The following is a 57,671-nucleotide window of genomic DNA, read 5'->3' on the forward strand; positions in this document are numbered from 1 at the left end:
TTCATGGCCATGGTGATCACCGTCAAAACCCCTGCCACTAAATGCAGCAGGGTAGGTCTCTCACCCTGGTCAGTTTTGAATCGGCACTACGCAGCTTTGCTGGTCAGTTTTCGGTCGGCGGCAACACGATCAAGACAAAGGTCGACGGCACTTCCCAGCGCCTGCCGTGTGTGTGTAGTGAGCTCTGCCAGGCGGCTTGGAAAGTCATGTTCGCTGCCGGAACTTCGATGACCGAAGAGCGAGTGTGTCGTCGTTGCGAAGCTGCGGTTGCCTGAAAGGAAGTGATATCGACTGAGGAGACTGAAGAGGGTCTCGTCAGGAAGCCATTCTGGAAGGGGCATCGCCCCGCCGAAAGAATGCATGGTCATCGCGCACCGTCCTCCTTCAACTTGGATGATGTACCGTGGCCTGGACCCCGGGCCGGAAATGCTCCGGCGCGCGGCGGTCGCGAGTCGAATCCGCATCAAAGAGGCAACGGGCGCAGACAATGCGGGCTGCCGACAGATACGTCCTGGATTGGCGGAACCTTGACGTTGAAATGGTCCTGTGCTCAGGCCACTCGCGGTATCGAGTCCGACTGGCTCAGGGCATTTGATACTCCCAATTCAGCGAGGAGGCGCAAAGGTGACCCTTGAAGACTTGCTGGCCCTCCAAACATTGGACGGGCTTGAACCTGCGAAAGCTCTGCGTGTCATTGGCACGTTGGTAGACCACGCGCTCGACACCCGTGATCTGGAGTTGAACTCTCGAGTGCTGCACTGGGCTGCGAAGCTCGAGCCCAGGCTTACAGATGACACCGAGCGCGTGCTGCTGGACTACTACTGGGCGAATGCTTGGGCCAACGTCGACGCGGATGCCCGCCAAGACCGTACGCAGGCCTGGGTTTGGGATCAGGAGCCCGCGCAGCGTCAGCTTCTATTGCTGCGTCGGGCGCTGACCCGGCCAACCTTCCCCAAGGTGCCCGACCTGTTGCAGTGCCAGATCCTGACAAACCTCGGCAACCAACTGAGCTACCTCGGGCGATTCATTGAAGCACGGGAGTTTTGGTCGCGAGCGCTTGATGCGATGCCCGACTTCTGGATGGCGAGGTTCAACCGGGGCTTCGGGCTGATCACCTACGCGAGGCATCTGTACGACATGGGGCATCGAGCTGTGCTTGCACTGGCTGCTCACACGGACATGGTGAATGCGGTGAGCAGCTTGGATGCGCATGCCGAGTACGGTGACGTCAGGTTGCGGGCCGAATTCGTGGCTTATGCCCAGAGCATCGCTGCGAGGGTGGACCTTGAGGCGGTCTCGGCCGAATACAACCCTGATGGGTTCTCTTTGGGAGAGGACGCGCGAGAGCAAGGCTACCGGAAGTGGTGCCTGCAGGAATGCCTCTTCTTGAACCCGCTGAATGATGCTGGACCAAACTCGATCGCTGCCCGCGATGTGATGCAGTTGCCAACGTTCTGCACGTTGGCCGACGAGCGGCCCGTGGTGCTGGGCCTCTTCAACCAATTGAAGCAAGAGTTCGTTTCTGCGCGCTGGATGTACTACGAAGGTGTCACCTCCGAGGGCTTGCACTTCTCGGATCGAGATGTGGCCCTATACAACACGCTTGACTACCCGGCGCTGGGCCTGGCCGCAGAAAAGGTGAAGCTGGCCTTCCGGATGAGCTACTCGCTCTTCGACAAGATTGCTTTCTTCCTGAACCATTACATGAAGCTCGGCATCGCGGAGACACAGGTGTCCTTCAGGCATGTCTGGCGCGACAAGAAGACCAAGCTGCTGCGGCCCGCCTTCGCCGACACGGAGAATCTGGCGTTTCGGGCGCTGTACTGGCTGAGCAGAGACTTCTACGACGAGGATATCAAGGACAGCATGGAGCCCGAGGCTCGGGCCTGTCATGACCTGCGCAACCATCTAGAGCACAAGTACCTCAAGCTTCACCTGATGGCGTTGCCAGAGCCGGAGACCACGCCCAGTCCCTTTGACCTGTTCAAGGACGACCTCGCTCATTCGTTGACGGTGGCAGATCTTGAGCGACGCAGCCTGCGCATGCTGAAGCTGGCCAGGGCAGCGCTGATCTACCTTCTCCTCGGGATGCATACCGAAGAGGAACGTCGCCGCGCTGCGTCGGGTTCGGACGGCCTGGCTGCCACCATGCCGATCCACATGGCGGACGACCTCTACAAGCAACGCTTGGGATAACCACGACCCGCACGCTCGCTGACGGTTGTCAGCGCGACGGGCCGAAGCAGATTTCTGTATCCGGCATCGGCAACAAGCGCTCCCAAAATCGTAGTATGCGTACCTCAAGCTCGAACAACGCAATTCTTCCAGCGAATCAGGCCTGCGGGGTCGGAACCTTCGCCCTTTCCGGCCTCGAAGCGGAGGCCTCGATCCAAGGGGCCGCGACTGTGTATTGTCAAGTGAACAGCGCTCGACCAGATCGGGGTCGGCACGTGAGGCGATGGCTATTGCGCCAGGGCTATCAAGTTCTCCGGCGCCGTAGCGGCAACGTTCCGGAGCCGTATCGTTCATCGCCTGACGAGGACTTCACCTTGACGTACCCCGGCGTGGTGTACTCCGCCAAGTGCCTCGCGGCGTCGCTTCCATGAAGGGCTTGCTTGCTGTGATCGCGAGTCTGATCCAATCAGCACGGCGTTGGATTTACGACATCCATTCGCGGAGCCACGGGGAACAGTCAATGTCGTCGAACACGAAGCAACCTGCCAAAAATGATTCCGCGGCGCCCCCACCTGCAGAGCCCACGGAAGATCACCTTCCGATCATCGACAACTGGCTTCGATTCGACCGTGGCGCCACTTTTTCGACGCTCGAGTTCCCTCTGTACACGGATGTCTCCTTTACTGGCGACATGCAACAGAGCGGGCCATACATATTCCTCAACCTAATTGCACGCGAAGAACGGCCGGGAACCGTTCGGCCCGCTATGGTCCTACGGTACGCCGAGGCACGTGAAGGAAAGCGACCAACCTTCCCGAAGAAGTCGAACACGGACCTCTATCACGGTGGGACGCTCGTTGACGAAGTGGCGGCGCTGGCAGCCCTACTTCTCGGAGCGAGATGTGCCTCGGGCGGACTCTCACGCGCTTTCGGCGGAGGTCTCACAAACGATCCAATGGGTCGCCCCATCGGCTGGGAACAGGTTCCGATACCGGGGTCGATCAGATTCTCGCGAGACTCGGCGATCGTTCCCTCAGCGCTCGGCTTCCGAAAGATGGCCCTATTGGCTGGTCTCGACGGTCTTCCGCAGCTCTCCAAGAAGCAGTCAGTGTCGCTGATCCGGTCTGCCAACCTGTTCAATGACGCGTTGTGGCTATGCGAGCAGGAGCCGCACCTATCATGGCTGATGCTGGTCTCTGCGTTAGAGGGCGCTGCGGTTTGTTGGCAACAGGAAAAGGGATCACCTGTCGAACGCTTGCGAATATCCAAGCCTGACTTCTCTGCAGCGATTGAGGAGCAGTTCGGGGCCGATTTGCTTGCAAGGGTCGCGGCCGAGTTTTCTGACTCGCTTGGTGTGACAAAGAAGTTTGTCGACTTTTGCTTGGCACACCTTCCACCTGCGCCAGAACCTCGCCCTCGCGAGGCCTTCCAGATCGACTGGACCCCGGAATTCTGGCAGCGCGCTCTCAGACAAATCTATCAGTACAGATCAAAGGCACTGCACGAAGGTATTCCCTTCCCGGCTCCGTTGTCGGAGCCACCGATGCTCTTCGAGGGAGACTCTGCGCACAGTGAACGAGGAACTCTTGGCCTGTCGACGAACACACTCGGCGGCAGTTGGATCGCGAAGGATCTTCCGGTGAACATGAACGTGTTCGTTCAATTCACGCGCAGCGTGTTACTCAACTGGTTGAGCAAGCTTGCGGACCCTGCCGCCATGGCTGCAGAAGTAGAGTAGGAACGACCTTCACCATATCCCGAGTGTCAGGATGTCGATGCGAGGCAGCCTGCTCAGGGCAACGCCTGATCACCCCTGAAGCGCATGAAGCATGGGCGCTGCAGAGCTGTCTCAGACTCCACTGCGCGATGCTCGCTCAGCGTATCGACGCGGTCGTCGTTGTCTCAGACATCGGGCTCGCGCGCGCACTTCGGCGAGCTTGGATTCACAGGCGAGGCTGTCTCAGACTCTTTTGTCCAAGAACACCAAGCCCACCCGGGCGCCCCCGCCACCTGCCAGATCCGTCACACTTTGCTGCCCCGCCCCCCCGCCGCCCCCTCAAGGGCCGCCGCGCCTTGACGACACCGATGGCAGTGACCAGAGGTGACAGCCGTTGCCTCGGTCGATCCATCAGATCGGAGTGGTGCGGTGGCTCAGCGTGGACGTCAACAGTTGGCAGTGAAGGTGCGGGCGCCTGGCGACAGGCGCCTGAGTGTCATGACCCTGGCCGCCTTGATGGCGTTGGGGGGCTGGCCGCCGATCGCGCAGGCGCAGGTGCTGCCGTCCGGTGGCAGCGTGGTGCGCGGCCAGGCCCGCATCGGCACGCCCAGCGGCCAGTCGCTGACGATCCAGCAGGGCTCGGCGCGGGCGGTGATCGACTGGTCGCGCTTCGACATCGGTGCGGGCGCGCAGGTCAACGTCGTCCAGCCGGGCAGCGGCGCGGCGCTGCTCAATCGGGTGAGCTCTCAGGCGCCCAGCACGCTGGCTGGACAGCTCACGGCCAACGGTCAGGTGTTCCTGGTCAATCCCAACGGCATTGCCATCACGCCCACCGGCACCGTGCAGGTGGGCGGCGGCTTCGTGGCGTCGACGCTGGACATTGGCAATGACGACTTCATGGCCGGCCGGCTGCAGTTTGCCGGCGACACCGGCGTGGTCACCCACGCCGGTCGCATCGACACTGGCGACGGCGGCTTTGCCGTGCTGCTGGGTCAGCGCGTGGACAACAGTGGCAGCTTGGTGGTGCCGCTCGGGCGGGTCGGGCTGGGCGCCGGACGGCGCGTCACACTCGACCTGCAGGGCGATGGCTTTCTGCAGGTCGGCCTGCCGGCCAATCCGCTGAGCGACGACCCGGTGGTGAACCACCGCGGGCGGATCCAGGCCGATGGGGGCCGGGTGCAGATCTCGGTCGCGTCGGCGCGCCAGGCGGTGCGCCAGGTGGTCAACCTGTCGGGCGTGGTGGAGGCGCGCAGCGTCTCGGGCCGCTCGGGGGCCATTGTGCTGGGCGGTGGCGATGCGGTGGTGGCCGTCAGTGGCCGACTCGATACCAGCAGTTCCCAAGGCCAGGGCGGCCAGATCACTGTCACCGGCGGCGACATCACGCTGCAGGGCGCCACGCTGGACGCCTCGGGCGCCAGCGGTGGCGGCAGCATCCGCATTGGCGGTGATTGGCATGGCGGCGGCACGCTGCAGCGGGCGCAGAGCACCACGCTGGACGCCACCACCACCCTGAAGGCCGACGCCACCGCCAGCGGCGATGGTGGCGACGTGGTGGTCTGGGCCGATGGTCGCACCGCCTTTGCCGGGCGCATCAGCGCGCGCGGCGCCGGCGCCACGGGCAACGGTGGCGAGGCCGAGGTCTCCGGTCGCACGCAGCTCAGCTACACCGGCCAGACCGATCTGCGCGCGGCCGAACACACCCGCAGCGGCCGCACCGGCCACCTGCTGCTCGACCCCTACGACGTCACCATCTCGTCGGCCGCAGACACCGGTGCCGGCTTCAGCGCTGGCGCCGATGACACGGTCATCAACACCACCACGCTGCAGAACGCGCTGGCCACGGCCAGCGTCACCGTCAGCACCGGCAGCGGCGGCACGCAAAGCGGCCAGATCACTGTGGCCAGTCCGCTGAGCTGGAGCGCCAACACCACGCTGACGCTGGACGCCGCCGCTGGCGTGGCGGTGAATGCCGGCATCACCCACTCTGGGGCCGGCAGCGGGCTGGTCCTGCAGGCCGCGGGCAGCGCCGGCATCACCGGCTCGGGCGCGCTGGCCAATGGCGGCACACTCAGCTTCAACCAGAACCATGCGGGTGCCAACAGCACCTACGCCGGCGACATCACGGGCACGGGCAGCGTGAGCAAGGCGGGGGCGGGTGCGCTCAGTCTGGGGGGCAGCAACAGCTACAGCGGCACCACCAGCGTTCAGGCCGGGACATTGCAGCTCACCGGATCGGGCAGCCTGGGCACGGGCAGCATCGGCATCGGTTCAGGTGCCACGCTGCTGTTCAACACCAGCGCCTACAACAACAGCGGCGCACTGCTGTCAAACAGCATCTCGGGCGCCGGCACGCTGCAGATCGCTGGCGCCGCCGCGACCCAGCTCGTGCGCCTCTCTGGCGACCTCTCCGGGCTGACGGGTGCTTTCCAGGTCGATGTCGGCGCGCGCGCCAATCTGCATGGATCGAGCCTGGGCAGCGCCTCGGCCAACTTTGTCGTCGACGGCCTGCTGGCCACGTTGACGACGGGCGCCACTTACCAGTTTGGCTCCTTGGCCGGCTCAGGCACGGTCAGCCAAGGCGGCGGCACGACCAACACGGTGCTGGAGATCGGTGCCAACGGCCAGTCCACGACGTTCTCCGGCAACATCGGCAACTGCTGCGACTCCACCTCGTTGACGAAGCTGGGCACGGGCACCTGGTCGCTCACAGGCACCATGACCTACACCGGCACCACCACCATCAGCGCCGGCACCTTGCAGGTGGGCGCCGGTGGCACCTCCGGCGCCCTGAACAGCAGCAACATCATCAACAACGCCGCCCTGGTCTACAAGCGCTCGGACGCCATCTCGATCGGCAATGCGATCTCCGGCAGCGGCAGCCTGACGCAGTCGGGCAGCGGCACGCTCACGTTGACGGGCAGCAACAGCTACAGCGGCAGCACCACGATTGCCGCCGGCACGCTGCAGGTCGGTGCGGGCAGCACCACCGGCACGCTGGGCACCGGGGCGGTGACCAACAACGGCACGCTGAGCGTCAACCGCTCGAACGCGCTGACGGTGGCCAATGCGATCAGCGGCACGGGGGCGCTGACCAAGTCCGGCGCCGGCACGCTGACACTGACGGGCGCCAACAGCTACAGCGGTGGCAGCACGCTCAGCGCCGGCACCGTCGTCCTGGGCAGTGGCACCGGTACGCTGGGCTCGGGCACGATCACGCTGGCGGGCGGCAACCTGGCACTCAACCCGGGCTCGACCAGCGCCACCTACACCTACGCCAACCCGATCCATGTCACCGCCAACGGCACCATCGCCAGCGACGATGGGGTGAGCGTGCTGTCCGGCGCGGTGAGCATCGCCTCGGGCACCACGCTGAAGATCGGCACGGCCGGCTGGGCCGGCAAGACGCTGACCTTGTCCGGCGACGTGTCCGGCGCAGGCGCGCTGACCATCCAGGGCAACGGGCTGACGGCCGATGGCTACGCCACCTCGACCAATGGCGTGGTCACGCTGAGCGGGACGAACGGCTACAGCGGGGCGACCGCGGTGACCTCGGGCACCTTGAAGGCGGGCTCGACCGGCGCCTTCAGTGCCGCCTCGGCGGTCACCACCTCCAGCGGCGTGGTGCTGGATCTGGCGGGCTACGCCAACAGCATGGGCTCGCTGAGCGGCTGGGGCACGCTCACCAACAATGGCGCGGCGGCGGCGACGCTGACGATGGGCGGCAACAACGCCAGCACCACCTTCGCGGGCGTGATGCAGGATGGTAGCGCCGCGTTCGCGCTGACCAAGACCGGCAGCGGCACGCTGGCGCTGTCGGGCACCAACACCTTCACCGGTCTGACCACGATCAGTGCCGGCACGCTGCAGTTGGGGGATGGCGGCTCGTTCGGCAAGCTGGGCACCGGCCAGGTGCTGAACAACGGTGTGCTGGCCTTCAACCGCACGGTGTCGTTGACCGTGCCCAATGCGATCAGCGGCACCGGCAGTCTGACCAAGGCCACCAGCAACACGATCACCCTGACCGGCGCCAACAGCTACAGCGGCACCACCACGGTCAGCGCCGGTACCTTGCAGGTGGGTGCGGGCGGCACCAGCGGCACGCTGGGCACCGGTGCCGTCACGGTGGACGGCACGCTGGCCTTCAGTCGCTCTGATGCACTGAGCGTGAGCAGCCACATCGGCGGCAGCGGCGCCCTGACCAAGGCGGGCGCCGGCACGCTGACGCTGACCGGCACCAACACCTACAGTGGCACCACCACGATCAGCGCCGGCACGCTGCAGGTGGGCGCAGGCGGCACCAGCGGCACGCTGGGCAGCGGCAGCGTGACCAACAGCGGCACGCTGGTGTTCAACCGCTCGGACGCACTGACGGTGGCCGCTGCGATCAGCGGCACCGGCGCGCTGACCCAGGCCGGCAGCGGCACGCTGTCGCTGTCGGGCGCCAGCACTTATTCCGGGGCCACGACCATCAACCAGGGGGCGCTGAAGATCATCGGCTCGGGCTGGCTGGGCGCAGGCACCTACAGCGGGCTGGCGGTGGCCAGCGGCAGCAGCTTCGAGTACAGCTCGAGCGCCACGCAAACCCTGTCGTCGATCAGCGGCGCCGGCACCGTGACCCACAGCGGCGGCGGCACGCTGACGCTGTCGGGCACGCCCAGCTTCACCGGCATCTACAACCTCAACGGCCCCACGACGCTGAGCGGGGCCGGCAACCTGGCCAAGTCCGGTCTGGGCTATGCGTCGGCCGTCAACATCGGCGGCTATGTCACGCTGGCGGGCGGCAACAACAGCTTCCTGGGCTACCAGGGCGGCGCCTCGGCCACCACGGTGGTCACGCTGAATGCGGGCGGCACGCTCTACAACCCGGGCGCGACGATGCACCTGACCAACGGCATCACCTTCAATGGCGGCACGCTGGCCAGCGGAGCGGCCAACAGCACCTTCGCCGCCTACGGCAGCTACACCTTTGACAACGCGGTGTATGTCACGGCCAACTCCACCGCGTCGGCGCTGAGCCTGGCACTCAACAGCGGCAGCGCGGTGGACATGGTGGTGTCGCCCGGCGCCACGCTGACGGTCAGCGGCACGATCGACCGCCCCACCTTTGGTGGCGGCGCCGACCTGCGCCTGCAGGGCGGCGGCACGCTGGTGCTGCAGCAGGCCAACAGCTTCACCGGCATGACCTGGGTGGACGCTGGCACGCTGAGACTGGGCCACGCCGGTGCGCTGGCTGCCAGCAGTGCCGTGACGGTGAACGGCACGCTGGACCTGAGCGGTCACGCCGCGGCGGTGAGCTCACTGGCGGGCTCCGGCACCGTGACCAACAGCGCCGCCAGCGCCGCCACCCTGACGGCGGGCAGCAGTGGCGCCTCCACCACCTTCTCGGGCGTGATCCAGGATGGCAGCGGCAGCGTGGCGCTGACCAAGGCCGGCAGCGGCACGCTCACCCTCAGTGGTGCCCTCAGCCACAGCGGCGCCACCACGGTGGACGGCGGCACGCTGGCGCTCAGCGGCAGCTGGGACCGCCATGGCGCCACGGCGACGGTGGCGGTGGCCTCGGGCGCCACGCTCAGCGGCGCAGGCACGCTCAGCGCCAGCACGCTGCAGGTGAGCGGCGCCGGCACCATCGACCTCAGCGGCAGCAACGTGGTCGACCAACTGAGCACCAGCGGCACGGTGGGCGCGCTCAGCTTCAGCAACGCGGCCAGCCTGAGCGTGGGGGCGATCAACAGCACCGGGCCGATCACGCTGAGCACCACCGGGGCCAGCGCCGACCTGACCCTCGGCCAGTCCCTGCACTCGGACGCCAGCGGCGACGCGGTGGTGCTGGCGGCCGGCGGCCGCTTCATCAACCAGGCCGGCGCCAGCGCCCTCACCACCGGCACCGGCGGCCGCTTCCTGGTGTATTCGAACGACTGGGAGGCCGACACCGTGGGCGGCCTCAGCGCCGGCCATCTGTACAACCGCAGCTACGCCAACGATGCACCGGGCACGATCACGCAGGCGGGCTCGCAGTTCATCTACCGCCGGCAGCCGCTGCTGACGGTGACGGCCCTGGATGCATCGCGGGTCTATGGCGATGCCAACCCGGCGTTCTCGATCTCGGTGAGCGGCGTGGTCAATGGCGATAACGTCGCGGCGGCCTATGCTGGGCAGGCAGCGGTATCGACCTTGGCCGACGCAGGCGTCGGCGTGGGCAGCTACGCCATCACGCCCGGCGCGGGCACGCTGGCCAGCAGTCTGGGCTACGGCTTCAGCTATGTGCCGGGCACGCTCAGCGTCACGCCACGGGCTCTCACGGTCAGTGCGCTGGCCAGCAGCCGCGTGTACGGCAACGCCAACCCGTCGCTGGGCTACATCGTCGGCGGCTTGGGTCTGGTCAACGGCGACACCTTGAGCGGCGCGCTGGGCTCCAACGCCACGACGGCATCCCATGTCGGCACCTATGCCATCACCCAGGGCACGCTGGTCGCCTCACCGAACTACACGCTGAGCTACACCGGCAACGCGCTCACCGTCACGCCGCGCGCGATCACCGTGATGGCCCATGCCCAGACCCGCACCTACGGCGACGCCAACCCGGCGCTGGGCTACACCGTGGGCGGCCTCGGCCTGGTCAACGGCGACACGCTGAGCGGCGCCTTGGCCACCAGCGCCACGGCCGCGTCGAACGTAGGCAGCTACGCGATCACCCAGGGCACGCTGGCGGCCTCGCCCAACTACACGCTGAGCTACACCGCCAACCACCTGGCCGTGACGCCCCGTGCGATCACGGTGCTGGCCGATGCCCAGACCCGCGCCTACGGCGACGCCAACCCCGCGCTGAGCTACAGCGTGGGCGGCCTGGGCCTCGTCAACGGCGACACGCTGAGCGGCAGCCTGGCCACGGCGGCGGACAGCGCCACCCACGTGGGCCGCTACGGCATCAGCCAGGGCACGCTGGCGGCCTCGCCCAACTACCTGCTGAGCTACAGCAGCAATGAACTGGTGGTGACCCCGCGCGTGATCACCGTGGCTGCCGATGCGCACAGCCGCTACCAGGGTGACCCCAATCCGCCCCTGACCTACTCGGTGGGCGGGGCGGGGCTGGTCAATGGCGACCGCCTCAGCGGTGCGCTGTCCACCATGGCGGGCACACAGGCCCTGCCCGGGTCCTACGCGATTGAGCTGGGCACGCTGGGCGCCAGCGCGGACTACCAACTGAGCTATGCACCGGCCACGATGACGGTGCGCGCGCTGCCGACCCCCCGCCTGGCCAACGCCAGGACCGTGCAGGTGAGCAGCCTGGACTGCGCCGCCGCGACTGACCTGCCGAGCGCCGAGCGGGCCTGCGGCACCTCGCGCTGAGGTCTCAAGTGGTCGCCGGGGCGGGCTGGGCGCAGCGCAGCCCGGCCCTGGGGGTGTTCAGAATCGGGTGCGCAGCGCCACCCAGGCGCGGTGCGACGACTGCGTGTCGCCGGCCCCACCGGCGCCGCGCGCCCACTCCAGGTCCAGCTCCATCGGCAGGCCGAACGGGCCGATGGACTCGATCCGCAGGCCCAGGCCGTAGGAGCGCACGGCCAGCCGGGCGGCTTCCAGCGCCGTGGGCGCAAAGACCCGACCGCGTGCATCGGCCACGAACAGGTACGGTGCCAGCGATTCGCTGCGGCCCAGCTGCTCCAGCCGATAGGGCTGTATCCACTCCGCGCGCAGCGTGGTGCCTGCATCCACGGCCAGTGAGCCCGGCAGGAAGCCGGACGCCGCGGTCGGGCCGTCCAGTGACAACTGCTCAGACTGCAGCAGCGGCCGACCGAAGGCGGTCTGGGCGGCCGCGTTCAGATCCAGCCGGCTGCCCGTGGCCGCGATGGGCACCACCCAGCGCAGCGTGGCCAGTGCGCGTGTGAAGCGCGGCTGGGCACCCTGGCGCGACAGCGGCACCCCCTCGGCCCGGGCCTGGTCCGCATCACGGCCGCCCAGGCCTTGCACCAGGCTGGCCCCTGCGGCGATCCAGCCCCAGGGCGGGACGTTGCCGGTGTGATCGAGACCCAGCTTGACCGCCCAATAGCGGTCGTGCTTGAGGTCCACACCGAAGGCCGAGGCCGTGTTGCGCTGGTCAATGTGTTCCACCGACAGGTTGGCGCTCAGCCGCTGGGCACGGTCGACCTGCAGCGGCCAGTGGATCCGGCCCACGCCGCGGCGGAAGCGGCCGAGGGTGGCGGGCAGGCCGGGTGTGGTGGCCGGGCGGGTGCTGGAGGTGGTGAACTCGATGCCCGCGGTGACCCCCTCGGGGGTCAGGGGCAGTGACAGTCCGGCGCCCAGCAGGCTCAGGCCGCGGCCCTGGGGCTGGCCGGACGGGTCGCCGGCGCTTTGCCGGACGCTTGCATACAGCTGGTCCTCGCTGGCCAGCAGGCCATTGCCGCTGACGCTCAGGCCCCAGGCCCAGCGGCCCAGCGTGGCATCAAGCTGGTTGTCGGCGGTCAGTGACAGGGCCAGCGCCTGGTGGCTGCCGTCCAGGATCAGGCGCGCGGCGCCGGCCTCCTGGCCGGCTGCCAGGGTGCTGCGCAGGTGCAGGCCCGGCACGTCATCGGCGCGGGCCAGCCGGGTTTCCAGCTCAGCCTGGGTGAGCGAGCGTCGGCCGACCAGCGCGGCGGTGCGCCTGAGCACGGCTTCGCGCACGCGCTCGGGGAGCCCTTGCACATCGATCGATTCGATGAAGCCATCCACCGCCTGAAGGCGCAGCGCGCCGCCATCCTCCAGCGACTGCGGCGGCACCGCCACCCGCACCAGCGGGTAGCCCGCGCGGGCGAAGCCGGCCTCCAGTGCGGTGGCTGCTTCGAAGACCTGCGCCACCGAGATCCGCCGACCAGCCAGACTGTCCAGCAGGGCGCGCTGCGCGGCATCAAGCTCCGGGTGGCTGCCGCTCAGCTCGGCCTTCTCCAGCGTGACGAACAGCCGCTCGGCCCCGTCGGGGGCGGCTGACGGCGCGGTGCCGGTCAGCTCCAGCGTCAGCGGACGCGGGCTCGCCTGCGGGCGCAGCGTGTCCGGGGTCAGGCGGCTGGGCGGGACATCGCCAGCACGTTGGGCGCCCGCGGTCGGCGCGACCGCCAGGCCGCCCAGCAGCAGGCCGGCCTGCAACCATGGCCTGAGCCGCATGGGTGAGGTGTGGTGGATCATCCCGGCAATCTAGGGCCAGGTCGCGGACCCTGGTCCCGCGAGATGACGGTCCGGCCCCCCCTTTATCTGCGCCTGCCAGGCCGGGTCGGTCGGCTTGGCGTGGATCGCCTCAGCACGCCTCAGCGCGCCACGCGTCGCCCGCGCTTCCAGGCCTGCAGCCGCTGGCGCCAGGCCAGCAGCGCCTTCTCGGGGTGGGCGTCGGCAATCGCTGCCAGGCGCTCCAGCAAGGCCTGCTGCTCGGCATCCGGGTGGGACGGGAAGCTGGGCTCCACCGTGACCAGGTAGTCGCCGCGCTCGGCGCTGCCACGCGCCAGCGGCAGGCCTTGGCCGGGCAGGCGGTAGACCCGGCGGCCGCGGCGCAGGCGCATCTGCTGCAGGCCGGTGGGCGCGGGCACCTCGATCCATTGCTGGGCCAGCCAGGCAAAGCCGTCCACCGGCAACTGGCAGCGCAGCGTGCCGTCGTCGCTCCACTGGAACAGCGGGTGCGGGGCCAGCTCGATGCGCAGCTCCAGCTGGCCATCGAAGCCGCCGCGGTGCCGGCCGCCGCCGTCGGCCATCAGCACGTCGCCCTGGCGCAGGCCGGCCGGCAGGCGCACGCTGCAGCGGTAGCGCCAGGTCTGCTGGCCGGCGCCGTCGCAGGTGGGGCAGCTGGTCTGACGCTGGCCGCTGCCTTGGCAATCCTCGCAGGCCTTGTCGGTGGCCGGCCAGGCCAGCCACCAGTCCTGGCGCTGCCGACCGCTGCCGCGGCAGCTGGGGCAGGGCTGCGGCTCACCCAGCACGCCGCGGCCGTCGCAGGGCGGGCAGGGGTCGACCAGGCGGCCGCGCAGGTCGCGCGTGGCGCCTTGCACGGCCTCCTCGATGGACAGGCGCACGCGGCGGCGCACCACGCGGCCCTTGGCGGCCGACGATGCAGGGGCCTGATCGGCCTCATCGACCGACGCCAGCGTGGCCAGGCGGATGCGCTCGTAGGCGCCGTTGATGCGCTGGATCAGCGCCGCAGCCTCGGCCGACGCGTTGCGGTCCGGGTGCCAGCGCGACACCATCCGCCGCCAGGCCTGCTTGACCTCGGCGTCGGTGGCACCGGGCGCCAGGCCCAGTTCGACGTAGGCGTCGTCGATGCTCACGTTTCATCCCCCTGCAGCAACAGCGGGCATTGTCGCTGCTGCGTCTGGGATTCGGCGCGCGCTGTGTGGGCCGTGGTGTCGGCGCCGGTGGCGGTGATCTGCCGTGGGGAGTCGTCAAGCACCGGTCGCCGATGCGGTCGGCGTCCCACGCCATTGGCCAGCCCTGATCACCAGGGCCACCGAGCCCCTTCAGCGGCTGGCAGGCTGGCTCAGCCCTCGTTCTGCGACAGCCGCCCATTCGCCGCCAGCCGCACCCGCCGCACATTTGCCGGCTGGTTGATGCGCCACGGGCAGCGCCGCGCCTGCAGCAGGCGGTCGCGGCCCAGGCGCTTGATGCTGACGCGGTCGTCCTGGTTGCCGCCCAGCACGTGGAAGGCGCTGTCGTCCTCGCCCACGTAGACGCCCACATGGCCCTGGAAGCCGTTGCGCGCGCCGCGCCAGAAGACCAGCACGTCGCCGAGCATCGGGGTGTCGGCCGGGTTGCCCCAGGCCTGCCAGTTGCGGGCCAGCAGCGCGTTGCCGCGGGGCGCGTTGTCCCAGCCGGCCTGGCCGGCCACATAGGCCATGGCCAGGCCGCACCAGGCGGTGGCGTCGTCGCGGTAGACGCGGTCCAGGCCGATGCTGCGGGCCCAGTCCAGGATGGTGGGGTTGGAGCCGGGGCCCAGGTCCTCGGCGGTGCCGAAGATCTTCAGGAATTCCTTGAGCAGGCGGGGGCCGGGTTCGGCGTCGAGCCAGGCGTAGGCGGCGGGAAGCGGCGTCGGCATGGGGTCTCCTTCGGCGTGTGCGGGCATCGGCCCGCCGAACGAGGATAGCCAGCCGCCTGCACCGCCTCAAGCGGCCGGCGGGCCCGCAGGTGCTGCGATCGTGGGGGGCGGCGCGGCGTCGCGTCTGCGTGCGGGCTCAGAGCAGCAGGAAGGCCGCTGCGGCCACCGCGGTGGGCACCAGCGCGCCCAGCAGCAGGCCGCCCGCGCCGATCGACTCGTCGGCAAAGCCGCGCCGCAGCAGCGCCACACCGGCCGGGTTGGGCGCGTTGGCGATGACCGTCAGGCCGCCGCCGGCCACCGCGCCGGCCACCAGCATGTACTTGGAGTCATCGCTGATGCCCTGGATCAGCGAGCCCAGGTAGGTCAGCGCCGCGTTGTCGGTCACCGCGGTCAGGCCCAGCGCGCCGAAGAACAGCGCCAGCGGTTCCAGCCCCGAGACGATGGGCTGCAGCCACCAGCGCTGCAGGCCGCCCAGCACCACCAGGCCGGCCAGGAAGAAGCCCACCAGCAGCGCCTCCTTCAGGATCAGCGGGTCCTGGTGGCGGCTGTAGGCCTGCGTGAAGCCCAGGAACAGCAGGAACAGCGCGAGGAAGGCCACCGGATGGTGGGCCAGCATCACCACGCCGGCCAGCAGCGTCAGGTGAACGGCGGCGATGGTCCAGGGCACGGGCGCATTGGCGCTGCTGTCGACCGGGCCCGCCGAGGCCTGGAGATGCCGCCGCAGGAGCACGGTGGCCAGCGAGGCGTTGACCAGCACCGCCAGCGCAGCCTTCCAGCCGAAGGTGGCCAGCATGAAGGCGCTGTCCCACTGCCAGGTGGCCGCCACCATCAGCACCGGTGGCGCGGCGTAGGAGGTCAGCGTGCCGCCGATCGATACATTGACGAACAGCACGCCCAGCGCCGTGTACTTGATGCGCTCGGGCACCTCGGGGCGGAACACGGTGCGCACCAGCAGCAACGCGGCCAGCGTCATGGCCGCCGGTTCGGTGATCAGCGAGCCCAGCAGCGGCACGGCCGCCAGGCCCAGCCAGGCGGTGGCCAGCGGCGTGGGCAGTGGCAGCCAGCGTGCGCTGGCGTCCACGGCACCCAGCACGGTCTGCAGCACCGGGCGTGACGCTGCCACCACCATCACGACGAAGACGAACAGCGGCTCGGTGTAGTTGCGCGACTCGGCGTAGCCCAGTGCGGTCTCGCCGCCGGCCAGCACCGCCATCAGCAGCACCAGCACGATGGCCCAGAAGCCGAACACCACCTCGACCTCGCCCAGCAGGTGCAGCAGGCCGCCGTGGCGCGGGTAGCGGTGGGCCAGGCGCTCGAAGAGCTTGGCCGAGAAGGTGTGGAGGACAGCGACGCCAAAGAGGGCGGCGGCGATCAGGTCGATCGTGGGAGAGGTCATGTGGGACACAGGCAGGACATCGCCGCGAGGCGGCCCGACCATCGCGCGTCCCTGCAGCGGCGCCCTGTGCGGCCGTGCACCCGGCGGGGAGTGTATCGCCCGCAGCACGGCCGAGTCGCGTGACAGGTCTGTCAAGCGTCTGACACGGCGTGGACATCGCCGCTTGCGATGCTGCGTCGCCCGGCCACCCCGCGCGGCGCACTGCAGCCGCGCAACGGGTCGGTGGCCCACCCTTCGACAACGACAGCGAGGTTCCTCTGATGCCACTCCGATTCCAGCCCCGACTCCGTCCGCTGTGCGCCGCGCTGGCGCTGGCCTGTGCCGCCGGCCTGGCCACAGCATCGCCGCAAGGGGTGGTGATCAGCCAGGTCTACGGCGGTGGTGGCAACTCGGGGGCCACGCTGAAGAATGACTTCATCGAGCTGTTCAACGGCGGCACCTCCCCGGTGTCGCTGGCAGGCTGGTCGGTGCAGTACAACTCCACCACCGGCACCGGCACCTGGCTGAAGACCGACCTGGGCCATGTGGTGCTGCAGCCGCGCCAGTACTACCTGGTCCAGGAGGCCCAGGGCGCGGGCGGTACGCAGGACCTGCCGACGCCGGACGCGATCGGCAGCATCGCGATGGGCTCGACCGGTGGCAAGGTGGCGCTGGTCAGCAGCCTCACGCCGCTGGTGGGCGACAAGCCGGTCTCAACGGCCATCGTCGATCTGGTGGGCTTTGGCGCGGCCAATTACTTTGAAGGGGCGGGTGCGGCGCCGGCCCCATCGAACACCACGGCCGACCAGCGGGCCGCCGATGGGTGCACCGACAGTGACCACAACAACGCCGACTTCGCCGTCGCCGCTCCGAATCCGCGCAACACCGCGTCCACGCTGGGCAGCTGTGGCATCAGCACGCCGCCCAGCCACTCGATCATGGAGATCCAGGGCAGCGGCGCCACCAGCCCGCTCGTCGGCCAGCAGGTCAGCACCTCGGGCGTGGTCACGCGTGTCAACAACAACGGCTTCTTCCTGCAGGACCCGCTGGGTGACGGCGATCCGCTGACCTCCGACGGTGTTTTCGTCTTCACTGGCGCGCTGCCCACGGTGACGGCCGGGCAGGCGGTGCAACTGGTGGGCACGGTCACCGAGTTCAACACCGGTGCCGCCAGCAACCCCGATACCGCCGCCCACACCGTGACCGAGCTGACCGGCATCAGTGGCCTGGTGGTGCAGGCCAGCGGCCAGGTGATCGCGCCCACCGTGATCGCCTTCCCCGAACGGGTCAATGACGATCTGGAGCAGGTCGAAGGCATGCTGGTCACCCTGACGGGTCCGCTGACCGCCTCGCAGAACGACTTCCAGGGCCGCTACGGCCAGGTCACGCTGTCGGCCGGCGGTCGGCTGGAAACGCCCACCAACCGCTACCGCCCCGGCACGGCCGAGGCCCAGGACCTGGCGGACGCCAATGCACGTCGCCGCATCATCCTGGACGACGGTACCAGCCAGCAGAACCCCAACCCCACGCCCTACCTGGGCGAGGGCGACACACTGCGCGCCGGTGACACCGTGGCGGCGGTCACTGGCGTCGTGGACTACGGCCTGGCCACCAGCAGCTCGGCCGGCCTGGGTGACTACCGCATCCACCCCACCGAGCCTGTGGTCTTCACGCGCGCCCGCCCGCGCACCGAGGCGCCGCCGCCGCTGCCCGGCAACCTGCGGCTGGCCAGCTTCAATGTGCTGAACTACTTCACCACCTTCACCGACGGCACCGATGCCGACGGCCGCAGCGGCCAGGGCTGCACGCTCGACGGTGTCAGCCTGCCGCAGAACTGCCGAGGCGCCGACAACCTGGCCGAGTTCCAGCGCCAGCGCGCCAAGGTCGTGGCCGCGCTCGCGGCCATCAACGCCGACGCCGTGGGCCTGATCGAGATGCAGAACAACGGCGCCACCGCGGTGCAGAACCTGGTCGACGGGCTGAACGCCCAACTGGGTGCCGGCACCTACGCTGCGGTGCCTGACCCCGCGCAGGGCAGCGGCAGCGATGCGATCAAGGTGGCCATGATCTACAAGCCTGCCCGCTTGCAGCGCGCGGCCGAGGCCCAGAGCGACGTGGATGCAGTGCATAACCGCCCGCCGCTGGCCCAGACCTTTGAGGCCCCCAACGGCGAGCGCCTGACGCTGGTGGTCAACCACCTGAAGAGCAAGGGCAGCTGCCCCGGCCCCAGCGACCCCGACCATGACGGCAACCAGGACACCGGCGACGGCCAGGGCTGCTGGAACGCGCGCCGCGTGGCGCAGGCCCAGCGCACCGCCACCTGGGTGGTCAGTCTGGCCGGCGCTGCCGGCACCGACGCGGCCTTGCTGCTGGGCGACCTCAACGCCTATGCCAAGGAAGACCCCGTGGTGGCGCTCGTCGACAGCGGCTTCGCAGACCAGATCGCCCGCTTCAACAGCGCGGGCTACTCGTATGTGTTCGACGGCGCGGCCGGCCGCCTGGACCACGCGCTGGCCACGCCCGCACTGGCGGCGCGCCTGACCGATGCCGCGCCGTGGCACATCAACGCCGACGAGCCCTCGGTGATTGACTACAACACCGAGTTCAAGCAGCCCCAGTGCGGCACCTGCGGGCCCGACCTCTACACCGCCACGGCCTACCGGTCATCGGACCATGACCCGGTGGTGGCCGGCCTGTACCTGGTGAAGGTGATCGGCAGCACGGCGGGCCGGGACCGGCTGGTCGGCACCCCGGGTGACGACCAGCTGATCGGCGGCAGTGGCGCCGACAAGCTCACCGGTGGCGCCGGCGAGGATGTGTTCACCTACACCGCGATGAGCGATGCGCGCGACACCATCCTGGACTTCATGCCGGGCTCGGACCGCATTGATCTGCGCGCCTTGCTGGCCAGCATCGGCTACAGCGGCGCCGACCCGATCGCCGACGGCGTGGTGCGTCTGAAGGACAGCGCCAAGGGGGCGGTGTTGCAGATCGACGCCGACGGCGTCGGCACGGCGGCGAAGTGGACGCCGCTGGCGGTGCTCAGCGGCGTGCCGGCCAGCGCGGTGGACCCGCAGCGCGACCTGGTGTTCTTCAACCCCGCGCCACGCGACCGGCGCTGAGCGGCGCGGCGCGCGCTCAGTCGCGCGCCGGCACGCGCGTGTCCAGCGGCGGCGGCGTCCAGTCCGGCAGCATCCTGCACTCGCCCGGGAAACGGGTGCGGGCGGCTTCGCAGCGCGCGGCCACCGTGGCCGGGGCGGGCTTCACGCCACGGTCCACCCAGGCCTGCAGGGCTTCGAGCAGCGCCACGTAGACCGGGTCGGCCAGGTAGCTGTGCTCGCTGTGGTCGGTGTAGACCTGCACCAGGTGATCGGCCTGGCCGGCGCGCGCCATCGTGCGGCCGAATTCGCCGGACAGCTCAGGGAAAGCCACCGGGTCCTGGCGCGCATGCACGGTCAGCACCGGCGCGGCGATGCGGCCGGTGGGGTCGGTGTCGGCCGCAAAGCGCGCGCGGGCCTTGGGGTCGGCGCGGTAGCGCAGCACGGCGGCATTGAGCGCATCGTCGTCGGTCGAGCCCTGGTAGCGCACCCCCTCGTTGCCGAACACCGGCTGTTCGCCGCTGCGCCGGGCGATGTCGGCGAAGTGGAAGGTGGCCCAGTTCAGGTGGCCCTGCACGCTGCGTTCCTGAATGCGGATCACCGAGGTCAGCGTCTTCAGGCGCGCCGCCTGCTCGGCACTGCGCTGCGCCGCAGGCAAGCCCAGGCCCAGGCACTCGCGGGTGCGCGCGGCCAGGTCGGCCTGCTTCATGGGGGAGCCGGCCGGCTGGCCCATCCACAGCGGGTAGGGCGGCTCGTCGGGGCGCGGGTGGTTGCCGCACAGCTGCTGATAGACCACGCGCAGGTCCAGCCGGAAGTCATAGCTCCTGGAGCCGCCGCCCAGCACGCCACTGCTCAGCAGCACGCCGTCGTAGGCGCTGGGCTGGCGCTCGGCCAGGCGGGCGGCCACGCTGGCGCCCCAGCTCTGTCCGTGCAGCAGCGTGCGCCGCGGTTGGCCCACATGGGTGACGAACAGGCGGCGCAGACGCTCGGTGTCCTCGGCGGCGGCCAGCACCTGCACGCCGCCCTGGGCGAAGCTGCTGCCGGCCCAGGCGTAGCCGGCGCGCACAGCGATCGACCAGCGGTGCAGGTCCTCGGCCACGCGTTCGGCGCGTGGCTCGCCCAGCAGCGGGCCGCCGTGCGCATGCACGACCAGATCGCCGCTGGCCGCGGTCCAGCCGGGGGGCAGGGCGATCAGGATGTGGGCGCCAGCGCTGTCGCGGCCGCCCAGGCAGCGGCTGCCGGTGGGCAGGCCGTCGGGGCAGGCCAGGGCCTGCGGCGCCGGCTCGGGGGGCAGCGGCGGCGTGCTGCGGCAGGCCGCCAGCAGCAGTGCCGGCATCAGCAGGGCGGTCGGTCGAATGGTCATGGTGCAGGGAACCTCCAGCGGGCTTCGATGCTCTGTGCTGTGCTGATGCGCGTCAAGTTAGGTGCATTCCCCCAGACGCAGCGCTGGAATCCCCCGACGACGGCGGCTGCGGCTGTCGCTATCGTCGCCCCATCCTGACACTGGAGTCCTTGCCATGGCGTCTTCGCCGCAACTGCTGCTCGACCACGTCTACGCCCACGAAACCCAGCGCGCCGATCAGGTCTTCATGACCCAGCCGGTCGGCAATGGCCAGGTGGTGAACTACACCTGGGCGCAGACGCTGGACCAGGCGCGCCGCATGGCCACCCACCTGCAGGCCCTGGGCCTGGAGCCCGGCGCGCGGGTGGCGATGCTGTCCAAGAACTGCGCCCACTTCATCATGGCCGAGCTGGCCATCTGGATGGCGGGCTGCACCACGGTGGCGATCTTCCCCACCGAGACCGCCGACACGGTGAACTACGTGCTCTCGCACAGCGAGGCCAGCCTGCTGTTCGTCGGCAAGCTCGACACCTGGGCGCACCAGAAACCCGGCGTGCCCGACAGCCTGCCCTGCATCGCCTTCCCGCTGGCCCCCGAGGGCCATGGTCTGCCCACCTGGGACGAGATCATGGCGCGCACTGAGCCGATGGCCGGCCAGCCGGCGCGCGCGCCGCAGGACATCGCGGTGCTGATGTACACCTCCGGCTCCACCGGCACGCCCAAGGGCGTGATGCACAGCTTCGAGCGCTTCAGCGCCGCGGCGGTGGGCATCCGCGAGGACCTGCGCCGGCGCATCGGCCAGGACGCGCCCTACCGCGTGCTGTCCTACCTGCCGCTGTCGCACATCTTCGAGCGCTCCTGGATCGAAGGCGCGGCGCTGGTGGACGGCCGCACCCACATGTTCTTCGCCGAGGCGCTGGACACCTTCCTGGCCGACCTGCAGCGCGCCCGCCCCACGCTGTTCATCAGCGTGCCGCGGCTGTGGCTGAAGTTCCAGCAGGGCGTGTTCGCCAAGATGCCGCCGGCCAAGCTCGAGCGGCTGCTGAAGATCCCCATCCTGGGCAAGATCGTCGCCAAGAAAGTGCGCACCGGCCTGGGCCTGGACGCGGTGCTGATGGCCGGCAGCGGCTCGGCCCCCATCCCGCCCGACCTGATCGCCTGGTACCGTCGCATCGGCCTGCCGCTCTACGAGGGCTACGGCATGACCGAGGACTGCGCCTACTCGTTCACCTCGAACGCCCAGTACAACGCGCCGGGCTATGTGGGCGTGGCGCTGCCGGGCGTGCAGCTGCGGCTGAGCGCCGAGGGCGAGATCCTGATCAAGAGCCCGGGCCAGTTGGTGGGCTACTACAAGCGTCCCGACCTGGACGCCGAGGTCTTCACCGAGGACGGCTTCTTCCGCACCGGCGACCTGGGCGAGATGAACCCGCAGGGCCTGCTGAAGCTGACCGGCCGCGCCAAGGAGCTGTTCAAGACCGCCAAGGGCAAGTACGTCGCGCCCGCGCCGATCGAGAACCGCATCAACGCCCACCCGATGGTGGAGCTGTCGCTGGTGTCGGGCGTGGGCCAGCCCGCGGCCTACGCCATGGTGCTGCTCTCTGAGACCCTGCGCCCGCGCCAGCACGAGCCCGAGCTGCGCCAGCAGGTCACGGCCGAGCTGTCGCGCCTGCTCGACGAGATCAATGCCAGCGTGGCCGACTACGAGCAGCTGAAGATGCTGGTGGTGGTGCGCGAGCCCTGGAGCATCGAGAACGGCTGCCTGACGCCCACCATGAAGATCAAGCGCGCCGGCATCGAGAAGATGATCGCCCCCGAGCTGGACCGCTGGTACTCGGACAAGCAGAAGGTGCTGTGGCAGTGAGCTGCCGGCGCGTGGCTCAGGCCACGCGCCGCATCACCGCGCGCGAGGCGCCGGGCCGGGTGATGCGAAACAGGTCCTTCGGATCCTCGGCCTCGGGCACCAGGGCCACCGACTGGCCCAGGCCATGGGCCTCGGCCTGCTGCAGCACGTAGCGCAGCGTCGAGTAGTCCTCCAGCGCGAAGCCCACCGAGTCGAAGACCGTGACCTGCTGCGCGCTCTGGCGTCCCACGGTCTGGCCGGCCAGCACGCGCCACAGGTCCACTACCGGAAAGTCGGCGGGCAGCTGCTGGATGTCGCCCTCGATGCGGGTCTGCGGCTCGTACTCGACGAACACGCGGGCGCCGCGCAGCACGTCGGCATGCAGCTCGGTCTTGCCGGGGCAGTCACCGCCCACCGCGTTGAGGTGCATGCCCGGCTCGATCATCTCGGGCGTCAGGATGGTGGCGTAGGTCTTGTCGGCGGTGACGGTGGTGACGATGTCGGCGCCGCGCACCGCGTCGGCGGTGGAGGTGGCGCGGCGCAGCCGCAGGCCCGGATAGACGGACAGGTTGCGCAGCAGCTTGTCGGTGGCGGCCGGGTCGACATCGAACACCGCGATCTCCTCGATGCCCAGGTGCGCATGGAAGGCCAGGGCCTGGAACTCGCTCTGTGCGCCGTTGCCGATCAGTGCCATGCGGCGCGCATCGGGCCGGGCCAGTGCGCGCGCCGCCATCAGCGAGGTGGCGCAGGTGCGCAGCGCGGTGGCCACGGTCAGCTCCGACAGCAGCACCGGATACCCGGTGGCCACCTCGGCCAGCACGCCAAAGGCCATCACGGTGTACAGCCCCTGGCGGGTGTTGCTCGGGTGGCCGTTGACGTACTTGAAGGCGTAGTGGTGCGCATCGGCCACCGGCATCAGCTCGATCACGCCGATCTCGGAATGGCTGGCCACGCGGGCCGACTTGTCGAAGTCGTTCCAGCGGATGAAGTCGGCGCGCAGCGTGTCGGCCAGCTCGCCGATGAAGCGCTCCAGGCCGACCGCCTGAACGAGGCGGGACATCGTGGGCACATCGATGAAGCGGGTCATGTTGTCTCCTTGTCCGGTCCAGCCGGTCCCGCCATTGTTCCCGGGAGTGCTGCCAGATTGAAGAGAGCAACTTGTCAGGTTATGCTGTTTGCTTGGCAAATTGCCAAATGAAATTGGCACTCTGATCACCATGGACGATGTCGACCGCCAACTCATCGCGCTGCTGCGCGCCGATGCCCGGATGCCGGTGGTGGCGCTGGCGCGGCGCCTGAAGGTGGCCCGCGCCACGGTGCAGAACCGCATCGCCAAGCTCGAGGCCAGCGGCACCATCGTCGGCTACACGGTGCGCCTGAAGCCCGAGGTCGAGGGCCAGCGCATCCGCGCACTCACCTCGATCGAGGTGGACGGCCATGTGGGCGAGGCGGTGCGCCGCACGCTGCGCGGCCACCCCCATGTGGTGGCCCTGCACACCACCAACGGGCGCTGGGACATGATTGCCGAACTGGCCGCCGATTCGCTGGAGGCCTTCGACCAGGTGCTGGGCGAGATCCGCCAGATCGAGGGCATTGCCACCACCGAGACCAGCATCCTGCTGTCCACCCACAAGGCCTGAGCGCCAGGGGAGATACCGCCGCCGTGGCACGAAAGCTGCGACGATGCCAGCCCTGATGCCTGCCCCGGAGCCCCGATGGACCTGCCCGCCCACCAACTGTCGATGACGGTGCTGATGACGCCCGACACCGCCAACTTCGCCGGCAACGTGCACGGCGGCACCATCCTGAAGCTGCTCGACCAGGTGGCCTATGCCTGCGCCAGCCGCTATGCGGCGCGCTATGTGGTGACGCTGTCGGTCGACCAGGTGGTGTTCCGCGAGCCGGTGCATGTGGGCGAGCTGGTCACCTTCCTGGCCGCGGTCAACCACACCGGCACCAGCTCGATGGAGGTGGGCGTCAAGGTGATCGCGCAGGACATCCGCTCGCAAAGCCAGCGCCACGTCAACAGCTGCTTCTTCACGATGGTGGCGGTGGACGACGAGCGCAAGCCGGTGCCGGTGCCGCCGCTGCGCCCGTTCACGCCCGACGAGAAACGCCGGCACGCTGCCGCGGTGGTGCGCAAGGAGCTGCGCCAGGAGTTCCAGCGCCGCACGGCGGCCCTGCGCCAGGAGTCGGCAGCTCAGTAGACGTCGCGCAGGTAGCGCCGCTGGCGCGTCAGGCCGGTCAGCCAGTCGGCGGCCGCATCGTCGGTCAGGCCACCGTGCTGCATCGCCACCTCGCGCAGCGCCTGGTCCACATCGCGCGCCATGCGGCTGGCGTCGCCGCACACATAGACGTTAGCACCGTCCTGCAGCCAGGCCCACAGCTCGGCCCCCTGCTCGCGCAGGCGGTGCTGCACATAGACCTTGTCGGCCTGGTCGCGCGAGAAGGCCAGGCTCAGCCGCTGCAGCGTGCCGTCGCGCTGCATCGCCTGCAGCTCGTCGCGGTAGTAGAAGTCGGTGGCGGCGTGCTGCTCGCCAAAGAACAACCAGTTGCGCCCGCGCGCGCCGCGGGCGCGGCGCTCGTGCAGGAAGCCGCGAAAGGGCGCCACACCGGTGCCCGGGCCGATCATCACCACCGGGCGGTCGCCCTCCTCGGGCAGGCGAAAGCGCGGGTTGGCTTGCACGAACAGCGGCACCGGCTGGGCCGCGGCGCGGTCGGCCAGGAAGGTCGAGCACAGGCCACCGCGCAGCCGATCGCCATGGCGGTAGCGCACGGTCGACACCGTCAGGTGCACCTCGCCCGCCTGGGCGCGCGGGCTGGAGGCGATCGAGTACAGGCGCGGCTGCAGCCGCGGCAGCAGATCGACCCATTCCTGGGCGCCCAGACGTGCCGGGTGTTCGCGCAGCAGGTCGGCCGGCTGGCGGCCCCATTGCCAGCGCTGTAGCGCGGCGGCTTGCGCGGGCTGGACCAGCGCCAGCAGCGCCACGCTGCCGCTGCGCTCGGCCACGCCGGCCAGCAGCGCGGGCGTCAGGCGGGTGATCTCCAGGTGGCGCAGCATCGCCTCGGCCAGCGGCAGCTCGCCCAGGCCGTCCAGGCGGACGGGCGCCGCAGCGCTCAGTTGCAGCAGCCCCAGCAGCTCGGCCACCAGGGCCGGGCAGTTGGTGGGCCACACGCCCAGCGCGTCGCCGGCCTCGTAGTGCAGGCCGCTGTCGGCCAGGTCGAAGACGAACTGGCGCACTTCCTTGCCGGCACCCGGGCCGCTGAGCAGGCGGTTGTGGCGCAGCGGCGCGGGCAGCGGATGGGCGCGCGTGCCGGGGAGGGCCGCGGCCGGGGCCTCGGGCGCGTCGTCGTCGGCATCAAACAGCGCCAGCGCGGGCTGGCGCGCATCGGCCGGGCGGTGGGCCTGCAGGGCCTGCGCCACTGCGCTCAGCCAGCGCCGCATCGGCGCGGCGTGCTCGGGCGGACAGTCCACACGCGGCGCCAGGCGCGGCGCGCCCAGGGCCAGCAGCCGCGCTTCCAGCTGCCGGCCGAAGCCGCAGAACTGCGCATAGCGCGGGTCACCGAAGGCCAGCACCGCGAACGGGCTGCTGGCCAGGTGAGCGGCCGTCGGCTCCTGCAAGGACTGCCAGAAGCCGCGCGCGCTGTCGGGCGGATCGCCGTCACCGAAGGTGCTGGCCAGCAGCAGCAGTGGCGTGCCGGCCGGCAGGTCGGTGGGTTGGCAGGCGTCCATGCCGCACAGGCGCACGCGCCAGCCGGCGCTGCGCAGGCGGCGCGCCACCTCGGTGGCGGCGTCCTCGGCGCGGCCGGTCTGCGAGGCCCACAGCACGGTCAGCGGCGGGCCATCGCCCTCGGGCTCGGGCAGGGCGCTGCGCGGGGTGGGCTCGTCGGCGGCGCGCTCGAACAGGCGCAGCGCCACCGCGCTGAGCTTGAACTCGGGCTGCAGCGACACCGGGTCCACCGCCGGGCTGGTCAGCGCATTGACCGCCAGATCCTCCCCGTACAGGTCGTTCCAGTGAAAGGGCGCGAAGCACTGGCCGCGCTGCACCCGGTCGCTCAGGCGCGCCGGCAGCACCGCGCGACCGCGGCGCGAGCGCAGCTCGACGCGGTCGCGTGCGCGGATGTCCAGCGCCGCGGCGTCGTCCGGGTGGATCTCGATGAAGGGGCCCGGGTCCAGCTTGTTCAGCACCGCGACGCGGCCGGTCTTGGTCAGCGTGTGCCACTGGTGCTGCACGCGCCCGGTGTTGAGCAGCCAGCCGTACTCGGCGTCGGTGGCCTCGGCCGGCTCGCGGTGCGGACAGGGGATGAAGCGGGCGCGGCCGCTGGGCGTGGGAAAGCGCAGCACGTCGCCGTGCCGGTCGCGCTGCGGGTGGCGCCGCTCGTGGCGCCCGGGCGGGCAGGGCCATTGCAGCGGGCCCTCGCGCAGCCGCGCATGGCTGGCGCCGCGCAGGTCGTAGCCGGTGGCCGGGTTGTGAAAGCGCGCCAGCTCGTCGAAGACCTCGGCCGCGCTGTTGAACGCAAAGCCCTGCGCGTAGCCCATGGCCTGGGCGACGCGGCAGATGATCAGCCAGTCCGGCAGGGCCTCGCCCGGCGCCGGTGTGGCGGCCGGTGCCAGGCTCAGGTTGCGCTCGGAGTTGACCATCACGCCATCGCCCTCGGCCCACAGCGCGCCGGGCAGCAGGATGTCGGCGTGGCGGCTGGTCTCGGTGTCCAGGAAGGCGTCCTGGCAGACCACCAGCTCGGCGCGCGCCAGGGCCGTGATCACCGTGCTGCGATCGGCCACGCTGGCCACCGGGTTGGTGCAGATGATCCAGCAGGCGGCCACCTGGCCGGCGGCCATGCGCTCGAACAGCGCCACCGTGCCGTCGCCGGCCTGCGCGCGCAGCGTGCCGGGCGGCAGGCCCCAGACCTCCTCGGTGAAGCGGCGGTCGGCCTCGACCGTCACGCTGCGCTGACCCGGCAGGCCCGGGCCCATGTAGCCCATCTCGCGCCCGCCCATCGCGTTGGGCTGGCCGGTCAGGGACAGCGGCCCGGCACCGGCATGGCCGATCGCGCCGGTGGCCAGGTGCAGGTTGCACAGCGCCTGCGTGTTGGCGGTGCCGTGGCTGCTCTGGTTCAGGCCCATGGTCCAGCAGCTCACCCAGCGCGTGCCGGCCTGCGCGATCCACTGCGCGGCGCGTTCCAGGTCTGGCATCGCCAGGCCGGTGAGCGCGGCCACGCTGGCCAGGTCATAGGGCGCCACGGCGGCGCTCACCGCGTCCCAGCCCTCGGTGTGCTGGTCGATGAAGCCGGGGTCGGTGTGGCCGTGCTGCTGCAGCCAGCGCAGCCAGCCGGCCAGCAGCGCCAGGTCGCTGCCGGGGCGGATGGGCAGGTGCAGGTGGGCCTTGTCGGCGGTGGCGCTGCGGCGCGGGTCCACCACGATCAGCTTCGCGCCCGCCTGCACCCGCTCCATCATGCGCAGGAACAGGATCGGGTGGGTGTCGGCCATGTTCGAGCCGATCACCAGGAACAGCTCGGCCTGGTCGATGTCGTCATAGCTGCCCGGCGGCGCGTCGGCGCCCAGCGAGGCCTTGTAGCCGGCACCGGCGCTGGCCATGCACAGGCGCGAGTTGGACTCGATCTGGTGGGTGCCGATGTAGCCCTTGGCCAGCTTGTTGGCCAGGTACTGCGCCTCGATCGACATCTGGCCCGAGACATACAGCGCCACCGCGTCGGGGCCGTCGCGGTCGATCAGCGCGCGCAGGCGCTGGCCGGTCTCGCGCAGCGCGCTGTCCATGGGCACGCGCACCGGCTGGTGCGAGCGGTCGTGGCGCAGGTAGGCGCTGTCCATCCGACCCGGCGCGGTCAGCGGCACGGCACAGGTCTGGCCCTTGGTGCACAGCCGGCCGCGGTTGGCCGGGTGCTGCTCGTCGCCGCGCACGCGGATGATGCGGTGCGCGTTGTCGCGCTCCAGCACGATGCCGCAGCCCACGCCGCAGTAAGGGCAGACGCTGCGCACCTCGTCCATCGCGCGGCCTCTCAGGCGAGCAGCCAGACCGCGCCGTCGCGGGCCTGCACCTCGAAGGTCTGCAGCGTGGTGCCGGCGTCTTCCAGGCAGGCGCCGCTGCGCAGCGCGTAGTGCTGCTTGTAGACCGGCGAGGCCACCACCGGCTCGCCGCCCAGGTCGCCGACGATGCCGCGCGACAGCACGTTGGCGCCGCTCTTCGGGTCATGGTTGTCGAGCGCGAACAGGCGGTCGTCGGCCAGGCGGAAGACGGCGATCTGGCGGCCGCTCAGCAGCGCGCAGACGCCGGTCTCGGGCAGGATGTCATCCAGCGCGCAGATGCGCTGCCAGGCGGCGTGGGGCTGGTCCATCGGGGGCTCCTCAGACGGGGGTGGCTTCGGCGGCGGGCTGGGCCTGCAGCGCGCGCTTTTCCTCGGGCGTGGCCGGGCGCGGCTGGCCGCGTTCCTCGACAAACACCACGTTGGCGTCACCCGCCTCGCTGTTGACGAAGGTGCGCAGCTGCTGCAGCGTGGCCGGGGTCTCGAGCGCCACCTTCCACTCGCAGGCATAGGCGCCGATGACCTGGGCCATCGCGGCCTCCAGCTCGGCGCCGATGCCCAGCGAGTCCTGCATCACCACCGCCTTCAGGTAGTCCAGGCCGCCTTCCAGGTTGTCGCGCCAGGTGCTGGTGCGCTGCAGGCGGTCGGCGGTGCGGATGTAGAACATCAGGAAGCGGTCGATCGCGCGGATCAGGCCGGCCTCGTCCAGGTCGCTGGCCAGCAGCTCGGCGTGGCGCGGTTTCATGCCGCCGTTGCCGCACACATACAGGTTCCAGCCGCGCTCGGTGGCGATCACGCCCACGTCCTTGCCCTGCGCCTCGGCGCACTCGCGGGTGCAGCCCGAGACGCCGAACTTGATCTTGTGCGGCGCGCGCAGGCCCTTGTAGCGGTGCTCCAGCCGCAGCGCCATGCCCACCGAGTCCTGCACGCCGTAGCGGCACCAGGTGGAGCCGACGCAGCTCTTCACGGTGCGCAGCGCCTTGCCGTAGGCGTGGCCCGACTCGAAGCCGGCGTCCACCAGCTCGCGCCAGATCTGCGGCAGCTCATGCGCCTGGGCGCCGAACAGGTCGATGCGCTGGCCGCCGGTGATCTTGGTGTAGAGCTTGTGGCGCTGCGCGATCTGGCCGATCGTGATCAGCTGCTGCGGCGTGATCTCGCCGGCCGGCACGCGCGGCACCACCGAATACGTGCCGTCCTTCTGGATGTTGGCCAGGAAGCGGTCGTTGGTGTCCTGCAGCGGCAGGTGCTTCGGGGCCAGCACGAAGTCGTTCCAGACGCTGGCCAGGATGCTGGCCACCGCCGGCTTGCAGATGTCGCAGCCATGGCCGCGGCCGTGCTTGGCGATGAGATCGCCGAAACTGCGGATGCCACCGACGCGCACCAGGTGGTGCAGCTCCTGGCGCGAGTGCGGGAAATGCTCGCAGACATGGTTGGTCACCGCCACGCCCTGGCGCTTCAACTCGGCCTTCAGCACCTGCTGCACCAGCGGCACGCAGCCGCCGCAGGAGGTGCCGGCGCGGGTGCAGGCCTTGAGCGCGCCCAGCTCGTGCACGCCCTCGGCGATGGCGCCGCAGAGCTGGCCCTTGCTGACGTTGTTGCAGGAGCAGATCTGCGCGGTGTCGGGCAGCGCGTCCACGCCCAGGCCCACGGGCGCGCCGTCGCTGGCGGGCAGGATCAGCTGCTCGGGCGCGCCCGGCAGCGCCAGGCCGTTGAGCACGTACTGCAGCAGCGTGCCGTACTCGCTGGCATCGCCCACCAGCACCGCGCCCAGCAGGGTCTTGCCATCGGCACTCAGCACCAGGCGCTTGTAGAGCTGCTTGGGCTCGTCGCTGAAGGCGATGCTGCGGCAGCCCGGCGTGCGGCCCTGGGCGTCACCGATGCTGGCCACGTCCACGCCCATCAGCTTGAGCTTGGTCGACAGGTCGGCGCCGCGGAAGGCGGCCGCCGCCTCGCCCGCCACCTGCGCGGCCACCACGCGGGCCATCTCGTAGCCGGGCGCCACCAGGCCGAAGACCTGCTCGTTCCAGCTGGCGCATTCGCCGATCGCGAAGATCGCCGGGTCGCTGCTGCGGCACTGGTCGTCGACCACCACGCCACCGCGCGGCCCCACCGCCAGCGCGCACTGGCGCGCCAGCTCGTCGCGCGGCCGGATGCCGGCCGAGAAGACCAGCATGTCGGTCTCCAGGTGGCTGCCGTCGGCAAACACCAGGCGGTGGCGGGCGCTGGCGCCGTCGGTGATCTCCAGCGTCTGGCGGCTGGTGTGCACCTGCACGCCCAGGCCCTCGATGCGCCGGCGCAGCAGCGCGCCGCCGGCCTCGTCGATCTGCACCGCCATCAGCCGCGGCGCGAACTCCACCACGTGCGTGGCCAGGCCCATGTCGCGCAGCGCCTTGGCGCACTCCAGGCCCAGCAGGCCGCCGCCAATGACCACGCCGCTGCCCGACACCGCGCCCGAGGCCTGCATCGCCTGCAGGTCCTCGATCGTGCGGTAGACATGGCAGTGCGCGCGGTCGCGGCCGGGGATCGGCGGCACGAAGGGCACCGAGCCGGTGGCCAGCACCAGCTGGTCGTAGTGCAGCTGCTCGCCGTCGGCCAGGCGCAGCGTGCGGTCGCGTCGCTCGATGCTGGCCACGCGCGCGCCCAGGCGCAGCGTCAGGCCCGGCCGGTCATAGAAGCCGGCGGGCACCAGCGACAGCGCTTCGGCGCTGCGGCCGCTGAAGAACTCGCTCAGGTGCACGCGGTCGTAGGCGGCGCGCGGCTCCTCGCCCAGCACCGTGACCTGCAGGCCGGCGGCCGGCAGATCGGGGATGCGCTGCAGCAGTTCCTCGACGAAGCGGTGGCCGACCATGCCGTTGCCGGCGACGACCAGGTGGGTGGGTTGGGCCATGATGGGGTGCCTCACGCGGCCTTCTCCACGTGGCCCTGCCGCGTGTAGAGGAAGTCGATCACCGCCTTGCGGCAGGCCTGGTAGGTGGGGTCATCGGCCAGCGCCACGCGGCTGCGCGGGCGCGGCAGCTCGACCTGCAGCACCTCGCCGATGGTGGCGGCGGGGCCGTTGGTCATCATCACGATCTTGTCGGACAGCAGCACCGCCTCGTCCACATCGTGCGTCACCATCACCACGGTGGCACGGGTCTGGGCAACGATCTCCAGCAGCTCGTCCTGCAGCTTGGCGCGGGTGAGCGCGTCCAGCGCACCGAAGGGCTCGTCCATCAGCAGCACCTGCGGCTCCATCGACAGCGCCCGCGCGATGCCCACGCGCTGCTTCATGCCGCCGGAGATCTCGCCAGGGCGCTTGCCCGCGGCATGGCCCAGGCCCACCAGGGCCAGCGCGGCCTCGGTGCGGGCCTTCAGCTGCGCCTTGCTCTCGCGGCCGCCGAACACCCGCTCCACCGCCAGGTGGATGTTCTCGAAGCAGGTCAGCCAGGGCAGCAGCGAGTGGTTCTGGAACACCACCGCGCGCTCCGGGCCGGGGCCCTTGATCTCCTTGTCGGCGCACAGCAGCACACCTTCGGTGGGCGTGGTCAGGCCGGCGATCAGGTTCAGCAGCGTGGACTTGCCGCAGCCCGAGTGGCCGATCAACGCGACGAACTCGCCCTGGGCCACGCAGAGGTCGATGTCGCGCAGCGCGGGGAACAGGCCCTGCTTGGTCTTGAAGGTCTGCGCGACGCCCTGGATCTCGATGTACTTGGCGGTGTTCATGCCTTGACCTCCTCGTAGGTGAACAGCGAGGCCAGGCGGATCAGCGCGGCCTCCAGCAGCAGGCCGACACCCCCGATCACGAAGATCGCGATGATGATCGACGAGACGTTCAGGTTGTTCCACTCGTCCCAGACCCAGAAGCCGATGCCCACGCCGCCGGTCAGCATCTCGGCGGCCACGATCACCAGCCAGGCCGTGCCCACCGCCAGGCGCACGCCGGTCAGCAGGTAGGGCAGCACCGCGGGGAAGAGGATCTTGGTGAAGACCTTCCACTCGCTCAGGTTGAGCACGCGGGCGACGTTCAGGTAGTCCTGCGGCACGCGCTGCACGCCCACCGCGGTGTTGATGATCATCGGCCAGATCGAGCAGATGAAGATCGTCCAGATCGCGGCCGGGTTGGCGCCCTTGAAGACCAGCAGACCGATCGGTAGCCAGGCCAGCGGTGAGACCGGTCGCAGCAGGCTGATCAGCGGGTTGAACATGCGCGAGAGGAACACCGAGCGGCCGATCGCGAAGCCCGCCGGGATGCCCACCAGGGCGGCCAGGCCGAAGCCGATGCCCACGCGCTTGAGCGAAGACAGGATGTTCCAGCCGATGCCCTGGTCGTTCGGACCGTTGCTGTAGAACGGGTCGGAGAAGACCTTGACTGCCTGCGCCCAGGTCTCGGCCGGCTTGGGGATGCCGCTGCCGGTGGTGGACGCAATGCCCTGCCACACCAGCACCAGCAAGGCCAGGCCGAAGATCGGCGGCAGCACCGCCATCCACAGGCCGCGCCAGTCGCGCGGCGGACGGCGCGGTGCGGGGGTGGGCGCGGGGGCGCTCTCCACCGGAGCGGACTTGGCGGGCGCGGGCGCGGCGGCCGGCGGAACCGGGGCCGCGGCGGCCTCGATCGGCGAATGGAAGATGGCGGCGACCATGGTGGCGTCCCTTTCGGCCTCAGGCCTTGATGGCGAACGAATCGGCGTACTTGGCCGGGTCCTTGCCGTCCCAGACCTTGCCGTCGATCAGCTTGCTGCTGCGCATCGGGTCCTTGGGCACGCTGATGCCCATGGCGCTGGCGACCGACTTGTACAGATCCACCTGGTTGACCTGCTTGGCCACCGCCAGGTAGTCGGGGTGGGTCTTCATCAGGCCCCAGCGCTTGTGCTGGGTCAGGAACCACATGCCGTCGGACAGGAAGGGGAAGTTCACCAGCCCGTCGTTGAAGAACTTCATGTGGTTGGGGTCGTCCCAGGTCTTGCCCAGGCCGTTCTGGTAGCGGCCCAGGATGCGCTGGTTGATCGCGTCGACGCCGGTGTTGATGTAGGCCTTCTGCGCCACCGTCTCGGCCATCTTCATCTTGTTCTGCAGGCCGGCGTCGATCCACTTGCCGGCCTCGAGCACGGCCATCATCACGGCGCGCGTGGTGTTGGGGTACTTCTTGACGAAGTCGGCGCTGGTGCCCAGCACCTTCTCCGGGTGGTCCTTCCAGAGGTCCTGGGTGGTGTTGGCGGTGATGCCGATGCCATCCATGATGGCGCGGTGGTTCCAGGGCTCGCCGACGCAGAAGCCGTCCATGTTGCCCACGCGCATGTTGGCCACCATCTGCGGCGGCGGCACGGTGATCAGCTTGGCGCCGCTGAGCGGGTTGATGCCGAAGCTGGCCAGCCAGTAGTGCATCCACATCGCGTGGGTGCCGGTGGGGAAGGTGCCGGCGAAGGTGTATTCGCGCGGGTTGGCGGCGATGTGCTTGGCCAGCGCCGGGCCGTCGACCGCGCCCTTGTCGGCCAGCGCCTTCGACAGCGTGAAGGCCTGACCGTTGTGGTTCAGGTTCATCAGCACCGCCATGTCCTTCTTCGGACCGGCGGTGCCCAGGTGCACGCCGTAGACCAGGCCGTAGAGCACGTGGGCCATGTCCAGCTCGCCGCTGACCAGCTTGTCGCGCACGCCGGCCCAGCTGGCTTCCTTGCTGGGCACGATGGTCACGCCGTACTTCTTGTCGAAGCCCAGCACGCTGGCCATGACCACGCTGGCGCAATCGGTCAGCGGGATGAAGCCGATCTTCACTTCTTCCTTCTCGGGCTTGTCCGAGCCGGCGGCCCAGACGCCGCTGTGGCCCAGGCTGGAGAACACGGTGGCGGCGCCGACGGCGGCGCCCTTCTTCAGCACATCACGGCGCGACGGATCGGGGGTGCGGGTGGTCATGGGCAACTCCTGAGGCCAAAAGAAACGGGGTCGGAAAACGCCAACGGCGCCCATCGCCTGGCCTGCGGGTGCAAGCCGGCAATGGACGCCGTTGTCCGTGTCCGGGAAGACTTCATCGCACCACAACCGCCATTGGCCGCGGTGCCTTGGGCTCTTCTCAGCAGAACTCGTGCCAGACCCAGGGTTCACCCGGGGTGGCGCGGCAAGTCATTGAATTTCCTGGGGAATGTCGGACTGGATGGGGCAGCGTCGGCGCCATCGGCCACGCACGAGGCTGGTGCGTCAGCGCCCGCAGGCACTGCTGCAGTGCATCAACGGCCGGGTGGGGGCGGCAGCACCGCGGCCATGGCCAGCACGGCCTCGGCCACGTCCACCAGGCGGCGGCTCTGGTTCATGGCCATCTGGCGCATCGTCTTGTGGGCCTCGTCCTCGCCCAGCTGGCGGTGCGCCATCAGCAGGCCCTTGGCGCGCTCGATGGTCTTGCGCTCGTTCAGGCTGGCGCGCACGGTGTCGAGTTCGTCACCCATCGCCTGCAGGCGCTGCGCCTGCTCGCGCACCAGGGCCAGGATCGAACCTTCGACCTGCGAGCCCAGCGTCAGGCCGGGCGGCAGGGCCTGCGCGACCGGGGCATCGTCGAAGAAGCCGGAGTCCTGCGCACGCCCCTGCGGTGCGAGCTGGCTGCCCAGGCGCTCGAGTTCGGCCAGCTCCTGCTCGGTGCTGCGCAGCCGCTGGCCGCACAGCGCCTGCAGCTCGCTGGCCAGCGCGTCCTCGGTGCTCTTCATCGCGTCAAGCCGGGCGGTGCAGGCATCGAACCAGAGCTGGCTGAGACCGGTGTCCAGCGGTCCGCCCGCCGCGCTGGTGCACAGCACCCGCCGCAGGCGCTCCAGCGGCAGCAGCTGCTCGGGCCGCTGGGCCTGCTGCCAGGCCTGGCTCAGCGCCGCACCGGCGAAGTCGGCAAAGACCTGCAGGCAGCGTTCCTGCGACTCGATCAGGTGCAGCAGGCGCTGCTGCCCCTCGGCCTCGGCCCGCCCCGATGCAAACAGCGCCGAGCCGGCCGCACGCTCCTGGCCGGCGAACTCCTTGCCCTGCAGGAAGTTGAAGAAGGCCACCAGGTGGCGCGAAATGTCCGGGTCCCAGGCGCTGTCGGCGGCCTCGAAGACCACCGCCAGCAGCGCGCTGATCACCCGCACATAGGCGTCGGTGGCGCGCGGCGCCGACCAGGCCTGCGCCTGCACCTGCTGGCGCAGCAGGTCCAGCGCGGCCAGGCCCTGCATCGCGTAGGCAATGGCGGCGAACAGCCGGGCACGGTGGCAGTTGGGCGCGGTGTCGGTGTCGAGCTGCTCGAAGGCGTAGAGCACCTCCTCCTGCAGGCCCTGGCTGCTGGCCACCTGGGCCAGGCGCTCCTCGGCCCATCGGCGCCCTTGTGAGCCCAGGAACAGGTTGGCCAGGCCGCGCTCGCGCTGCAACGCATGCACCAGGCGGCCCACGGCGTTGACCAGGGCACCGGTCAGCACCAGGCGGCGCAGGCCGGCGATCTCGCTGCGCTTGGCAGCCTTCAGGAAGGACAGGGCGGATTTCATCGACCCACCCACCGGCAGCAACATCCGTGCCGCCGGCGGTTCAGGCGGGCTCGCGCTGCGACGGCGGCAGCACCGCCGCGGCCTGGGTGAACAGGCCGCGCAGCCAGGCGATGCCCTGGTCCTGGCGGCGGTACTTGTGCCACTGCACGGCCTGCTGCATCGGCGGAATCTCGATTGGGCAGGGCCGCACCACCAGCGGCCACACCGACAGGAACAGGCGCGCCAGGCGCTCGTGCATCGTTGCCACATGGTCGGTGCCGACCAGCAGCCCTGGCACCGTGGCAAAGCCGTAGCTGGAGGCCACGATGCGCCGCGCCACGCCCAGCCGGGTGATGAACCAGTCCTCGTACGAGGCCGACGCGGCGTCCTGCGGATGCATCACCACATGGCCGGCGGCCAGGTAGCGCTCGCGCGTCAGGGCGCCGCGGGCCAGCGCGCCGTCCTGCCAGACCGCGCAGACGAAGCGCTCCTGGTAGAGCACCTCGCTGGGGTGCTCGGCCGACAGCAGGGCCTGCGGCAGCACCAGCAGGTCGGCCTCGCCGCGCTCCAGGCTGCGGTGCGGCTGCGCGATCTGCGGCAGGAAGTCGATGCGCACCCTCGCGCCCTGGCCGGCGGCCAGCGCCATCACCTGCGGGCCGATCACCATCTGGGTGTAGTCCGAGGCGAAGACGCGGAACACCCGCTCGCTGCGCGCGGGGTCGAAATCGGGCTGGGTGGCGATCGTGCTGTCCACCCGCACCAGCACGTCGCGCACCGGCTGCTGCAGCGCCTCGGCGCGCGGCGTGGGCTCCATCTTGCGACCCACCTGCACCAGCAGCTCGTCGTCGAAGTACTCGCGCAGCCGGGCCAGCGCGTCGCTGGTGGCCGAGGGGCTGAGGTTCAGCCGCACGGCCGCGCGCGTCACGCTGCGCTCGGTCAGCAGCGCGTCCAGCGCGACCAGCAGGTTCAGGTCCAGGCGGTTGAATCGCATCGATGGATCCGAGGGATAACCCTTGATGATTCGGTTCCGTCGAATCATGACATGGATCGAATCCGCTTTTCCAAACGCCTCCGGGCCGCAAGACTGCGGCCCATGTTCAGGTACTTCCCCACCAACTACGTCTGGAACCTGTCGGTCGATCTGGCGATCGAGATGGGCGCGCGCATCGGCGAGATCGAGGCCATGTGCGCCCCGCTGCAGGAAGCCGCCAAGGCCCCGGACGCCGCCGGCACACAGGCCTTCCGCGAGACCTGGGTGCGCATGGCCGACCAGCTCTGCGGCCTGGCCGAAGAGGACGAGGCGCGCGGCCGCCGTTTCAGCGCCGGCGAGAAATACCGCCGCGCCGCCAGCTACCTGCTGACCGCCGAGCGCCTGCAGGCCCACCACGCCCCGGGCCGCCTGGCGCTGTACCAGCGCGAGCTGGCACTGTTCCAAAAGGGCTCGGCGCTGCTGGGCGACCCGGTGCAGCGCGTCGAGATCCCGTATGAGGGCAAGACCTTGTCGGCGCTGTACCGGCCGGCCCAGGGCCTGCAGCCCGGCGAGCGCGCGCCGATCCTGGTGCAGCTCAACGGCCTGGACTCGACCAAGGAGATGAAGTATCTGGTCGGTCTGCCGGGCTGGCTGGCCCAGCGCGGGGTCTCGTCGCTGGTGGTGGACCAGCCGGGCACCGGCGAGGCGCTGCGCCTGCATGGCCTGACCGCGCGCTTCGACACCGAGCACTGGGCCAGCCGCGTCGTCGACTGGCTGGAGCAGCATCCGCAGGTTGACCCGAAGCGCATCGGCTGCGAGGGCGTCTCTTTGGGGGGCTACTACTGCCCGCGCGCGGTGGCGATGGAGCCGCGCTTCGCCTGCGGCGTGGCCTGGGGCGCCAACCACGACTGGCGCGACGTGCAGAAGCGCCGCCTGGAGAAGGAAGGCAACTTCCCGGTGCCGCACTACTGGGCCCATGTGTGCTGGGTCTGGGGCGCCAAGGACATCGAGGACTTCATGCGCATCGCCGAGGACGTGCACCTCGACGGCGTGGTCGAGCAGATCCGCGTGCCCTTCCTGGTCACCCACGGTGCCAACGACTCGCAGATCCCGCTGAAGTGGGCCGAGCGCACCTACGAACAGCTGGTGAACAGTCCGAAGCGCGAGCTGAAGGTCTTCACCGAGCGCGAGGGCGGCAGCCAGCACGCCAGCTTCGACAACAGCATCAACGCCGGCCACTACATCGCCGATTGGGTGGCCGAGACCCTGGGCGGCCGCACCGGCGCCTGAGCAAGGAGATTCCTGTCATGCAGATCATCGGACCCGATGCGCTGGTCTTCGGCGTCGACGACGTCGCCGCCTGCGCGCAATTCCTCACCGACTACGGCCTGACGCCGGTCGGCCTCACCGAGGCCGGCGGCCGCTTCGAGGCCGAGGACGGCACCGCCGTGGTCATCGCCCGCGCCGACGACCCCGCGCTGCCGCCGCCGATGGGCACCGCCAGCCTGCTGCGCAAGACCGTCTACGGCGTGAAGGACGCCGCCACGCTGGCGGCGATCGCCGCTGAACTGGGCCGCGACCGCGAGGTGCGCCAGCTGCCCGACGGCTCGATCGAGGCCGCGGACGACATGGGCTTCGTGCTGGGCTTCCAGCTCAGCGTGCGGCGCCCGCTGCAGGTGGCCGGCGAGGCCGCCAACGCACCCGGTCAGCCCGCGCGCGGCCTGAACGCGGTGGCGGTGGCCGAGGACACGCTGCATCGGCCGCTGACGCTGTCGCATGTCGTGTACTTCGTGCCGGATGAGCCGCGCGCCGCGGCCTTCTACACCCAGCGCCTGGGCTTTCGCTGCACCGACCGGCTGGAGGGCGCCGGCCCCTTCCTGCGCCCGGCCGGCACCGACGACCACCACACGCTGTTCCTGATCCAGACGCCGCCGTTCATGAAGGGCGTCGAGCACTTCACCTTCCACATGAGCGGCCCCACCGCGGTGCTGCAGTCGGGCTACCGGCTGGTGGCCAAGGGCTACCAGTCCTTCTGGGGGCCGGGCCGCCACAAGATGGGCTCGAACTGGTTCTGGTACTTCAACAGCCCGCTGGCCACCCATGTCGAGTACGACGCCGACATGGACCGCCACGACGACGCCTGGACCGCGCGCAGCGTGCCGCTGAGCGCCGACGCCTCGCAGGCCTTCCTGTTCCAGCCGCGCGACAAGTGGTTCCCCGGCGGCGGCCCGCCCCCCGGGGCCGGCGCTCCCCGCTGAGCCGCTCGCCATACGCACCACCCACCCCCAGGCGAGGTCCACCTCGCCGGCCCCCAGGAGACAACCCATGACCCTCGCAGCCCAACGCATCCTGATCATCGGCGGCGGCTTCTCCGGCATGTCCGCCGCCATCGAACTGCGCAAGCACGGCGCTGACGTGGACCTGGTCGAGGTCGACCCCGAGTGGCGCAACTACGGCGCCGGCATCAGCCTGGGCGGCGCCACGCTGCGCGCCTTCCGCCAGCTGGGTGTGCTCGACGCCTTTCTGCAGCAGGGCGCGGCCAGCGACGGCGTGCAGCTGCGCCTGCCGCACGGCCAGCCGATCGGCGAGCTGCCGACGCCGCGCATCGCCGGCCCCGACGTGCCCGGCGGCGGCGCGATCATGCGCCCGGTGCTGGCCCGCATCCTGGCCGACGCCACCCGCGCCAGCGGCGCCACCGTGCGCCTGGGCTGCACCTTCACCGCGATCGAGCAGGATGCCGAAGGCGTGGAAGTCAGCTTCACCGACGGCCAGCGCCAGCGCTACGACCTGGTGATCGGCAGCGACGGCCTGTACTCCAAGGTGCGCGAGGCCCTGCTGCCCGATGCGCCCAAGCCCGCCTACAGCGGCCAGGCGGTGTGGCGCGCGGTGCTGCCGCGGCCCGACGCGCTCAAGACCATCACCATGTGGATGGGCGGCGCGGTCAAGCCCGGTGTCAACCCGGTCTCGGCCGATGAGCTCTACCTCTTCGTCACCGAGCGCCGCCCGACCAACGACCATGTCGATCCGGCCACCTTCGCCGACACGCTGCGCGCGCTGCTGGCCCCGTTCCCCGACCCGATGCTGCAGGCGCTGCGCGCCCAAATCAGCCCCGCGTCGCAGATCGTCTTCCGCCCGCTGGAGGGCATGCTGGTGCGCGGCGACTGGTACCGCGGTCGCGTGGTGCTGATCGGCGACACGGTGCATGCCACCACGCCGCACCTGGCCTCGGGCGCCTGCATCGGCATCGAGGACGCGATCGTGCTGGCCGACGAGCTGGCGCGCCACGCCAGCGTGGCCGAGTCACTGGCCGCCTTCCAGGCCCGCCGCTACGAGCGCTGCCGGATGGTGGTCGACAACTCGGCCCGCCTGGGCCAGATCGAGATGGAAGGGGGTGACAAGGACGAACACGCCCACATCATGCGCAGCTCGCTGATGGCGCTGGCGCAGCCGATCTGAGACAGGAGCCCCTGACGATGCGACCGCCGCAACGCCCCCGCCGCCTGGTGGATCTGTCGATCTACCTGGAGAACGACGTGCTCTCCGACCCGCCGCCGCTGGCGCCGAAGATCACCTACCAGAAGCACCAGGACACGCTGCACGAGTTCATGGCGATGATCCCGGGCACCACGCCCGCGGACTACCCCGACGGCGAGGCCGCCGCCGCCGAGTGGGTGACGCTGACCACCCACAACGGCACCCACCTTGACGCGCCCTGGCACTTCCATTCCACGCAGGACGCGAAGAATGGCGGCGCGCGGCCCAGCATCACCATCGACCAGGTGCCGCTGGAGTGGTGCTACCAGCCTGGCGTGAAGCTGGACTTCCGCCACTTCCCCGATGGCTATGTGGCCACCGCGGCCGACGTCGAGGCCGAACTGGCGCGCATCGGCTGGACGCTGCAGCCGCTGGACATCGTGCTGGTCAACACCCGCGCCGGCTCGCGCTACGGCCACCCCGACTACCTGGGTGCCGGCTGCGGCATGGGCTACGAGGCCACGATGGTCCTGCTCGAGCGCGGCGTGCGACTGACCGGCACCGACGCCTGGAGCTGGGACGCGCCCTTCTCGTACACCGCGAAGAAGGTGGCCGAGACCGGCAACAAGGCGCTGATCTGGGAAGGCCACAAGGCCGGCCGCGACATCGGCTACTGCCACCTGGAGAAGCTGCACAACCTGGAGGCGCTGCCCGCGCACGGCTTCCTGGTCAGCTGCTTCCCGCACAAGATCCGTGGCGCGTCGGCCGGCTGGACCCGCGCCGTCGCCATCTTCGAGGACTGACGCGATGCGCCTGGCCACCCTGAACGACGGCAGCCTGGACGGCCGCCTGATCATCGTCGCCGCCGACGGCGCCCGCGCCGCCCACGCCCCGGCCCCCTGGAGCACGCTGATCGGCGTGCTGCAGCAATGGACCACCGCCGAACCCGCGCTGCGCGCCGCAGCCGCCGCGCTGGAGACGGGCGCGGTCGAGGGCAGCTTCGCCTTCGACCCCGCCGCCTGCGCCGCCCCCTTGCCGCGCGCACCGCAGTGGCTGGACGCCTCGGCCTTCCTGAACCACGGCCGCCTGATGGAGCGCGCCTTCGGCACGCCGCCGATCCCCGACTTCGACACCGTGCCGGTGATGTACCAGGGCGCCAGCGACGACTTCCTGGGGCCGCACGCCGACGTGCCGCTGCCTGCCGAGGCCCACGGCATCGACTTCGAGGGCGAGTTCGGCGTCATCGTCGACGCCGTGCCCATGGGCGCCACGCCGGCCCAGGCGCTGGCCGCCGTGCGCCTGGTGGTGCAGCTCAACGACTGGAGCCTGCGCGCGCTGGGCCAGCACGAGGTGCGCACCGGCTTCGGCTTCCTGCAGGCCAAGCCCAGCACCGCGTTCGCGCCGATCGCCGTCACCCCCGAAGCGCTGGGCCCGGCCTGGCAGGCCGGCCGGCTGAACCTGCGCCTGCACGTGCAGTGGAATGGCGAGCGCTTCGGCGAGCCCTCGGCCAGCGAGATGAACTTCGACTTCGGCCAGCTCATCGCGCACGCGGCGCGCACGCGGCGGCTGAGCGCCGGCACCATTGTCGGCTCGGGCACGGTGTCCAACGCCGAGCGCGGCGCCGGCTCCGCCTGCATTGCCGAGCGCCGCATGATCGAGAAGCTGGCGCACGGCGAGATCCGCAGCGGCTTCATGCGCTTTGGCGACCACGTGCGCCTGCAGGCCTGCCACCCCGATGGCCGCCCCGGCCCGTTCGGCGCGATTGACCAGCGCGTGGTCGCGGCGGCGGTGCCATGACCCGCGTGCGCCTGCTGGGCACTGGGCAGCACCTGGCGCTGTCCTCGGGCTCGAACCGGGCACCGGTCGCGCCGCCGGTGGCGCCGCCGGTGCGTTCCGGCCTGGTCGATGACCCGCGCCAGCTGATGGAGCGCTTCATCGACCTGTTCTACCGCCGCCGCCAGGTGCGCGCCGCCTTCGAGTCCTGCGTGGTGCGCACCGGATTTCGCGACCACGACCCGTCACGCCCCGGCGGCCGCCAGGCGGCCATCGAGATGCTGGCGCGCAAGCTGGCCGAGCCCGACTTCTTTGTCGAGGTCGAGCGTGTCTTCCTGGACGGCGACCGCGCGGTGGTGCACACCTGGGTCGGCTCAGGGACGGATCGCCACCAGCGCCTGGACCTGTTCCGCATTGACGCCGGCCGCATCGTCGAACACTGGGGCTTTGACGAGACCGGCCGGTCCGTCTGTGCCCATTCCCTGCCTACGGAGACCGCTTGATGCGTTCCAAGATCCAGCGAGGCATCAGCCTCTACAGCTTCCAGGAAGAGATGTTCCTGGGCCAGATGAGCGTGGAGGACGTGATTGCCTTCAGCGCCAGCATCGGCGCCCGCGCGGTGGAGATCCTGCCCGAGCAGAACATGCCCACCTTCCCGAACATCAGCGACGCCCAGATCGCCCAGTGGCACGAGATGCTGGCCCGCCATGGTGCGCACTTCTCGTGCTATGACATGTTCCTGGACACCAAGCGCCACAAGGACCGGCTGCTGAGCGACGACGAACAGGTCGAGAGCATCCACCGCGACCTGCGCCTGTGCCACCGCCTGGGCATCCGCAACATGCGCGTGCTCATCTTCGTGCGCCCGGACATCCTGGAGCGCTGCGTGCCGCTGGCCGAGCAGCTCGACGTGCACATGGGCGTCGAGGTGCATGCGCCCTGGTACCTGGACCACGCCTGGATCCAGCGCACGATCGAGGTGGCCGACCGCTTGAAGACCCGGCACCTGGGCATCCTGCCCGACATGGGCATCTTCATGAAGCACTACCCGCCGGTGATGCGCGCGCGCTATGAGCGCCAGGGCGCGCGGCCCGAGGTGACGCAGTTCATCGTCGACAGCCACGAGCAGAAGATCATGTGCGAGTACACGATCTACGAGGTGGCGGTGAAGATGCAGGGCAACAAGGCCGAGGTGGCGATGGCCGAGAGCCTGCGCCACAACCCCTACGCGAACCCCAGGCGCATCGGCGACTTCGCGCCCTACTTCCGCCACATCCAGGCCAAGTTCTACGAGATGACCGAGGACTGCCGCGACCCGTCACTGGACTACGAGGAGGTGATTCCCGAGCTGGTGAAGGCCGGCTGGGAGGGCACGCTGTCGTCCGAGTACGAAGGCAACCGCTGGATCCAGGACGTGCAGCCGGTGGACAGCCGCGAGCAGGTGCGCCGCCAGCATGTGATGTTCGAGCGGCTGATCGCCCAGGCCGAGCAGGCGCAGCCAGCAGGAGCCCAGTGATGTTTGACAAGTACATCATCGACCCCGCGTCGGTCGTCAACACCGGACCGGCCGACGCGCCCACCGGCTTCTCGTTCACCAGCAAGCTGGGCTACTACCGCGGCCTGGGCCTGACGATGGTGGAGGACCTGAAGGTCTCGATCGACGGCCAGGCGCTGCCGCGCGAGGCCATCACCTTCGATGAAGGCCCGGGCCCGCTGACGCTGGACCAGATGGAGACCGCGTTGGAGCGTCGCTGGGCCTTCGGCGCACCCGCCACCATCCGCGTGGCGCTGCCCGGCGGCTTCCCGAAGGGCGAGCACACGCTGGCGCTGCAACAGCGCCTGCGCATTTCGTACATGCCTTTCCCCAGCTTCAACAACGACGAGAAGCGCATCTGCATCGGCTGATTCCGCATGAACATCCTGATCAGAGCGGCCTGGCGGATGCTGGGTCTGGGCCTGCTGGCCCTGGCGAGCCTGGGGGCACAGGCCGCCCAGGTGGTCACCAACCACGGCGCGGTGGAGGGCGTGGACCAGGGGGGCGTGCGTGCCTTTCTGGGCATCCCGTACGCGCAGCCGCCGGTGGGCCCGCTGCGCTGGCGTGCGCCGCAGGACCTGCCGGCCTGGCCGGGCGTGCGCGCCACCCAGGCCTTCGCACCCGCCTGCATGCAGGACACGCCCCGCGCGTGGGGCCCGTTCACCGACGAGTATGTGCAGCTGCGTGCGCCGATCAGCGAGGACTGCCTGTACCTGAACGTCTGGACGCCGCAAAACGCCGCGGCCGGCAGCCTGCCGGTGCTGGTGTGGATCCATGGCGGCGGCTTTGGCAGCGGCGCCGCCTCGGTGCCGATCTACGACGGCGCGTCGCTGGCCGCCCGCGGCGCGGTGGTGGTGTCGATCAACTACCGCCTGGGCCTGCTCGGTTTCCTGTCGCACCCGGCGCTGGCGGCCGAGTCGCCGCAGAGTGTCTCGGGCAATTACGGCCTGCTGGACATGGTGGCGGCGCTGCGCTGGGTGCAGGCCAACATCGCCCGCTTCGGCGGCCGTGCCGACCAGGTCACGATCGCCGGCCAGTCGGCCGGTGCCGCGGCGGTGGTGGATCTGCTGGCCATGCCCTCGGCGCGCGGCCTGTTCCAGCGCGCCATCGCGATGAGCGGCGCCGGCATGGGCGCGCGGCCGCTGACCCTGGCCGAGGCCCAGCGGCAGGGCGAGCAGTTGCTGAACCAGGCCGGCATCGGCAGCTTGGCTGAGCTGCGCCAACGCCCCGCCGAGTCGCTGTTGTCGCTGAAACCGGCGATGGACTTCTCGGGCGGCATGCCGCGGCTGCTGCTGGCGCCGGTGGTCGACGGCCAGGTGCTGCCGGTGGATCCGGAGACGACGGCGGCGGCGCTGGCCTCACCGGTGCCGCTCGTCAGCGGCTACATGGCGGACGAGGGCTTCGTGATGGGCCCGCCGCCGTCCACGCCGGCCAGCTTCGAGGCCCATGTGCGTCAGCGCTACGGCGCCGCGGCCGACGGCTTCCTGGCCGCCTACCCGCATGCCGACGACGCCCAGGCCACTGCCTCGATGCGCCAGATCGGCCGCGACCGCTACATGGCCTCGCTGCTGCTGTGGGCCGAGCGCCGAGCGCGACTGGGACAGACCGTCTATGGCTATGTCTACGAGCGCCCCATCCCCGGCCCCGATGCCGCCCGCTTCGGCGCCTTCCACACCGGCGAGGTCCCGTACTTGTTCGGCGTCTTCGAGCACCGTCCCTACACCGCTGAGGACCGCGCGGTCTCAGTGCTGCTGCAGACACACTGGCTGGGTTTTGCTGCCGGGCGCGGCTTGCCGGCGCCCTGGACGGCGATCACCGATCGGGCGTCGCCGGTGACGCGGCTGGGTCAGCCGGTGCCGGTCTCTGGCGAGGCCCTGAGCAGCCCGCAGCGGCTGCGGCTGTTCGCTGACTTTGTCGCGGCGGGCGGCGTGCTGACGATGTTCTGATCGGCGCGGGATCGTCTCAGGCCGAGTCGCGCACCACCAGCTGATGTGCCAGCGTGCGCGAGGCCGGGCGCTGGCCGTCGAGCCGGGCCAGCAGGATCTCGGCGGCGGTGGCACCCAGTTCGCGCATCGGCTGCGACACCGTGGTCAGCGCCGGCTCGAACACCGCCGACAGCGGCAGGTCGTCAAAGCCCACCACGGCGATGTCCTCGGGCACGCGACGGCCAGCGCGCCGGAAGGCCTTGATCGCACCGATGGCCAGCGTGTCCGACACCGCGAACACCGCGGTTGGCGGCGACAGCAGCGCCAGCAGGCCACCGGCCGCCTGCGCGCCCGCGTCGTAGTCCAGGCCATTGGCCGCCCGCACCAGCTGCGAGTCGGGCTCCAGGCCCGCGCGCTGCATCGCCAACGCATAGCCCTCATGACGCAGCTGCGCCCAGCGGTAGGTCTCGTCGGCGGTGATCAGGCCAATGCGGCGGTGGCCGCGGTTGAGCAGGAACTGCACCGCGTCGATCGCCGCTTGCCGGTGGTCGATGCTGACATAGGGCGGGCCGGCCTTGGGCAGGTACTCGGAGCAGTTGACCCAGGGCAGGTTGCGCAACTCACCCAGCAGCGAGCCGTCGTCGTCCAGGTGGGCCAGGTTGATCACGCCATCGGCCAGGCGGTTGTAGATCGCGTCCAGCGCGGTGGTGTAGGGTGCGTCGTCGCCAGCGCCATCGGTCAGCAGCAGCTTGTAGCCGGCGGGCCGGGCCACGGCCTCCACGCCCTGCACGATCTGCGCGTAGAACGGGTTGGCAAAGTCGGGCACCAGCACCATCAGCAGGTGGCTCTGCGCGGTGGCCAGGCTGCGGCCGGCGGCGTTGCCGCGGTAGCCGGTGGCGGCGACCGCGCGCTCCACGCGCTTGCGCGTCTCGGGGTTGACCGGCTTGCTGTTGTTCATCACCCGCGAGACGGTGGCGATCGACACCCCGGCCAGGCGGGCGACTTCCTCAATGGAAGGCAGGTTCTTCATCGGGGGAAAAGGATGGGAAAGTGCTTTCCCATTGTGCCTCATTCGTGCGCTTGCAGGCCAAACGAAAATCCAGTCACTCAGGATATCTACCTATGAGAAACGGGGAAACCCTAGTGTGGGAAAGCCGGGAAAGCGCTTACCTTTCGTCCCGCTGAATCGTTCCCGCGCCCTGCCAAAGACGGACGAACCCACCGTCGGCAGCCACGACATCCACAGGAGACAAACCATGTCGCAACAGCAGCTCACTCCGCTCAACCAAGTGCTCCTGGCCGCCGGTCTGGTGGCCGCCAGTCTGCCCGGCTGGGCCCAGGACGCCAACGCCCCCGCCGCCCCCGCCGAGCGCAAGCCGGTCGGTGTGCAGGAGGTGATCGTCACCGCCACCAAGGTGGCCACACCGGCCTCCAAGACGCCGCTCGCCCTGACCGTGGTCAGCGGCGATGACCTGAAGGCCGCTGGCGTCACCGAGGCCCGCAACCTGGAAGAGGTCACGCCCAACCTGCAGATGGCCCAGGAAAGCGGCAAGCTGCAGATCGCCATCCGCGGCGTGACCAGCCTGGACATGACCGAGAAGGGCGACCCCTCGGCCGCGTTCAACGTTGACGGCGCCTACATCGCCCGCTACGAGGCCCAGACCGGCGCCTTCATGGACCTGGAGCGCATCGAGGTGCTGCGCGGCCCGCAGGGCACGCTCTACGGCCGCAATGCCACGGCGGGTGCGATCAACCTGATCACCAACAAACCGGGGCGCACCCTGGGTGGCCGCATCGAGGGCGAGTTCGGCAACTACGGCGCGCGCCGCGTCGAGGGCATGATCAACGTGCCGATCAACGACATCCTGTCGATGCGCGCGGTGGTGCAGAAGTCGCAGCGCGACGCCACCATCGATCCCGGCACCAACACCGGCACCCCGATGGACAAGCGCAGCGACTACGCGGCCCGTGTCCACCTGCTGGCCGACATCAGCAAGACCAGCTCGCTGCTGCTGACCGCTGAGACCACGCACCAAGGCGGCGGCGCCCCCACGCCGGTGCCCATGGGCAACTTCTTCACCGGCACCTATGTCGACAACCTGCCGTTCTCGCCGCCCAACACCGGCAACAACATCAAGGACCCGGTCTGGGTGGACCGCGGCACCAGTGCCCAGCGCACCGCCGGCCTGAACTTCAAGGGCGCCACCAACCCGGCCTACACCGACAACGACAACCACTCGCTGCGCGCCGAGTACAAGACCAGCCTGGGCTTTGCCGATCTGACCTACCAGCTGGCCTACATGAAGGGCCTGGTCGACGGCAGCGGCAACGGCATCTACTTCGGCTTCCCCATCGTGCTCAAGGGCCAGGGCGACAGCGACTCCACTTCGCACGAGGTGCGCCTGAACTCGGTGGGCAATGGCCCGCTGAAGTGGGTGGCCGGAGCCTACCTGTTCAACGAGCGCATCCACCGCGAAAGCTCGTTCAACACCTTCATCACCGCGCCCTTCGGCAGCTTCACCGTGGTGCTGCCCTTCGACATCGACGTCAAGAACAAGTCCAAGGCCGTGTTCGGCCAGGCCACCTACGCGCTGCTGCCCGAGACCCGCCTGACGCTGGGCCTGCGCGAAACGCGCGACCAGAAGGACGGCTCCGACAAGCTCGGCGGCCAGGCCGCCACACCGCCGGCCACCACCAGCCCCGGTGCCTACACGAAGTCGGTCAAGTTCAGCAACTTCAGCTACCGCCTGGGCGTCGAGCACGACTTGGCGGCGGGCACCATGCTGTACGCCTCGCTGGCCACCGGCTACAAGGCGGGCGGCTTCAATGACACCTCCGACGGCGGCAATTACAAGCCCGAACACCTCAGCGCCCTGGAGGCCGGCGTGAAGACCAAGCTGCTGAACGACCGCCTGCGCCTGTCGGCCGGTGTGTTCACCTACGACTACAAGGACATGCAGCAGACCTCGGTGGTGTGCAAGACCAACGACCCGTCCAGCTGCGGCTCGGTCACCACCAACGCCGCCAGCGCCAAGATCACCGGCGCCGAAGTCGAGGCCCGCTGGATGGTGGGCGACAACGGTGAACTGCGCGGCTCGCTGGCGCTGAACGACGCCAAGTTCAAGGACTACCAGCCCAACACCACCACCGACTGGTCCAACCAGGTGCTGGACCGTGCGCCGCGCAGCGTGCTGACGCTGGGCTACAGCCACCGCTTCAACCTGGAGTCGGGCGCCGACATCACCGCCAGCATCGGCACCCGCCTGAATTCGGGCTACAAGCTCAGCGACCCGGCGGCCGCGATCCGCTACACCCAGCCCTCGTTCCACAAGAGCGATGCCAGCCTGGCCTGGACCAGCCCGGACCAGAAGACCTCGGTGCAGCTGTTCGTCAAGAACATCGAGAACACCACCACGATCGAGAGCCGCGTGCCGGGCAGTTTCTTCATCGGCGATCCGCGCACCTACGGCGTCCGCGCCAGCTACAGCTTCTGATGCGTGACCCGGCCCCGGTCACGCGCCGGGGCCGCCCCTTCCCCAAGGCCATTTCCATGAGCACCACCCTCCAAGGACCGGCGATCTTCCTGGCGCAGTTCGCCGGTGACCAGGCGCCGTTCAACTCCTGGCCCGCGATCACGCAGTGGGCCGCCTCGCTGGGCTACCGCGGCGTCCAGGTGCCCACCTGGGACGCCCGGTTGTTCGATCTGGACCGCGCCGCCGAGTCCAAGACCTGGTGCGACGAGTTCGCCGGCATCGCGCGCGAGAACGGCGTGGCGATCACCGAGCTGTCCACCCACCTGCAGGGGCAGCTGGTGGCGGTGCATCCGGCCTATGACGAGGCCTTCGACGCCTTCGCGCCCGAGGCGCTGCGAGGCAGGCCCGCCGAGCGCCAGCGCTGGGCGGTGGACCAGGTGCTGAAGGTGGCCAAGGCCTCGCAGCACCTGGGCCTGAACGCCAGCATCAGCTTCCCCGGCGCGCTGGCCTGGCCCTTCCTGTACCCGTGGCCGCAGCGGCCGGCCGGTCTGGTGGAGGCCGCGTTCGACGAACTGGCCAAGCGCTGGACGCCGATCCTCGATGCCTACGACGAGGCGGGCGTGGACATCGCGTTCGAGCTGCACCCCGGCGAAGACCTGCACGACGGCGTCACCTTCGACATGCTGCTCGAGCGCGTGGGCGGCCACCGGCGCCTGAACATCGCCTACGACCCCAGCCACTTCGTGCTGCAGCAGCTGGACTACCTGCAGTTCATCGACCTGTACCACGACCGCATCAAGGTCTTCCACGTCAAGGATGCCGAATTCCGCCCCACCGGCCGCCAGGGCGTCTACGGCGGCTTCCAGTCCTGGCAGGACCGGGCCGGGCGCTTCCGCTCGCTGGGCGACGGCCAGGTGGACTTCAAGGCGGTGTTCTCGAAGATGGCCCAGTACGACTTCAAGGGCTGGGCGGTGCTGGAGTGGGAGTGCTGCCTGAAGCACCCGGAGCAGGGCGCCGCCGAAGGCGCGCTCTTCATCCGCGACCACATCATCCGCGTCACCGAGAAGGCCTTCGACGACTTCGCCGGTGGCGCCGCCGATCCGGCGCAATTGCGCCGCATGCTGGGGCTGAACTGACATGGTGGCTGCCAGCAAGAGCACTGCGGGCCGCAAGCCCGCCAGGATCCGCCTGGGCATGGTGGGTGGCGGGCAGGGCGCTTTCATTGGTGCGGTGCACCGCATTGCCGCGCGCCTGGACGACCAGTACGAACTGGTGGCCGGCGCGCTGTCGGCCTCGCCCGACAAGGCGCTGGCCTCGGGCCGCGAACTGGGCCTGGCCGACGACCGCATCTACGACAGCTATGAGGCCATGGCGCGCGCCGAGGCCGCGCGCGACGACGGCATCGAGGCGGTGGCCATCGTCACCCCCAACCACCTGCACGCGCCAATCGCCACCGCCTTCCTGAAGGCCGGCATCCACGTCATCTGCGACAAGCCGGTGACCGTGCACAGCGCCGACGCCAGGAAGCTGGCCGCGCTGGCCAGAAAGCAGGGCCTGATCTTCGCGGTCACCCACAACTACAGCGGCTACCCGATGGTGCGCCTGGCGCGCCAGATGGTGAATGACGGCCGGCTGGGCGACGTTCGCGTGGTCCAGGCCGAGTACCCGCAGGACTGGCTGACCGAGCCGCTGGAAACCACCGGTCAGAAGCAGGCTGCCTGGCGCACCGACCCGGTCCAGGCCGGCGGCGGCGCGATCGGCGACATCGGCTCGCACGCCTGGCACCTCGCCGACTACGTCAGCGGCCTGGCGCTGGCCGAGCTGTGCGCCGAGCTCAGCAGTTTCGTGCCCGGCCGCGCGGTGGATGACAACGCCCAGGTGCTGCTGCGCTACGCCAATGGCGCGCGCGGCGCGATCTGGGCCAGCCAGGTGGCGCCGGGGCACCTCAACGGCCTGCGCCTGCGCGTCTACGGCAGCCGCGGTGGCCTGGAGTGGTCGCAAGAGCAGCCCAACCAGCTGCGCTTCACGCCCTTCGGCCAGCCCACCCAGTTGCTGGAGCGCGGCGGGGCCGGCTTCGGCGAGGCCGGCGCCCGGGTCAACCGCATTCCGGGCGGCCACCCCGAGGGCTACCTGGAAGCCTTTGCCACGATCTACAGCGAAGTCGCCCAGCACCTGCGCGCCGCGCGCGGTGGCAAGGCCGGCAAGCCCGACAAGGCCAGCCACTTCCCGACCATCGACGACGGCCTGCGCGGCGTGCAGTTCATCGAGGCGGTGCAGCGCTCCTCGCGGCAGGGCGGCCGCTGGGTCAAGCTGCCGACACCATGACGCACCCCACCCCTCCAACGAGCACCACCATGAGCCACCAGATCCGCCGCGGGGTCAGCCTCTACAGCTTCCAGAACGACACCTTCCTGCGCCACATGACGCTGGAGGACTGCGTGCGCACCTGCGCCGAGATCGGCGCACTGGGCATCGAAGTGGTGGGCGAACAAAGCTTCACCGGCTGGCCCGAGGTCGGCATGCCCACCGCCGAGGTCGCCCGCTGGCACGCGCTGATGGAGCGCTACGGCACCACCCCGGTTTGCCACGACTTCATGCTGGACTACAAGCGCGTCAAGGGCCAGGTCATGCCCTTTGCCGAGCAGGTGGCCAGCGTGAAGAAGGACATCGACTTCGGCGCCGCGCTGGGCATGCGCTTTATCCGCTCGCTGGTGTCGGTGGCGCCTGAGGTGCTGGTGGCCTGCGCCGGCTATGCCGAGGACAAGGGCATCACCATCCTGCTGGAGGTGCACGCACCGCTGCACTTTGACCACCCCTGGATCATCCGCCACGCCGAGGCCTACGAGCAGTCCGGCTCCCAGGCCCTGGGCTTCCTGCCTGACATGGGCATGTTCGTGCACCGCTTCCCGCGGGTCTGGAAGGAGCGCTTCGTCCGCAACGGTGTGCCCCGGCACATCGCTGATTACATCGAGCAGGCCTACCAGGACCGCGTGCTCAGCGAGTACGTGCTGCTGGATGTGCAGCAGATGGGCGGCACCGGCCCGGCGATCGCGATGGCCGAGACGCTGCGCCACAACGCCGCCTTCGAGCCGAAGCGGATGCTCGACTTCATGCACCGCATCCACAACATCCACGGCAAGTTCTACGAGATGACCGAGGACGACGTGGAGTACTCCATCCCCTACGACGAGATCGTCGCGGTGCTGAAGCAGGGCGGCTACCAGGGCTACATCTGCTCCGAGTACGAAGGTAACCGCTGGATCGAGGACGCCCACCCGGTGCAATCGGTCGAGCAGGTCAAGCGCCAGCACCGCATGCTGTGCCGTCTGCTGGACGAGCCGATCCCTGCGGCGCTGCAGGCCTGAACGCCAAGGAGAACACCCCATGATGGATCAGCACATGCTCTGCGACGACGGCTTCGAGAACGTCGTCGAGGGCGGGCACACCACCGGCTTCGCGCTGCTGGCGCGCCTGCCCTATTACCGCGGCCTGGGCCTGTCGATGGTCGAGGACATCGCCGTCTCGATCGACGGCCAGGCCGTGCCGCGCGAGGCCGTGCGCCTGGCACTGCGCGGCCGCAGCTGGAGCCTCGACGAGATGGAGCACTGCTTCGACGAGAAGTGGAACTTCGGCGAGAAGGCACGCGTCGTCATCGCCCGTCCGGGCGGCCTCGCACCCGGTCAGCACCAGGTCGATCTGGCGATCCGCTACCGCGTCTCCTACCTGCCTTTCGTGCCCACCACGCGCACCGGACGGCCCCTTTCCCTGGCGGCCTGAGCCGCCCAACGTCATAGAACCTGCCATGGCCCGCTTCTTCAAGAACGCCTTCAGCGACTACCTGATCACCCCCGAGGACTCCCGCATCACGCCCGAGGGCCTGGTGCTGGACCTTCGCCTGCCCTGGTACCGCTCGCTGCCGCTGTCGGTGGTGATGCCCACCCAGCTGCTGGTCGACGGCCAGAACGTGCCGCTGGACGGCGCCACCGTCGAATATGAAGGCCGGCGCTACACACTGGCCGAGCTGCCGGAGCAGACCTCGGTCTTCTGGTTCATTCAGGACTCGGTGCTGCTGCATGTGCCCACGCCGCAGCCTTTGGCGGCCGGAGCGCACCACGTGGTCGTCACGCTGAACTTGTACCCGCCCTACATCCCGATGCTGACCCATGTGACCCGCGGCGACGCGCAGGTCCAGGCCGCCTGAGGGCGCGCCACCTCCACCGCACAGACGCATTGACCATGAACGCACCCCAGACCACCGCCGCGCCCAAGGGCTTCCAGCTCGGCTCCACGCTGTACAGCTTCACCAACGAGTGGCATGAGCGCCGCTACGGTTTCGAGGACCTGATCGCCGAAGTGGCCAAGCGCCAGCTCGGCCCGGGCCTGGAGATCATCGGCTTCTCCAGCATCCGCGGCTTTCCGAACGTCAGCGACGACTTCGCCGCCCGCTTCAAGGACCTGATGGCGAAGTACGGCCTGACGCCCAGCTGCCTGAGCATCAACGCCGACATGGCCATCCGCCGCGGCACGATGATGAGCATCGACGAGGCCGTGGCCTACCACGCGCCGCAGATCGAGGCCGCCGCCAAGATGGGCTTCCCGACCATCCGCTGCCAGTTCGCCGCGCCGGTGGAGGTGATCATCCGCCTGCTGCCGCTGCTGGAGAAGCACGGCATCAAGATCGGCCCCGAGGTGCATGCGCCGCTGAACCCCAGCTCGCCGCCGGTGATGGCCTGGCGCGAGGCCTATGCCAAGGCCAACTCGCCGCTGCTGGGCTTCGTGCCCGACTTCGGCTGCTGCGCCAGCCGGCTGCCCGCCACCTACATCGCCAACCTGCGCCGCCAGGAGCTGCCCGAAGACCTGATCCAGCTGGCGCTGGAGGTGTGGCAATTGCCCAAGGACGCCGGCTGGAAGCGCCAGGAGTTCTCCCGCCGTGTCGAGCCGCTGAACGCCGACCCGGCCGATGTCAGTGCGCTGGCGGTGATGTTCAACATCCTCAGCCCCGGCACCGCCGAGATGTGGAAGGAGATCATGCCGCAGGTGGTGCATGTGCACGGCAAGTTCTACGACTTCGACGAGAACGGCGACGAGGCCTCGATCGACTACAACAGCATCCTGCCCGTGTTCCACGACGGCGGCTTCACCGGCTTCATGTCCAGCGAGTGGGAGGGCCACCTCTACATGCGCAACGTCGATGCCTTCGAGATGGTGGCCAAGCACCAGGCCCAGGCGCGGCGCGTGATCGCCAAGCACACCGGAGCCGCCGCGTGAGCCAGATAGGAGTACCGCTCGCGGGGCGGTCGCTGCGCTATGCGTACATGGACCACTGGCGCGTCGACACGCCCCAGGGTCCGCTGTCGCAGTACAGCTCGGTGGAGCGCTTTGACGCATTCCTGAAGCAGATCGCCGGCGTGGGCTACGAGGCCATCGAGACCTTCGACTTCCACCTGCCGGTGCTGCGCGATCTGTTCGGCTCGCTCGAGGCTGCGCGCGCTCACATGCAAAGCCGCGGCATCGACCGCGTGCTGAGCCTGTTCCACGCGGTGATGTACGACCGCCGGCAGAGCGCGCCCGAGGTGCGCAGCACCCACGACCGCATCGCCGGCTATGCCGAGTACATCATGAAGAGCAGCGCCGGCCTGGGCGTGCAGAACTTCATCGTGATGCCGGTGGGCCTGTACTTCGACGTCGAGCCGGTCACCGACGACAAGCTGCGCGCCTGCGCCGAGTTGTGGAATCGCGTCGGCCAGATGACGCTGGAAGGCTACGGCATCAAGACCTGCTGCCACCACGAGTTCTTCTGCGGCATCCGCAGCGCCGAGCAGCTGCGCAAGTTCTACGACTGGACCGACCCGCGTTATGTGTTCCTGTGCCTGGACACGGCACAGCACGTGATCGCCGGCGTCGACCCAGTGGATCTGTTCATCCAGCGCCGTGAGCGCGTGGCCGCCTTCCACCTGAAGGACACCCACCACGTCGATACGAACGGTGACTACCGCCGCAAGCCCGACGCCGAGGTGATGGCGCCCACCACCGACCGCTGGTTCTACGAGATGGGCACCGAGGGCGGCCTGGTCGACTTTCCGGCGCTGTATGGCGCGATGAAGGACACGAACTGGGCCGGCTGGGTGGGCGTGGAGCACGACAAGGCCGATGTCGGCGGCGGCAACTACCCCGAGAGCACGGCCCTTGCGGCCTGGTATATCCGCAACGTGCTGAGGCCCATCCATGATTAAGTGGGGATATGCGATCAACCAGTGGAAGGCCGGCTTCACCGGCTTTGCCCGCCTGGAACATCATGAACGCGCACTGAAGGTGACGTCCGCCTGCGGCTTTGACGCCATCGAGCTGAGCGCCGGCACCGGCCGCTGGGACCCGATGGGCCGGCCCGAGAACGTCCTGATCAACTTCGGCTCGGTCGACCACTTCAAGCTGACGTTGCGCGACTGGGGCATCCACCGCATCAGCAGCCTGTTCTTCGACCCGCTGCAGATGAGCTTCGAGGAACTTCACCATGGCCTGGACTGCACCGACCCGGCGCAGCACGCGCTGCTGCTGCAGCAGGCCGAGGTCTTCGCCCGCTTCCTGGCCGAGATCGGTGGCGAGGTGCTGGTGGTCCGCGCGCTGCCGCCCTATGGCCGCCATGGTGGACTCAGCGCCGAACGGCAAGCCGCCGCCGCGGCCTGCTGGAACGCGGTGGGGGCGATGACCGCCGCGCTGGGCGTGAAGACCGTGCTGCACCTGGACGCGCTGTCGGCGCTGCGCAGCATGGACGAGGTCGAGGCCTGGCTGCAGCAGCTGGACCCCGCCACCGTGGGCCTGGCGCTGGACACCGCCGAGCTGACCATCGCCGGACACGACGTGACGGCCTGGTACCGGCGCTTCCAGGCGCGCGTCTGGCACATCCACCTGAAGGATGCGCTGGCGGTCGACACCGACGGCGAGTACCGCGCCCCCAACGCCGAGCGCGCGCTGATGCTGGCTGGCGGCCAGCGCGGCGTGCAACGCTGGTTTGGCGAACTGGGCAGCGGCCTGGTGGACTGGACCGCCTTCATGACGGCGCTGCGCGAAACCGGCTACGCCGGCTGGCTGATCGTCGAAAGCGACAAGGGCCCCGCGCCCCAGGCCGCCGCCATGATGCACAACGCCTGGACGGTGCGGCATGTGCTGCAGCCGCTGCTGGCCTGAACCCTTCACGAACGAGAACACCCCATGCAACTCTGCGCGGTCATTGAAGACCTGTACATGTTCAACGAAGCCGGCGACATCCCGGCGCGCATCCGCGCCGCCGCCGCGGCCGGCTTGAAGAAGGTCGAGTTCCACATGTGGAACCAGGTGGATCTGGACGCGGTCGCGGCTGCGCTGCAGGAGACCGGCGTCCAGCTGAAGAGCATCACCGTGGGCCCGCGGGTGGGCTGCGTGGACCGCAGCAAGACCGACTTCATCGTGGAGGCGCTGGAGCGCACCATCGTCGCCTGCCGGCGCCTGGGTGCGACCGACATGGTGATCGCCGGTGGCCCGGCGCTGAAGGGCGTCTCGGCCGCCGAGCAGCACGACGCGATGGTGCACAACCTGAAGCACCTGGCCCCGGTCGCCGCCGCGGCCGGCATGCGCCTGCTGCTCGAGCCGCTGAACACCCGCATCGACCACCCGGGCTTCTTCATGGCCTCGGCCATCGAGGGCCTGGACATCGTCGAAGCCGTGAACCACCCGGCGGTGCGTCTGCTGTACGACGCGTACCACGCCGCAGTGATGGGCGAGGACCACCGCCAGATCCTGCAGCGCGCCCACCTGATCGGCTACGTGCAGGTGGCCGACACCAACGGCCGCCACGAACCCGGCACCGGCACCATCGACTGGGCCACCTGGCTGGCCGACCTGACCGCCGCCGGCTACACCGGCGACATCGGCCTGGAGTACCGCCCGAGCAACGGCACCCTGGCCTCGCTGCAGCGCACGCGCGAGGTCTTCGGCATCGCGGGGGCCGCGGCGTGAAGCTGATCCCCTGCATCGAGATGCTCTACAAGGCCGAGCATCCTGCCTTCCTCGACCGCTTTCGCGCGGCCCAGGCCGATGGCTTCGACGCCGTGGACACCTGGCTCTGGCGCGACAAACCGATCGATGCCATGGTCGATGTGGTGGCCGAGACCGGCGTGCAGGTCTCCAGCCTGTGCGCCGACCCGCGCGCCAGCCTGGTCCAACCGGCCGAGCACGCCACCGTGCTGGGCGCCGTGCGTGATGCGGTGCCGGTGGCGCGGCGCGTGAACAGCCAACTGAAGGGTGCCGGGCCGGCCGCCCGCATCATCCTGGCCTCGGGCTTCTCGGTGCCCGGCGTGGCCGAGGCCGAGCAGCGCGCCAACATCGTCGGCGTCCTGCGCGAGGCCGCCCGCATCGCCGCCGATGGCGGCGTCGAGCTGCTGCTGGAGCCGGTGCACATGGTCATCGGCGGC

Annotated in this window: 42 protein-coding genes (1 of these 42 running past the window's edge); 27 read left to right on the forward strand and 15 right to left on the reverse strand. The window is 69.8% G+C overall.

Going from position 1 to position 57,671, the window contains the following annotated elements; translation table 11 throughout:
- Positions 1–624 precede the first annotated feature (624 nt).
- The 3 genes from KAK06_RS24595 (at position 625) to KAK06_RS18125 (ending at position 11,239) form a co-directional block, all read left to right on the forward strand.
- Positions 625–2,196: an LA2681 family HEPN domain-containing protein gene (locus KAK06_RS24595; RefSeq protein ID WP_210803553.1), complete on the forward strand. Its 1,572-nt coding sequence runs from the start codon at positions 625–627 to the stop codon at positions 2,194–2,196.
- Between the two features lie 406 nt (positions 2,197–2,602).
- On the forward strand, positions 2,603–3,913 hold the full coding sequence (locus tag KAK06_RS18120; protein ID WP_210803554.1) for a hypothetical protein: 1,311 nt from the start codon (positions 2,603–2,605) through the stop codon (positions 3,911–3,913).
- Between the two features lie 477 nt (positions 3,914–4,390).
- Positions 4,391–11,239, forward strand: a complete 6,849-nt coding sequence (locus tag KAK06_RS18125; protein WP_210803555.1) for an MBG domain-containing protein — start codon at positions 4,391–4,393, stop codon at positions 11,237–11,239.
- 57 nt (positions 11,240–11,296) lie between these two features.
- Here the strand turns inward: KAK06_RS18125 and KAK06_RS18130 are convergent, their stop codons facing one another.
- The 4 genes from KAK06_RS18130 to KAK06_RS18145 all read right to left on the reverse strand — a co-directional run bounded on the left by KAK06_RS18130 (position 11,297) and on the right by KAK06_RS18145 (position 16,329).
- A complete protein-coding gene (locus KAK06_RS18130; RefSeq protein WP_210803556.1) occupies positions 11,297–13,045 on the reverse strand; it encodes a ShlB/FhaC/HecB family hemolysin secretion/activation protein in 1,749 nt (582 codons plus the stop codon).
- A 119-nt stretch (positions 13,046–13,164) separates the two neighbouring features.
- Entirely contained in the window at positions 13,165–14,169 is a 1,005-nt protein-coding gene (locus tag KAK06_RS18135; RefSeq protein ID WP_210803557.1) for a DnaJ C-terminal domain-containing protein, read from the reverse strand.
- 209 nt (positions 14,170–14,378) lie between these two features.
- A complete protein-coding gene (locus KAK06_RS18140) occupies positions 14,379–14,933 on the reverse strand; it encodes a TIGR02594 family protein (RefSeq protein WP_210803558.1) in 555 nt (184 codons plus the stop codon).
- Positions 14,934–15,069: 136 nt separating this feature from the next.
- On the reverse strand, positions 15,070–16,329 hold the full coding sequence (locus KAK06_RS18145; RefSeq protein ID WP_210803559.1) for a putative Na+/H+ antiporter: 1,260 nt from the start codon (positions 16,327–16,329) through the stop codon (positions 15,070–15,072).
- A gap of 260 nt (positions 16,330–16,589) precedes the next feature.
- Between KAK06_RS18145 and KAK06_RS18150 the strand changes: the two genes are divergently transcribed.
- Entirely contained in the window at positions 16,590–19,430 is a 2,841-nt protein-coding gene (locus tag KAK06_RS18150; protein ID WP_210803560.1) for an ExeM/NucH family extracellular endonuclease, read from the forward strand.
- A gap of 16 nt (positions 19,431–19,446) precedes the next feature.
- Here KAK06_RS18150 and KAK06_RS18155 read toward each other — a convergent pair whose 3' ends face one another.
- Positions 19,447–20,769: an alpha/beta fold hydrolase gene (locus KAK06_RS18155; protein WP_210803561.1), complete on the reverse strand. Its 1,323-nt coding sequence runs from the start codon at positions 20,767–20,769 to the stop codon at positions 19,447–19,449.
- A 154-nt stretch (positions 20,770–20,923) separates the two neighbouring features.
- Between KAK06_RS18155 and KAK06_RS18160 the strand changes: the two genes are divergently transcribed.
- Complete coding sequence (locus tag KAK06_RS18160; RefSeq protein WP_210803562.1) at positions 20,924–22,609, forward strand: AMP-binding protein; 1,686 nt, start codon at positions 20,924–20,926, stop codon at positions 22,607–22,609.
- A gap of 16 nt (positions 22,610–22,625) precedes the next feature.
- On the opposite strand, the gene ocd is transcribed toward KAK06_RS18160, so the two are convergent.
- Complete coding sequence (ocd, locus tag KAK06_RS18165; protein WP_210803563.1) at positions 22,626–23,675, reverse strand: ornithine cyclodeaminase; 1,050 nt, start codon at positions 23,673–23,675, stop codon at positions 22,626–22,628.
- Between the two features lie 130 nt (positions 23,676–23,805).
- Between ocd and KAK06_RS18170 the strand changes: the two genes are divergently transcribed.
- Positions 23,806–24,228 (forward strand): Lrp/AsnC family transcriptional regulator, encoded by a 423-nt coding sequence (locus tag KAK06_RS18170; RefSeq protein ID WP_210803564.1) that lies wholly within the window; start codon positions 23,806–23,808, stop codon positions 24,226–24,228.
- Between the two features lie 75 nt (positions 24,229–24,303).
- A complete protein-coding gene (locus KAK06_RS18175) occupies positions 24,304–24,795 on the forward strand; it encodes an acyl-CoA thioesterase (protein ID WP_210803565.1) in 492 nt (163 codons plus the stop codon).
- Here the strand turns inward: KAK06_RS18175 and KAK06_RS18180 are convergent.
- The 8 genes from KAK06_RS18180 to KAK06_RS18215 form a co-directional block, all read right to left on the reverse strand.
- Entirely contained in the window at positions 24,789–28,595 is a 3,807-nt protein-coding gene (locus tag KAK06_RS18180; protein WP_210803566.1) for a bifunctional nitrate reductase/sulfite reductase flavoprotein subunit alpha, read from the reverse strand. The two genes, KAK06_RS18175 and KAK06_RS18180, sit on opposite strands and share 7 nt — an antisense overlap.
- A gap of 11 nt (positions 28,596–28,606) precedes the next feature.
- Positions 28,607–28,942: a nitrite reductase small subunit NirD gene (nirD, locus tag KAK06_RS18185; protein WP_210803567.1), complete on the reverse strand. Its 336-nt coding sequence runs from the start codon at positions 28,940–28,942 to the stop codon at positions 28,607–28,609.
- A gap of 10 nt (positions 28,943–28,952) precedes the next feature.
- On the reverse strand, positions 28,953–31,517 hold the full coding sequence (gene nirB / locus KAK06_RS18190; RefSeq protein WP_210803624.1) for a nitrite reductase large subunit NirB: 2,565 nt from the start codon (positions 31,515–31,517) through the stop codon (positions 28,953–28,955).
- 11 nt (positions 31,518–31,528) lie between these two features.
- The gene (locus tag KAK06_RS18195) at positions 31,529–32,332 is read right to left on the reverse strand and encodes an ABC transporter ATP-binding protein (RefSeq protein WP_210803568.1); all 804 of its coding nucleotides are present in this window, start codon (positions 32,330–32,332) and stop codon (positions 31,529–31,531) included.
- Positions 32,329–33,249, reverse strand: coding sequence for a nitrate ABC transporter permease (gene ntrB / locus KAK06_RS18200; RefSeq protein ID WP_210803569.1), 921 nt, complete (start codon positions 33,247–33,249; stop codon positions 32,329–32,331). Before ntrB ends, KAK06_RS18195 begins: the two co-directional genes overlap by 4 nt.
- 19 nt (positions 33,250–33,268) lie before the next feature.
- Entirely contained in the window at positions 33,269–34,516 is a 1,248-nt protein-coding gene (locus tag KAK06_RS18205) for an ABC transporter substrate-binding protein (RefSeq protein ID WP_210803570.1), read from the reverse strand.
- A 311-nt stretch (positions 34,517–34,827) separates the two neighbouring features.
- On the reverse strand, positions 34,828–36,096 hold the full coding sequence (locus KAK06_RS18210) for a nitrate regulatory protein (RefSeq protein ID WP_210803571.1): 1,269 nt from the start codon (positions 36,094–36,096) through the stop codon (positions 34,828–34,830).
- A gap of 40 nt (positions 36,097–36,136) precedes the next feature.
- On the reverse strand, positions 36,137–37,066 hold the full coding sequence (locus tag KAK06_RS18215) for a LysR family transcriptional regulator (protein WP_210803572.1): 930 nt from the start codon (positions 37,064–37,066) through the stop codon (positions 36,137–36,139).
- Between the two features lie 102 nt (positions 37,067–37,168).
- Between KAK06_RS18215 and KAK06_RS18220 the strand changes: the two genes are divergently transcribed.
- The 9 genes from KAK06_RS18220 (at position 37,169) to KAK06_RS18260 (ending at position 45,772) form a co-directional block, all read left to right on the forward strand.
- Positions 37,169–38,335: an alpha/beta hydrolase family protein gene (locus KAK06_RS18220; protein ID WP_210803573.1), complete on the forward strand. Its 1,167-nt coding sequence runs from the start codon at positions 37,169–37,171 to the stop codon at positions 38,333–38,335.
- A gap of 17 nt (positions 38,336–38,352) precedes the next feature.
- On the forward strand, positions 38,353–39,303 hold the full coding sequence (locus KAK06_RS18225; RefSeq protein WP_210803574.1) for a VOC family protein: 951 nt from the start codon (positions 38,353–38,355) through the stop codon (positions 39,301–39,303).
- Between the two features lie 67 nt (positions 39,304–39,370).
- A complete protein-coding gene (locus tag KAK06_RS18230) occupies positions 39,371–40,501 on the forward strand; it encodes an FAD-dependent oxidoreductase (protein WP_210803575.1) in 1,131 nt (376 codons plus the stop codon).
- Positions 40,502–40,518: 17 nt separating this feature from the next.
- Entirely contained in the window at positions 40,519–41,322 is an 804-nt protein-coding gene (locus KAK06_RS18235; protein WP_210803576.1) for a cyclase family protein, read from the forward strand.
- Between the two features lie 4 nt (positions 41,323–41,326).
- Complete coding sequence (locus tag KAK06_RS18240) at positions 41,327–42,316, forward strand: fumarylacetoacetate hydrolase family protein (protein ID WP_210803577.1); 990 nt, start codon at positions 41,327–41,329, stop codon at positions 42,314–42,316.
- Positions 42,313–42,795 carry a nuclear transport factor 2 family protein gene (locus KAK06_RS18245; RefSeq protein WP_210803578.1) on the forward strand — a complete coding sequence of 161 codons (483 nt, stop codon included), beginning with the start codon at positions 42,313–42,315 and terminating at the stop codon, positions 42,793–42,795. Before KAK06_RS18240 ends, KAK06_RS18245 begins: the two co-directional genes overlap by 4 nt.
- Entirely contained in the window at positions 42,795–43,808 is a 1,014-nt protein-coding gene (locus tag KAK06_RS18250) for a sugar phosphate isomerase/epimerase family protein (protein WP_210803579.1), read from the forward strand. Before KAK06_RS18245 ends, KAK06_RS18250 begins: the two co-directional genes overlap by 1 nt.
- Entirely contained in the window at positions 43,808–44,197 is a 390-nt protein-coding gene (locus KAK06_RS18255) for a C-glycoside deglycosidase beta subunit domain-containing protein (protein WP_210803580.1), read from the forward strand. The genes KAK06_RS18250 and KAK06_RS18255 overlap by 1 nt, the downstream gene beginning before the upstream one ends.
- A gap of 6 nt (positions 44,198–44,203) precedes the next feature.
- Complete coding sequence (locus KAK06_RS18260) at positions 44,204–45,772, forward strand: carboxylesterase/lipase family protein (RefSeq protein WP_210803581.1); 1,569 nt, start codon at positions 44,204–44,206, stop codon at positions 45,770–45,772.
- Between the two features lie 16 nt (positions 45,773–45,788).
- On the opposite strand, the gene KAK06_RS18265 is transcribed toward KAK06_RS18260, so the two are convergent.
- The gene (locus KAK06_RS18265; RefSeq protein ID WP_210803582.1) at positions 45,789–46,781 is read right to left on the reverse strand and encodes a LacI family DNA-binding transcriptional regulator; all 993 of its coding nucleotides are present in this window, start codon (positions 46,779–46,781) and stop codon (positions 45,789–45,791) included.
- A gap of 226 nt (positions 46,782–47,007) precedes the next feature.
- Between KAK06_RS18265 and KAK06_RS18270 the strand changes: the two genes are divergently transcribed.
- The 11 genes in view from KAK06_RS18270 to KAK06_RS18320 are tightly spaced (at most 56 nt apart) and all read left to right on the forward strand, a layout consistent with a single transcriptional unit that may run on beyond the window.
- Entirely contained in the window at positions 47,008–49,245 is a 2,238-nt protein-coding gene (locus tag KAK06_RS18270; protein WP_210803583.1) for a TonB-dependent receptor, read from the forward strand.
- Positions 49,246–49,301: 56 nt separating this feature from the next.
- Positions 49,302–50,360 (forward strand): sugar phosphate isomerase/epimerase family protein, encoded by a 1,059-nt coding sequence (locus KAK06_RS18275; protein ID WP_210803584.1) that lies wholly within the window; start codon positions 49,302–49,304, stop codon positions 50,358–50,360.
- A gap of 1 nt (position 50,361) precedes the next feature.
- Complete coding sequence (locus tag KAK06_RS18280; RefSeq protein ID WP_210803585.1) at positions 50,362–51,549, forward strand: Gfo/Idh/MocA family protein; 1,188 nt, start codon at positions 50,362–50,364, stop codon at positions 51,547–51,549.
- A gap of 29 nt (positions 51,550–51,578) precedes the next feature.
- Positions 51,579–52,589 carry a sugar phosphate isomerase/epimerase family protein gene (locus KAK06_RS18285; RefSeq protein ID WP_210803586.1) on the forward strand — a complete coding sequence of 337 codons (1,011 nt, stop codon included), beginning with the start codon at positions 51,579–51,581 and terminating at the stop codon, positions 52,587–52,589.
- A 19-nt stretch (positions 52,590–52,608) separates the two neighbouring features.
- A complete protein-coding gene (locus tag KAK06_RS18290) occupies positions 52,609–53,001 on the forward strand; it encodes a C-glycoside deglycosidase beta subunit domain-containing protein (RefSeq protein ID WP_247652969.1) in 393 nt (130 codons plus the stop codon).
- Positions 53,002–53,026: 25 nt separating this feature from the next.
- Positions 53,027–53,425 carry a C-glycoside deglycosidase beta subunit domain-containing protein gene (locus KAK06_RS18295; protein ID WP_210803587.1) on the forward strand — a complete coding sequence of 133 codons (399 nt, stop codon included), beginning with the start codon at positions 53,027–53,029 and terminating at the stop codon, positions 53,423–53,425.
- 35 nt (positions 53,426–53,460) lie between these two features.
- Entirely contained in the window at positions 53,461–54,492 is a 1,032-nt protein-coding gene (locus tag KAK06_RS18300; protein ID WP_210803588.1) for a sugar phosphate isomerase/epimerase family protein, read from the forward strand.
- 47 nt (positions 54,493–54,539) lie between these two features.
- Positions 54,540–55,457 (forward strand): sugar phosphate isomerase/epimerase family protein, encoded by a 918-nt coding sequence (locus tag KAK06_RS18305; RefSeq protein WP_210803589.1) that lies wholly within the window; start codon positions 54,540–54,542, stop codon positions 55,455–55,457.
- Positions 55,450–56,409 (forward strand): sugar phosphate isomerase/epimerase family protein, encoded by a 960-nt coding sequence (locus KAK06_RS18310; protein WP_210803590.1) that lies wholly within the window; start codon positions 55,450–55,452, stop codon positions 56,407–56,409. Before KAK06_RS18305 ends, KAK06_RS18310 begins: the two co-directional genes overlap by 8 nt.
- Positions 56,410–56,433: 24 nt before the next feature.
- The gene (locus KAK06_RS18315) at positions 56,434–57,216 is read left to right on the forward strand and encodes a TIM barrel protein (protein WP_210803591.1); all 783 of its coding nucleotides are present in this window, start codon (positions 56,434–56,436) and stop codon (positions 57,214–57,216) included.
- A protein-coding gene (locus KAK06_RS18320) for a TIM barrel protein (RefSeq protein WP_210803592.1) crosses the window boundary here: on the forward strand, positions 57,213–57,671 show its 5' portion. 333 nt of this gene lie beyond the right edge of the window; the window shows 459 of its 792 coding nt (coding positions 1–459); the start codon lies at positions 57,213–57,215; the stop codon falls past the right edge of the window. Before KAK06_RS18315 ends, KAK06_RS18320 begins: the two co-directional genes overlap by 4 nt.

This window comes from Ideonella aquatica, assembly GCF_018069755.1.
GTDB lineage: Bacteria > Pseudomonadota > Gammaproteobacteria > Burkholderiales > Burkholderiaceae_C > Ideonella > Ideonella aquatica.

Excerpts from the sequence above, each read along its gene's own strand:
- KAK06_RS18120 (WP_210803554.1), top strand. The coding sequence starts at position 2,603 with ATGAAGGGCTTGCTTGCTGTGATCGCGAGTCTGATCCAATCAGCACGG.
- KAK06_RS18125 (WP_210803555.1), top strand. The coding sequence starts at position 4,391 with ATGACCCTGGCCGCCTTGATGGCGTTGGGGGGCTGGCCGCCGATCGCG.
- KAK06_RS18130 (WP_210803556.1), bottom strand. The coding sequence starts at position 13,045 with ATGATCCACCACACCTCACCCATGCGGCTCAGGCCATGGTTGCAGGCC.
- KAK06_RS18140 (WP_210803558.1), bottom strand. The coding sequence starts at position 14,933 with ATGCCGACGCCGCTTCCCGCCGCCTACGCCTGGCTCGACGCCGAACCC.
- KAK06_RS18145 (WP_210803559.1), bottom strand. The coding sequence starts at position 16,329 with ATGACCTCTCCCACGATCGACCTGATCGCCGCCGCCCTCTTTGGCGTC.
- KAK06_RS18150 (WP_210803560.1), top strand. The coding sequence starts at position 16,590 with ATGCCACTCCGATTCCAGCCCCGACTCCGTCCGCTGTGCGCCGCGCTG.
- KAK06_RS18155 (WP_210803561.1), bottom strand. The coding sequence starts at position 20,769 with ATGACCATTCGACCGACCGCCCTGCTGATGCCGGCACTGCTGCTGGCG.
- KAK06_RS18160 (WP_210803562.1), top strand. The coding sequence starts at position 20,924 with ATGGCGTCTTCGCCGCAACTGCTGCTCGACCACGTCTACGCCCACGAA.
- ocd (WP_210803563.1), bottom strand. The coding sequence starts at position 23,675 with ATGACCCGCTTCATCGATGTGCCCACGATGTCCCGCCTCGTTCAGGCG.
- KAK06_RS18170 (WP_210803564.1), top strand. The coding sequence starts at position 23,806 with ATGGACGATGTCGACCGCCAACTCATCGCGCTGCTGCGCGCCGATGCC.
- KAK06_RS18175 (WP_210803565.1), top strand. The coding sequence starts at position 24,304 with ATGGACCTGCCCGCCCACCAACTGTCGATGACGGTGCTGATGACGCCC.
- KAK06_RS18180 (WP_210803566.1), bottom strand. The coding sequence starts at position 28,595 with ATGGACGAGGTGCGCAGCGTCTGCCCTTACTGCGGCGTGGGCTGCGGC.
- nirD (WP_210803567.1), bottom strand. The coding sequence starts at position 28,942 with ATGGACCAGCCCCACGCCGCCTGGCAGCGCATCTGCGCGCTGGATGAC.
- nirB (WP_210803624.1), bottom strand. The coding sequence starts at position 31,517 with ATGGCCCAACCCACCCACCTGGTCGTCGCCGGCAACGGCATGGTCGGC.
- KAK06_RS18195 (WP_210803568.1), bottom strand. The coding sequence starts at position 32,332 with ATGAACACCGCCAAGTACATCGAGATCCAGGGCGTCGCGCAGACCTTC.
- ntrB (WP_210803569.1), bottom strand. The coding sequence starts at position 33,249 with ATGGTCGCCGCCATCTTCCATTCGCCGATCGAGGCCGCCGCGGCCCCG.
- KAK06_RS18205 (WP_210803570.1), bottom strand. The coding sequence starts at position 34,516 with ATGACCACCCGCACCCCCGATCCGTCGCGCCGTGATGTGCTGAAGAAG.
- KAK06_RS18210 (WP_210803571.1), bottom strand. The coding sequence starts at position 36,096 with ATGAAATCCGCCCTGTCCTTCCTGAAGGCTGCCAAGCGCAGCGAGATC.
- KAK06_RS18215 (WP_210803572.1), bottom strand. The coding sequence starts at position 37,066 with ATGCGATTCAACCGCCTGGACCTGAACCTGCTGGTCGCGCTGGACGCG.
- KAK06_RS18220 (WP_210803573.1), top strand. The coding sequence starts at position 37,169 with ATGTTCAGGTACTTCCCCACCAACTACGTCTGGAACCTGTCGGTCGAT.
- KAK06_RS18225 (WP_210803574.1), top strand. The coding sequence starts at position 38,353 with ATGCAGATCATCGGACCCGATGCGCTGGTCTTCGGCGTCGACGACGTC.
- KAK06_RS18230 (WP_210803575.1), top strand. The coding sequence starts at position 39,371 with ATGACCCTCGCAGCCCAACGCATCCTGATCATCGGCGGCGGCTTCTCC.
- KAK06_RS18235 (WP_210803576.1), top strand. The coding sequence starts at position 40,519 with ATGCGACCGCCGCAACGCCCCCGCCGCCTGGTGGATCTGTCGATCTAC.
- KAK06_RS18240 (WP_210803577.1), top strand. The coding sequence starts at position 41,327 with ATGCGCCTGGCCACCCTGAACGACGGCAGCCTGGACGGCCGCCTGATC.
- KAK06_RS18245 (WP_210803578.1), top strand. The coding sequence starts at position 42,313 with ATGACCCGCGTGCGCCTGCTGGGCACTGGGCAGCACCTGGCGCTGTCC.
- KAK06_RS18250 (WP_210803579.1), top strand. The coding sequence starts at position 42,795 with ATGCGTTCCAAGATCCAGCGAGGCATCAGCCTCTACAGCTTCCAGGAA.
- KAK06_RS18255 (WP_210803580.1), top strand. The coding sequence starts at position 43,808 with ATGTTTGACAAGTACATCATCGACCCCGCGTCGGTCGTCAACACCGGA.
- KAK06_RS18260 (WP_210803581.1), top strand. The coding sequence starts at position 44,204 with ATGAACATCCTGATCAGAGCGGCCTGGCGGATGCTGGGTCTGGGCCTG.
- KAK06_RS18265 (WP_210803582.1), bottom strand. The coding sequence starts at position 46,781 with ATGAAGAACCTGCCTTCCATTGAGGAAGTCGCCCGCCTGGCCGGGGTG.
- KAK06_RS18270 (WP_210803583.1), top strand. The coding sequence starts at position 47,008 with ATGTCGCAACAGCAGCTCACTCCGCTCAACCAAGTGCTCCTGGCCGCC.
- KAK06_RS18275 (WP_210803584.1), top strand. The coding sequence starts at position 49,302 with ATGAGCACCACCCTCCAAGGACCGGCGATCTTCCTGGCGCAGTTCGCC.
- KAK06_RS18280 (WP_210803585.1), top strand. The coding sequence starts at position 50,362 with ATGGTGGCTGCCAGCAAGAGCACTGCGGGCCGCAAGCCCGCCAGGATC.
- KAK06_RS18285 (WP_210803586.1), top strand. The coding sequence starts at position 51,579 with ATGAGCCACCAGATCCGCCGCGGGGTCAGCCTCTACAGCTTCCAGAAC.
- KAK06_RS18290 (WP_247652969.1), top strand. The coding sequence starts at position 52,609 with ATGATGGATCAGCACATGCTCTGCGACGACGGCTTCGAGAACGTCGTC.
- KAK06_RS18295 (WP_210803587.1), top strand. The coding sequence starts at position 53,027 with ATGGCCCGCTTCTTCAAGAACGCCTTCAGCGACTACCTGATCACCCCC.
- KAK06_RS18300 (WP_210803588.1), top strand. The coding sequence starts at position 53,461 with ATGAACGCACCCCAGACCACCGCCGCGCCCAAGGGCTTCCAGCTCGGC.
- KAK06_RS18305 (WP_210803589.1), top strand. The coding sequence starts at position 54,540 with ATGGACCACTGGCGCGTCGACACGCCCCAGGGTCCGCTGTCGCAGTAC.
- KAK06_RS18310 (WP_210803590.1), top strand. The coding sequence starts at position 55,450 with ATGATTAAGTGGGGATATGCGATCAACCAGTGGAAGGCCGGCTTCACC.
- KAK06_RS18315 (WP_210803591.1), top strand. The coding sequence starts at position 56,434 with ATGCAACTCTGCGCGGTCATTGAAGACCTGTACATGTTCAACGAAGCC.